The sequence below is a fragment of the Shewanella kaireitica genome (assembly GCF_023284045.1).
GTDB lineage: Bacteria > Pseudomonadota > Gammaproteobacteria > Enterobacterales > Shewanellaceae > Shewanella > Shewanella kaireitica.
This window is the reverse complement of sequence record NZ_JAKIKQ010000004.1, coordinates 288,358-346,028: the sequence shown is the minus strand read 5'-3', so window position 1 is coordinate 346,028 and position 57,671 is coordinate 288,358. Positions and strand designations below refer to the sequence as shown.

Below are 57,671 nucleotides of genomic sequence, written 5' to 3'. Positions count from 1 at the left end.
GAGCGCAGCATGTATCTCGGTCATCTTTCCATTTAGGCCGTCTTCGACTATATTTTTCTCATCATCATGCCCAAAAAACCTTAAACGTCTTATTTTATCTCGTAACAGTTCTGAATTAGTTACACAGCCACCTCCTTCACCACAATTGAAAATTTTCGTGGCGTGTAGACTTGTAGCAGATATGTCACCGTAATTCAAAATGCTATTTCCATTGAATGTAGAACCAACTGCATGAGCCGCATCGTAAATAACGGGTAACTTATGCCTTTTTGCTATTTCTTCAATTCCAATGATATCACATGGATTACCAAATACATGGACTGGCATAATTGCAACTGTATCGTCCGTGATCAGAGACTCAATTTTATTAACATCAATATTTAAAGTTTCCGGATCAATGTCGCAAAAGATAGGTTTACAGTTCTCCCATTTAATAGAGCTTACCGTTGCAACCCAACTAAATGGAGTTGTAATAATCTGACCTTTTAATTGAAGAGCCTTGATAGCCAACTGTAAAGCCATTGTTCCATTCACAACTGAAGTAAAATTATTTAGATTGAGCTTTATGCAAAGGTCATTCTCCAACTGCTGAACTAGCGGTCCATTATGTGTTAGCACACCAGACCTCCATGGGCTTGAAAGTAATTCTGAAAAGTCATCTAATGAAGCCAGACTTGGCTGTGTCACGTAGATCTTTGGGTTATTATTTCGCATTTTTAATAAATTCCGCTAACAATTGAGACTGCTTTAAATTTTGTTTGTATTCTTCACTTTTACTTTCAGTGCCCACTAATAAACCATAAAAATAATTGATCATATTTTCAAAATGATTATCCTGAAAAGTATGTTCATTGACAAACTCGGAAGTTTTAACAAGCACCTTTGCCTTTATTGATGGTCCAGCGGTAAAAATACGGTCAGCAACTAACACACCATCACTGCCCCAAATTTCGAGACAGTTTTGATAATGATTATCAAAACCGTATGCGACTTGGGAAACAACTTTATTTGTGTGTTCTAGTAACATCCCACTTCCAAAGATATCAACCTCATGATTTTTAGTGTAATTCATGACACTAGAACTTACTGAAATAGTATTTCCTAACAATAATGTTGAAATCTTAATGGTGTATGCACCTGCGTCAAGTAGAGCTCCACCACCTAATTCTTTTTTGTATCTTATATTATTATTATCAATAAAAGGCGGAAAGCCGAAAGATGCCCTTATAGACCTAACTTCTCCAATCAGTTTATTATTAATACTCTGTTTAATAAAATCAAACTGTTTATGAAATCTGAATTGAAAATTCTCAAACAACACTAAGTCGTTTTTCTTTGCAATATTATTTAACTCGTTAACGTCATTGTTGCTAGTAGCTAAAGATTTCTCAACTATTACATTTATGTCGCTTAGCAACGCTTTTCTAACCCATTCAAAATGAAGTGCATTTGGCAATGGAATATAGATACAATCGGGCTTACTATCTATTAATTCTTGATAGTCCCCAAATGGCTTAATTCCAAACCTGTCACCAAACTCTGTTGCTTTTGACATGTCTCGACTAGCAATGCCAATGAGTTTAAATTTGTCTGAACTTAGTAAATTGGGAATTATAAACTTTTCAGCGATACTAGCACACCCTAAAATCCCTATTGTTTTCTTCATTTAAACCTACTTTGTACTTAAAAATTGAATCGATGAAATCAAACTTCTCGCCCCAATATTTAGATAGTTATTGTACATATTGAACTGCAACAATTGACGCAATGTAAACCATTTGAAATTATTTGGTACATCTGTTGAAAAATCATCATCAGCTAAAACTATGATGTTTCGATTCTCTTCATGGTAAAACCTACCACCTTCTTCAGATTGTAACGCGTCAAAAAGTATCATTTCTTTATCTGCAGCCAAGACATAATCTAAAAAAGGAACTTTTTGATTTTCATGGTTAGATGGAACACAAGACACTGTTGGTCCAAATTCATACAGGTCGAAATTACCACTTTCAATTTCCGCTTGCACCAAAAAATGTAAAATTCCATTTATACGTTTAACAATAAATGCTATGACACCCTGCCCTCTTGGTGCTAATATCGGCTGATCCCACTTAGCAACTTCTCTGTGCATAATTTCAACAGATACCCACAACACATCAAAGTACAACCCATCTTTATGGCTAAGTGCTTCTTCGTTTAACTCCCAGCCATCCAACTGACCAATGGGTTTCTTTTTAACATACAAATCCGTTATAGATTTCATGCCTGTAAGCCAAGATTGTAAATCTTCACCTCTTTCATAACTATATTCGTTATAAAGGCAACTCAAAAACTCATTGCCTTGATTTATGACTTTATCGCTTGTAAAGTTTTTTTCTGTAGTTTGGTGAAATGGTATACATGAAATAACAGTTCTCAAATCCATATTAACAATACTGTCATATCGTGTAAGGTACTTAATCTGACCTAATGTTAACCACTTATAATCATTAGACTCTTCGATATTTTCTTTTATTTCAATGATGATATTTCTATTTCTTTTTCTTAGAAATCTGGCCCCTTGTTCAGATTGCAATGTATCAAGCAGTACTTTGGATTTGTTTTTATTTAAAAATAAATCCAGATATTTTGGCTTCTTACCATTATGCCTTTGCGTATAGTTACTTCTTGTGGCTTGTAAGGTCGGCGATAACTGTACAACATTTGCATTTCCTGGTTCAATTTTTGCTTGTACCAGAAAATGAAGAATTCCATCTATTTCTTTTACAATACAACCTAAAAATCCAATTTCTGGTTGATTTATAATAGGCTGGTTCCATTTTTTTTCATCACCGTCTATTTTTCTAATATGTACATCCAAGCCTTCTATTCGAAAAAAACCACCAGAATGATGCTCAACATGACCAGCTTCTTTATTCACTTTCCACAGATCTAATTGGCTGAGTTTAGTTTTCTCAATATTTACATGAACTTCTTTCTTTCTTTGTTCAATCCAAATTAGCGCATCCAGACAAGATATCTGGCTTCCTTTGATTGTTAAAGAAGACATTAACAACCTATCTATATCATTTTTAAAATTCATAGCTTTATCGCTTACAATCTAAAGGTGACATTACAAATGTCAAATTTTCGTTTACAGAGCCGAATACTGCACTCCACACATACTCTAAAATCGGTATATTCATCATTCAGCATTTCTGTTTACCTATAACACTCTCGCAGAAACAGAATAAACATCTTGGGAAGGATTTCGCCCCCCTTGAAAATGCTGCTAAACCAACTAAAAAGTTTAGAGCATTGCTATTTGACCGTATACCTGCCGGCCAAAAATAAAAGTTAAAATTGGAATGAGAAAAATAGGAATAGCAGCATTTAAAACATTAGAGACAAGATTCGTAGAAGAATGATATGTTTATCACCAAGTTTTTATGTTTAATCTATTTTATAATCATGTCATCTAGTAATGCTGTATCTCTTCTTTATATCTTGAACCGCTTCCTACCTAAAATTTATTCATAATGCTTCGATGGTAAACCAAAACGGCCCCGAATATTTCGGATATAATCTGAAGTGAATTTTTCACCTTCTTCAATATTTTTACAACATAAAGAGCGGCGGAATTTTACATTTGCTTTTTCAAACTCTGTTCGCTCATAATTTGCGCGACCGGTTACTTGCCATGCCGTTTTGAATCTTTGCACAACTTTAATAACTCATGAGGTTCTAAGGAAAAGCTATCATCTGCTCTTTCACAATCTCAGTCACGGTGACTTGTTTTTCAATTAAACAAGCTTTTAAAGCTACTGCAGCAATTGAAGTTGCATTATCAATTGTGTGACCTGGTAAATCTAACAAAATGTCGAAACTCTGAGCATTAAAACTGATTATCTTTAAATTATATTGTTCTGCAGAAACAGGGGAACCACTTACACACTGTAAAATGATGAGCTCTTCAAGACGTTAGCTCGAGCAGTTTCAATTCCTTCAGCTATTTTCTGTAGGTTTCCCATGCCAGTCGAAAAATCATTGGTTTGCCTGTTTGTGCCACGCACTTAATTAAGGGTAAATCTATCAATTCAAACGAAGCAAATTTGTATGCCAGCGCATTCAGCTCTACTAATAAATCTACAACTGAGAAATCAAAAGGAGTACTAAATATGGTTATACCAAGTTCTTTACCTTTCTCAAATAACAGTTATTCCATTCCTACGCTAAGTGAGCATCTTTATATAATGAATATAAACTTTCCCCTAACCATAAACCACCCAAGATTTAGAGTTCTCCCGAGTCATAGTCTCTTATCATTATTTCACACATGTTGTTGAATTTTTAGTTCATCAGAACAAGGTGCTTTCGCTTCTTCCATAACCTAAAAGGCTCGATTAATATCATCGTTACGGTTAGAAGATAGCTCTGCTATTATATAATGAGCATGGTTCACCCCAATGATTTCAATGTCTTTTATCATCCTGAGATTATCCTTTCTATTTGAAATGCTTCTGCTTTATTCACCCCATAAGTCGCCCCACGTAAAATAGCTAAAGCTTCGACACACTCATAACTTCGACTATGTGGGAAATCTCTCATCTCATTTGAATAGCATTTTAATGCCATCAATTTTTTATCCCAAAACCCTGTAATATTAACAATTTTCTGAGGCGTAAATTGAATTAAAGATTTTGAGTTCCATTCTGTAGACGAAAGAACCTCAAACGTATATATTTCTTTCACTGATGACCAATGCTGTGGACGGCACGCCGTTAATACCGCTTGGTGCGTGACTCGATGGTCCACGTTTAAATCATGTGAAAAATGAGTATAAATGATATTGGGGTTACATACATTAAGGACTTTTTCTATAGCCTGAGCAACCTCTAATAGAGGCACACTATCCATTTTATTATCAGGAAATGCGTAAGAATGAACATTTTCAACACCAAGAATACTGAGTGCATTGTTTGCAGCATTATTACGAATATCTCCTAATTCAGCATTAGAATTTAAGCGTGATGAAACTCCATCAGTCATAAAGACAACTGTAACGAGATCCCCGTGTTTGACGTGCCTTGCTATCGTCCCACCACAGCCAAGTACTTCATCATCAGCGTGTGCAACTACAACTAATACAGAATTAGACATCCGCAATTAACTCCCATTTGGTTGCAGTACCTCTTTCAATATCAACTTTAACTTTTTTACCAATTATATCTTCAAGGTATTTTGGAGCTAAACCAAAACCTGGACGAATACGCCTAACATGTTTGTCAGTAATAACTTCACCTGCTTTTATATCTTCGACGAAATACAATGAACGTCTAAATTTCATGCTAGAATTTTCAACCGTTTTTCTTTCATAACCAGCGACACCAATGGCTTTATGCGCTGCTTCAGTTTCTTCCACTAATCTTGTTAATTCGTGAGGCTCAATAGAGAATTCTGAATCAGCACCTTTATCGTTACGGTCTAAAATAAAATGTTTTTCAATTAAACATGCACCAAACGCAATCGAAGTTATTGAAACAACTGTACCTAATGTATGGTCAGAAAGACCAGAAATAACATCAAATCGTTCTGAAAGATCACTTATTGTAGCTAGATTTGACTGCTCAAACGGTGCAGGGTAAGCACTGATGCAATGAAGCACAACTAAATCATTACAGCCGTTCTCCCTTGCTGTTTTGATTGCATCTTCAATTTCATCTAAATTTGCCATGCCTGTTGACATGATCATTGGTTTACCCGTTTGTGCAACACGCTTAATAAGCGGAAGATCGGTCAATTCAAATGAAGCAATTTTATACGCAGGCGCATCTAGTTCCTCTAGTAATTCAAGTGCGGTTTCATCAAAAGGGGTTGAAAATAATGTAATTCCAACTTCTTTTGCTTTAGCGAATAATTGCGCGTGCCATTCAAACGGTGTATGAGCCCATTTATATAAATGATATAGACTATATCCATCCCATAGCCCACCGCGTACCTGAAAGTCCTCATTATCACAATCAATGGTCATTGTATCAGGGGTGTATGACTGAATTTTGATTGCGTCCGCACCACATTTAGCAGCTTCCTCAATAGTCTTTAAGGCATTTTCAATATCACCATTATGATTAGCGGACAATTCTGCAATGATATATGGTTTGTATTCTAAACCGATTCGTTTTCCGTCAATTTCAATATATTTTTTAGTCATGTTATTCACTTTATTCACTTTCTTTAATGACCCTAACCGTTGCTTCTAATTCACTTCCAATTTTAGAAACACCCGAGAACTCTAACTTCAAATTCCCTAAATTTAAATATGCTTTTGGGTAAGTGTCTGCATCTAACATACGCACTGTATTATAAAAACCTTCTAAATTTAACTCTGGCGTTAACAAACTTTGTGCTGGTGTGCGTCTTGGAAACTCAGTGACATTGCCTTGTTGCGGCACAGGGTTTGGTTCCCGTTTGACAATGTGCTCTATCATATCAAAAGTTAAACTTGAACTTCGCAGGAAAATTTCAGCCGCACTACCGGTTAAACAAAGTTCATTTTTCAAATAAACAGGCCCAGCATCTAATTCGTTTGCCATTTTTAACGCCGTTAATTTGGTCTTTTGATGACCTCTAATGATCAAATTTTGCAGCGGACTGCCTCCTCGACCATATGGCACATCCGTCATATGAAAACAAACGCAGTTAAATTCTTTTAAAATAGCATCTGGAACAATCCAACTCCAGTGTGGAAAAAATATGTATTTTGGATTTATTTTCCTTAGGTTTTCAATGGTTAACTCACTCCTTGAGTTCATTAAAAACCATTCACCAGCATAGCCACCGACTCTTTTTTCAAACTGCGAAATGTTCCATTCTTTAATTGTTGCAACAACGTAGCTATTCATATTTACTGATCTCTAACTTGTATTTACACCCTTCATGTTCGAAAAATGCCGGATAATCCTCATTATCAACCGTTCGTAACAACGGTATTAACTCTGCTAATGTTTTGCTCACATCTAACTCACTGTCACTAGCGCGTCTACGCGGATAAAAACTTACTTGGCCCGTCTGTTTTTTAGGCACAAGAGAGCCAAATTCATTAACAAATCTCACTGCCAATTTAATTGAAATAAGGCCTTGCAGTTCTCGCCACTCACAGGCTAATTCTGTACCATTTAGTGTAATTGTATCGGTCAGCCAAATATCACCAGCGTCAACATCATCACAAGCTTCAATTAAACAAACAGGTATTTCATTTTGTCCTTCCAAGATTTGCCACGCAATGGGCGCAAAACCTTTTCCTTGCGGCAAGGCACTTTCATGCACAACAAGATTAAATTTATTTTTACTGAGTAAACTCGGCGCTGCAATTTTTGTACAACCGAGAAAAAAGCAAACATCTCCAGCGTTTACCGCATCATGATGTTGAGCCAACGTTGCATTTTTATCAAGCTTATTTAGCTCATCAACAAGGTCTTTAGCGTAGGGTAAAATCCATGAATCGTTATCCACTAAAACAGTAATATTTTCTATCATTTATCATTGCCTTTACTACTTTACTTGTACCTGTGCCATCACATATTTTTTGACATTTTTCTACAATATCATTGTCACTAGAAAGTAACTTAAACCAAGCTTCAATTTGATGTTGTAAATCATCAGTTACGCTTTCGGCTTCCATATAACTTATAACACCTGCACCGCTTAAATTAAACGCGATTTCGCGTTGATTAATTGCCTGTATAATCACAACCGCGGGCAAGCCCGCTGCACAGCGCTCCCATGAGGTGGTGCCAGCAGCACCAACAGCTAAATTTGCTTGCTGCATTAACCCTGCTATATTTTTTGGTGATACATGCAAACTAATATTTTTATTTAGTAAGCAATATTCTGTCACTGCATGTAAATGTTTTGCAGTCCCATTCATAACAACAATAATTTTATTCACAGATGCCATTTGTGAAACGATGTTCAATGCTTGTACTGTCAAGTTATCGGGGTCTGTACCACCAAACATAAGCAGCAGTGTTCTATCATTAGTTTGAGCGGGCTGCACCTTTTGAAACTCGGGCCTTAAAAGTGCATATTTGGTACCCAAAAATAATGTGCAATCCGGTTTAACTAAAGCACTGTATTTTTCTGGATTGCAACCAAACGTCTGATCAAGCAGGTATTCACAGTCTAAATAACGATCACCCAAATCATCAATAGCAAATATTTTTGAACTAAATTGACGGACTAATTTATGCCAATGTTGATCAATACCATAGTGGTCCACAATCACAAGATCCAAACCATTGATACCGTTATAATTTAAAATAGCCTGAAACTCACTGGCATCTTTTTCTTGGCTATTTCTCAGCCACTGCCCATGTTGTAAATGTGATGATGCATTGTCAATACCTGAACTCAATTCAAAATATTCAAACCCTTCATCTACAATTTTGGCTGCAATGCTGCCTTCAGATTCTCTGGATATGAAAACTATTCTAGCGCATGTTTGCTGATTTATTTCTTGAGCTAGAGTTAAGCATCGCATCACATGTCCAATACCTATTTGATGTGATGAATCAACCCTAATTGCTATTGTTAGCATATGCAATAAACCTATTTTTTTGTTAAATTTAAATTAAAAATTAACTCTGCACGTTTCCAATCAGAAGGAGTATCGATATCTTGAACTTTTGATATATCTAAAATTACAGGTATTGTATTTGCGGAAAAAAATGGTGTTCCTTTCTTATAAGCTTCATAAGTACCCCAATAAAACTGCCCAGCATCGTGATATGCTTTAGTTAAATCTTGAGAACGAGTATTAAAATGATCAGAGTAAAACATTTCAACCTTTCCAGAATCATTTAGATAGAAAGCTCGCTGTATAGGAAATGAAAACTCCGTAGCACTATAGGAATAATCCAATTGATGATCTTCCAGCAATTTTAATCCACTTAACAACTGGTTAACTTCGATAAATGGTGCCGTTGCATAAATACAACATATTTTATCTTCGGCGTTTAGCTTGAGCTCTTGCATTGCGTGCTGGATTACATCGATAGTCGTTGCATAATCGTCTGAAATATCTTCAGGACGTAAAAATGGTACTTCCGCGCCATACTCTAATGCAACATCAGCAATTTCTTGGTCGTCAGTAGAGACGATCACTTTGTCAAAACAGCCAGATGCTAATGCTGCATCAATTGAGTATGCAATCATTGGCTTACCATGAAAAAGTTTAATGTTTTTCCGTGGTATTCGTTTACTTCCACCACGCGCTGGAATAATCGCAATTTTCATGCTTATCCCTTTAATACTGAAGTTAGTACGCGAACTACTTCATCTTGTTGCACATAACTCATCAAATGAAACATAGGTAGTGAAATCGCTTCTTGATAATAAGCCTCAGCTTGAGGGAAGTCCCCAAATTTGAAACCCATTTTTTGGTAGTAAGGCTGAGTATGAACGGGGATATAATGCAAGTTAACCCCAATACCATTTTCGCGCAATGCTTCAAAAATTTCACGATGTGTTTTTGAAATAGTCTCTAATTGCAAACGAATGACATACAAATGCAACCCTGAATAGGTACCTTCTAATTGATATGGTAAGCTTATTGGCAAGCGGCTCAATAATTGATTGTAACGCTCAGCAAGACGGTGACGATCAGCGACAAAATTATCTAAGCGTTGCATCTGCGACACACCTAATGCAGCTTGCAATTCAGTCATACGATAATTAAAGCCAAGATCGATTTGCTCGTAATACCAGCCTCCATGAGACTCATTTACCATTTTATCCACATCACGCGTAATGCCGTGACTGCGATAAAGTGCCATTTTATCCGCAAGTTCTTGGCTGTTGGTCATCGCAGCCCCACCTTCTGCTGTGGTAACAATTTTCACTGGATGAAAACTAAAGACAGTGATATCCGAATATTCACAGCTACCGATTGGCGCGTCAAGATAGCGCCCACCGATAGCGTGCGAGGCATCTTCAATGATTTTAAATCCATACTCTTTCGATAGAGCATGGATTTTTTTCATATCACACGCTTGCCCACATAAGTGAACCGGTATGATCACCTTTGGTAAAGCGTTAGTCTCTTTCGCTTGAACAAGCTTCGCTTCTAATGCACTCGCGCTCATGTTGTAGGTTTGCGGGTCAATATCAACAAAGTCGACACTTGCACCACAATATAAACCACAGTTTGCTGATGCTACGAATGTCACTGGAGTGGTCCATAGTATGTCACCCCGACCTAGACCAAGTGCTAAACAAGCGATATGTAAAGCAGACGTTGCACTATTAACTGCCAAAGCAAATTCAGCACTAGTATGCGCTTTTAATGCAGCTTCAAAAGCAGGAACCTGCGGACCTTGAGTCAAGAAATCAGACTGTAAAACCTGCACCACGGCATCAATGTCTTGCTGGATAATTTCTTGCTTACCATAAGGGATCATAATTTATCTCTACGACTCAATATTAAACAGCGAAGTTAGGGTCTACGTGCTCTACGATCAACTCGCGTAGTCCTTCGATAGTTTCCCATTCAGTATTAGTCCCTGAATTATATTTGAATCCAAATGGGACTTTTTGTGCTTTATGGTGTTGCATATATTCCGCTTCAGTATAGGTAAACGACACTGAAGGTAGAATTGCATAGTATTTACCTAAGTCGATGGTATTCAGCGAGTCTGTATCCGTGATCATCTCTTCATGTAGTTTCTCGCCAGGACGAATCCCAACAACTTTAGTTTTACATTCAGGCGCGATTGCTTGAGCAATATCTAAAATCTTGTACGATGGAATTTTAGGAATGAAGATTTCACCACCAAGGTGGTTTTCAAGCGCATACATCACCATATTTACGCCGTCTTGCAAAGAGATATTAAAACGAGTCATCTCTTCATGAGTAATAGGCAGTAACCCTTCTTCTTTTTTCTTCATGAAGAATGGAATAACCGAACCACGCGAGCCCATCACGTTGCCATAACGCACAACACTAAAACGAATATCTTTTGAACCTCTAATGTTATTCGCCGCAGCAAATAATTTATCAGATGCTAACTTTGTTGCACCATATAGGTTAATTGGTGCGCACGCTTTATCAGTTGATAGTGCAACTACATCATGAACACCGCAGCGAAGAGCTGCTTGAATAACATTTTCTGCACCATCAATATTAGTACGAATACATTCTGTTGGGTTATATTCTGCAGTATCTACCTGTTTAATGGCTGCTGCATGAATAATAACATCTACACCTTCACACGCTTGGGTCATACGATTTTGATCACGTACATCACCGATAAAAAAACGTAATTGTGGATAATCTTTCTGAGGATAGTCTTGACGGATGTCAAATTGCTTTAGTTCATCACGTGAATAGATGATAATTTTCTTCACATCTTGATAGCATTCAAGGATGGTTTTTATGAATTGTTTACCAAATGAACCTGTGCCACCAGTGATCAAAACAGTCTTATTATTTAACATTTATTTATCCTAAATATGTTTGATATCAAAATTTAAATTAATTTGTACACTTTCACACCTCAACCTTCAAAACCATGCTGAGACACCTTAAATCCATTTTGAGACAGCGACATTGCCGCTATCCCCTTTAAAACCAAGGTTCCACTGTTTTTCTTTAAAAGGTTCCAATAGGCCTAAAAACTTTATATTTCTAATCTTCTTTCTTAACGAAATGCCTTATTAGCACAATCATGACAGCTAACATACCGCCAAGCATTGTACCTAATACGCAAATTAACGCGCGTTTAGGGCCCGCTTTTTCTTCTGGGACCAATGCTGGATCGATAGTTTTAAATACATATTCATCACGGACTTCAGCAAACATAATGGTTTTGGCTTGCTCTTCAATAAGCTTGTAAAGAATTGAACGAATATCGGCGACGTTAGTAAGTGCTATTTGCTTGTTTAAAAACTCACTGCTTCGATTTGCTTCTGCTACATCACGCTCTTTCATGACTTTGTTAATATCTTCAACAAGCCATGTTACCCATTGTTGCGCGATAGCAGGAGAGAAATGCTCTACAGAGACTGTTACCATGCCAGTATCTTTAGCTGAGTTGATAGAAACAACTTTGGTAAACTCTTTGTACGCCTCTTGCATAGATGGCTCTGGTTTAAAGGGTGCTTTAACTTCACGCACCCACTTATTTGTATCCGCCTCATATAAGTCGGCGTCGTATATAATTGAATTGTCGCTTAAACTCCATTTTTCTACAGCCATCAGATCCGGAAGTATGTTGTGCTTTTGAATGAATTGGCTGGCGAACTGACGTGATTTCATAACTTCGATGGCCATTTGAGTTTTATCCACTCCACCGCCACTACCTAAGTTAATGCCGGCCATACTGGCTAAACCACCAAATTGCCCCGCCAGTGCGCTTAAGCCGCCTCCCTGCTCCTCACTTGCTGGAGCTAATAAGGCTTCAGACTTGTAGGTATTGGGTTGCATGATTGCGAATACTACTGCACCGATAGCGAAAACGGCTGTAATGGCGATGATGAGCCATTTACCTTGCCAGATTACCGAGAAGAGTTCGCGGAGGTCGATTTCGTCGTCCGGTGCTGTTTGTGGAAACTGTGCATCAGTGTAGTTTTGTTGTATATTTTTAGTCATTATTTTCTTCAGATTCGAGATTCTAGGACGCTTCGCGGATAGATCGCTACGCTGCTATAAGGGCAAGATTCAAAAGCTCTCGCCTGTAAATTAATCAACTTTGTAATCAGCGTTTTCTTCTTTAATCTGTGATTCCTTATTTTTAATTAGAGAACCTATGATTTTTGCTAACTCTTTAGCTTCTTTTATCATATCCATCGAAGACTGCCGATTTAGGTAGCCGATTTCAATTCCAATGTACAGCTGGGTAACCAACTCTCCGAGTGAGCCTTTTGCATAATACAAGAAGCGTACTTTCTCTTTGATAGTTTCACGCTCTTCACCTTCAGCAATATTCGAAGGCACCGATAAACCTGAGCGTGTAATTTGATCTTTAAAGCCCCAATTTTGTACGCTCTCTGTGGCTTTATATATTTCGCACGACAATCTTGAGGCTCTTTTCCAAACATCCAGTTGTTCGAATCGCATTAGCTACTCCTTAGCTTTGGCAGAGCGCTGCGCTTCTAGGTCGTGACTTCGTCACGGCTAGAGCGTCGCTTCGCTCCTTCTAGATTCTAGACAAGCAAATGCTGAAAGCGGACAACTAGTTTCTTTCAGCTTTTGCTTTTATAGCAGGGCAAAGCCCGCTCTAGCAGCGAAGCGATCTCGTATCTCGATTCTTCTTACAAGTTTGCGACTGTAGCGAATGCGACTGCAGTGTTGTATATGATGCTGGTGACTTGGGTCCAGAGCGTTAGGTTATCTTTGTACTCTGTATCCAGTGGCACGATGATGGTGTCACCAGGTTGTAGGCTTGACTCACCGCTAAACCACATTGAGCGGTTTGGCAGCATTACTGAACCATTAGCCTTGATGACATAAGTTCTATCATCATCAGCACGCTCTCGAGCGCCACCAGACATTGCTAGGTACTGGTCAACTGTTTGACCTTCTTTAAATCTATGTGTCGCTGCGTGTTGTACTTCGCCCATTACTGCAATCGTTTGCTTGGTTGATGGAATGTAAAGTACGTCTTTGTCTTCTAACTGCAGATCCGCTTGATTAACGCCAACAGAAATTGCAGATAAATCTACCACTAAACGGCCAACCGCCTTGATGGTTTCAAGGTCGGTAAGCATCATTTGTGCATCAGAGTAGTTAATAACATTGCCGTCTTTTGATACACCGCGGGTAGCAATATCACGACGCAGTTGATCGGCAAGCTTTTTAATCTCTAACTGCTCTTGCTGACGTACTGATTCACGTACAAATACAGAAGATGGTAGGTAAGCGTAGCTAGTAAACCCGCCTGCGCGAGTTAACACATCACCTAATGTTTCACCGCGGCGGATGTTGTAGGTACCTGGGAATCGAACCTCGCCGCGTATTTCTACTGACTTGTTTTCCTGCCAATCTGGCGTGGTCATAACGGTGAGAATGTCGCGACCTTTCAATAATAGATTTTGTGATGCGTCGCCCTGCAACGCTAAATCGAGTGCAATATTTTTATGGCTAATTGAAGAGCCATCAACCGTGGTAACAGTACTGGTCAGTTCAGCGCGCGTGGTATACGCCCCTTCTTCTAAGCCACCTGCGGCTACGATTAGGTCATTCACCTTGGCATTCACTGCCAATGGGTAAATACCTGGATTATTGACTTTACCATTTACGGCTACAGCTTGAACGCCAGTTCCTGCACGCCCTTGGCTGTTCAATTTCATAATCACAGGGTAAAGCAGTTCACCGCGATTCATCACTGAACTGAGTTTGATTAGGTCCCTATCTTCGAAAAGGTTAACCAACATTTTGTTGACTTCACCTTTAATCGCGGTTGCTTCAGTTTCTTCAGCTTTGCTATTGATAGCAACACCGCCAAGTTCTGAGCGGTCAGCAAATTTTTGTTGGTTTAGTTGCGAAAAGCCCGCTTTAAATAGGTCATTGCCAATTAACGAGTCACCAGCCAATGACTGAACTTTTTTAACTCGCTCTTTAACTAATTTGTTCAACTCATAACGATTTTGTGCCATATCGCTAAAGTTAAAGAAGATAATTTTGTCTCTAGCTTCAAGAGTAAGGTTCTGTGACGCCACCTTGCCGTTTATCGCTTTTGATGGTGAGAACTGATAAACCTGAATATCGCCTTGCTTTTTTATCTCTCTAACAATGACGGCGTACTCTAAATCAGCAGAAACGGTCAAATCACCCCAGATGGATGGTACAAGATCACTAATCTTTTGCCCTTTAAACCACTGGTATTTACCAGGTCTAACTACGGCACCCACTACGGTAAGTGCATCTTCATATTGTGAAGTCGCACTTTTAACACGAATAACATCTCCAGCAAGTGCTTTAGTGTTTTTTCCCGCAGTAGAGGTAAGATCTACATTTACAATGGTTCTAAGGCTGTTTTTATTAAAACGCTCAACACTACTGCGCTTTGGGTAAGCGCCTGGTTTAACACCGGCGGCCATTTCTATTACTTGAGCCATGGTCTCGTGCTTTTTAAGCTCGTAGATAGCAGGACGCCTAACCTCGCCGGTTACACTCACTAATCCACCAACCGACGGTATAAAAACCACATCGCCAGAACGAAGGCGCATATCACCCGAAGCGTCGCCACGTAACAGTAGATCATACAGATCCATGTTACCGACTAATTTACCTGCACGCTTAACTTGAATATTTCGCAATGAACCAATTTCATTCACGCCACCCGCCACAAAAAGCGCTTGCGTGATAGTAGAAAGGCTTGAAACGGTATAAGAACCTGGCTTGTACGCATCACCCGCGACAAAGATACGGATAGAGCGAAGCTCACCCATGGTGATATTCGATTGAATACCAATCATCTGCTTTTTAATGCGTTGAGAAAGTGATTTTCTAAGCTCACTAAAATTCAAACCTGCAACGCTAATGGGGCCAAGTTCAGGAAACTGAATAACACCTTCGCGGTTTATCACTAGGTCGTATTCTTTATTTTCTTTGCCGTATAGCTGAACCTTAATGTTATCGCCTGGACCGACTAAGTACTCACTAGGGACAGGAACATCTGATACCGGCGCAAACGTTGTCGGCTCGCCTTCAAATAGGTCATAACCAAAACGTTGTAGTTTTGTTTTCGCAGCATCATCTTCAAAGGTAAGTTCTTTACTCTTATCTTCAACAGCGTCACGTTTAGTGTCACTGCGGCTATTAACCACTTGCGGATTTTCCAGCGGCTGTTGTGCCGTTGAACCACCAAGCATTGAAGGACTAATGCCGTACTGTTTTGCTAAACGTTGCTGCTCTGATGCTGGCAAGTTTTTAAATTGCTCAATCATTTGAGGAGATGGCATGGCAGCTTGAGCTTGACCGCTTAATAGCAGTAAAGCAGTTGCACTAGCCATGATGAGTTTCTTAGTCTTATTAAACACCAGTTATCTCCGAGAGAAAGGTTGAAAATTGATTAAAGCTAAATCGATACGAGCTGGGAGGAACAGCCTACGGCTTTACGGCACGTGACTTTGTCACTACAGAACGCTTTGATTACGGGAATACAAAAAAGCCATTCTAGGTTCTAGGTTCTAGGTTCTAGGTTCTAGGTTCTAGCAAAGACGGTAAAGTCTTAAGTGAACGGTCAAATCTAGAATGCGACGGCATAAATGCCGATCTACTTCAAAAGAAGGTGCTAGCAAAGCGTAAAATCAACATCAAAACTAAATGGCGTTTGCTGTTGATTTCCTAGCAGGACTAGTCCGTCCTAGCAGTGAGCTTGCGAACGCCCGACTTCCTAGGGCCTGATTGACCTTCAGACACGCTACCGCCCATGGATTGCGGCTTCCAAAGTGCCCGTCTGCTGTGCAGACATCCCTATTTATTGAGCTTTGAACTAACTATGCTCAAAATTAATTTAGTAAAAGTGAACAATTGGAAATGGTGTCTGTTAGAGACAAAATAAACAAACCCAATGTAAACCTTTACTAACTTAACTCTTACTAAGCTTTCTGTTGCTAAGCTACTTTTTCTAACTTGCTTCTTTTACTAAATTAGCTTCCGCTTGTGACAACTTTTTATAAAAGACTTTCAACTAAAGCCATTTGATGATTCTATTTTCGGCAAAAATAACCGACCAAAGAAAATAACCGCCGCGATTATACCTCAATGAAAACAATCGAGCAGCAACTCTAAGCCATTCAACTTACGATATGTTTACTTTATGTTCGATGCTCAGCCCGTTATAGATGTCGCTATCTAGAGTTGTATTATCTATGCTCAACCTGCTATCGATTTCGTTGAGTGAACAACCTAAGAGTACTTTGCTCTTTAGCAGCCTTTTTTCGCATATACCTGAACATTATCAAACGGTTCTAATGTTCTTCCTACAAAAGAAAACCTAAACAGCCAGCACCAAGCACACAATAAATTCACTCTCGAAAGATTGACTGCTTCTTATAACTACCACACAACACAATGGCTGATATCTTACAAAGCAAATCCTCTTTCACTTACTTCTTTCAACCTGCCTACATAAATCTAGAGTGAGGAGGATGGATGAACCGTGATGTATTTATTTACTTTTTATTAATAGGGGCAATCGCATTTTTGTCGACAATAACTCGCTGCTGCTTTCCCATTAACTCAAACAGCACAAAGCAACGTTTATCGCCATTGCTTTCGTCAAATATACCCTCTAGTTCTGCGAAAGGACCGTCAGTAAAACAAACCTTATCACCTTGAACTAACTTAGGTTGCTCTACAGTCTCTGGCATATATTTAGCTATTAGCTTGTGTTCACGCATTTTAATGCCGTGAATAACGCTTTCATCGATGGCTGTCATTAATTCCTTACAGCCAACAATGCGGATAACGCCACGGGTATTGTGAATACGGGCAACACTTGTCACTTCTGGGTCAAAATATACAAATAGGTAGCTCGGAAAGAGCGAAACACGGCGTACGGTTACTTGTCCCTTTTGTAACTTCTCTTCCGGAAAGGTAGGTAGATAAGTCTCAATCTCTTGAAGTGCAAGGTTTTGCTGCGCTCGGGCTTCGCCACGAGGTTTGCAATATAATAAATACCAAGCCTTCATTAGTTCTCTCTTATCTTAATTCAAAATAGTGACGTCCCTTCACGGCTTGGAATACTAGCAAAATTACGAACTAAAAAGAAAGTAAATTTCACAGCAATATACGCTTTGTTAGAAACATATTCATACCCTCGCGTAACGGAGCCTCAAAGGTGTTCATTAAGTCAGCAGTCGCTCCCTTAAAATTGACTTAAGCCACCTTAAAAGGGTATATAAGGTAGGCTTTATCGCATTTGGCGCTATTTTTAGCTTCAAATAATAAAAATTAGAATATAAGCCCATAACAGGGCGGTCAAAACTGCTACATATACACATTAAAAATAACATTTTAAGTGTGTATATCCTGCAGATTTGGTACGCGACTATTTATAAAAATATATTTCTGTGGCGTTTATTGACTCACAGGCAATCACAAGCTGAAGGTGGAAGAACAAATGAGCGGAGTAAAACCCCAGGGGACGATGCTTGGGCATCCGAAGGGATTGTTCCTGTTGTTTACAACAGAGCTATGGGAACGATTTAGTTATTATGCAATGCGCGCCATTTTGGTGTTATATCTTGTAGATAAAGTACAAACTGAAGGTGGACATGGTTTAGGCTGGACTCAGGGTGATGCAATATCGCTCTACGGTACCTTTACAGGTCTTGTTTATTTAACCCCACTTATCGGTGGTTGGTTGGCTGATGCTTATTTAGGCCAACGTAAAGCAATTATCATTGGCGGCGCGTTAATGGCTGCAGGCCAATTCACTCTGGCACTACCACATAGCTGGATCCCTGGTTCTGAAACCTTGGTGTTTTATATTGGTCTTGGTACGTTGATTATTGGTAATGGTCTATTCAAGCCAAACATCTCTACCATGGTAGGTGACTTGTATGAAGAGGGTGACCATCGTCGTGATGGCGCGTTTACTATCTTCTATATGGGTATTAACGTTGGTGCATTCCTCTCAGGTATTATCGTAGGCTCAGTTGTTGCAGCTTATGATGGCAACTTCCAAATGGGCTTCTTATGTGCGGGTATCGGTATGGTACTTTCACTTATTATCCAGTTCGTATTCGCGCAAAAACTTCTAGGTGATATTGGACGCTACCCTGCTGCCAAGCTAGAGAAAGAGAAAAATGAAGCTGCCGGTGATGTACGTAAAGAACCACTAACAAAAATTGAACGTGATCGCATTAAAGTGATTATGGTCATGGGTCTGTTTACTATTATCTTCTGGGCTGGTTTCGAGCAAGCCGGTGGTTTGATGAACTTGTTCACTAACGACTTTACTGACCGTATGATTGGTGGATGGGAAGTTCCTACCACTTGGTTCCAGTCGCTTAACGCAATGTTCATTGTCATCTTCGCGCCTGTTATCGCTTCTATTTGGATCCGTTTAGGAAAGAATGAGCCTAACTCGCCTGTGAAGTTTGCTTTAGGTCTTGTACTTTTAGGTATTGGTTTCCTATTCATGATTGGTGCTGTTTTAGAAATGGGCGGCGACGCTGATGCTAAATCAAGCATGTGGTGGTTAGTAGGTGCATACTTCTTCCATACCATGGGTGAACTTTGTTTATCTCCTATTGGTCTTTCGATGGTTACTAAATTGGCTCCACTGCGTATCGCATCATTAATGATGGGTGCATGGTTCCTATTCGTTGCTATCGCTAACAAAGTGGGTGGCGTAGTCGGTTCATTTATTGGACATGGCGGCGAGAAAGAAGAGCAACTTGCTAATGCAATGGCTATCTTCGCAGGTATCGCAATTACTTCAGCTATTTCAGGCATCATCCTTTACTTCATGGCAGACAAGCTTGTTGATTGGATGCACGGCGCTGAAGGCCATGCAGAAACTGAAGAGGAAGCTCTTGAGCAAGAGATTGCTGTAACAGCAGAGCATGAAGGAATAAAGCAGTAGGTTCTAGGTTCTAGAGTAGAATTTAAATGCCTCGTATTACTACGAGGCATTTTTGTATCTATAATACCAATTGCATTAAGTATTTGAGCAGTTCAGAGCCCCTCAGCCTTTTCAATTCAAAGCGCATTGGTAAAGAAATGGTTATTCCCTTTTAAGCCAATGCAAAGCAGAAGTGGAAAGACTGAGGGGCTCACGTAGTGCGGCTGAGGTTAAACAAATTGGCAAAACGCTGTATGCTTCGCTATGGGATTTGGATATACGACTAAATGGTCTATTTTGTTCCATACAAAATAAGACATTCCGGCCCTCCTTGGCGGTCAGATTTAGGAGGTACGAGACCAAGGATGGTCGAAGGTAGAATAATGCAGGAGCAATTATCGAGAGCGAAGCTGGATGCCAGAGCCGAGAATAACTATTAGCTCAAATTCCACTACTTGCCTACAGCGTTTTGAATTCCCGCTGAATGGTCAAACTTTTAATGCAATTGGTATAACATTAAAAGAGCTAGCGATTTATCTGTTAACCGCTTTTACATATTCGAGTTAACGCTGCTACAGATTCTTTTGAAAATACATAAACCGAGCAGACTCTTTTGGTTTTTGCCCTTCTTCTCCCTCGGCAATATTTGATGGGATTACTAACGCGACGCTAGAACCTATTCTCTTTTCTAAGTCGCAGTTAGCTGGATAAACCCACCTGCTGGCATATTCTCGTCGTGCACAAGCCCATGAAACTCATTATTGAGCAGTTGAAGTTTATGCTCACTAACATTGGTTAAAATACAAAGCTGTTCACCGGGCATTAATGTACGAAATTGTACTGAAGGCGCCCCCCAATCACTGACACCTAGTTGCATAGAGTCCGCGATAGCAAGTGGTGCTAGCCCTTCTCTGTTGCGAAGGTAACAGCGAAACTCGCTGCCAGCTTGAGCTATTGCAACACGATAACTCGACAAGTCAATCACCACATAAGTCATATCAACATATATATCTAAACCAGACTTGGACATTCTATCGTTGAGATAGGTGAGCATGTTGTAGGGCTCTGTGATGACCTGAGATAATTTATTGCGATAACGCTTTAGTTTATGATTCACAAAACTCTTTAACAGTACGCTAGCAAATGCCGCGCGGTTGTCGTGAGGATAAAAGTGCGCCATATACATCATAATGTGCGAATCATCGAGCATTGCCGTATCAATAAAATGAGCACTAACTTCATTGGTGTTAAATAGACTGTAGTCTATCTGAGCCTTAGAATACTCTATGCGGCTTGGGGGGAATAATTGCTGCTGTACACTTTTTGCTGCTTGCTCGCTTTGCGCTAACAGTTCAAGGTTTTGATTGAGTTCCAGATAAGACAGAGACTCTAATTCGTCAAACTGCAATGACTCTTCTAGTGTGCCATTAACACATTCTTTGATAGCGTTTTCGATAACAAAAAGGTCTGCGACGGGTTTTACAAGATAATCATTTGCACCATGTCTAAGCGCATCGACTACATCTGACATGGCTTGATTACCCGATATTATAATCGAGGGCGTGCCAGGGCTATATTGATTCATAGCTTTCAGCATTTCTAAGCCGCCAAGCTTTGGCATACTTAAATCTGCTAATACAACGTCAAAGCGTTGCTTTTTAAAATAATTTAAACCGAGTTCACCATTATCAGCCTCGTGAACAATCGCTCCTCGACTCTCTAAAAAGGCCGTAACAATCTTGCGGAAAACGGGATCGTCTTCCACCAGCAGAATAGTTAATTCTTTTAGCGCCATTTGCTGTCCTTAACTCACAACAGCGTAAACTCACATCCTTGTTTTCAATGTTTCCGCTTATTGTCGGCTCTTTCTAGTATTAATTGCCGACAAATTCATTATTTAATCAAGCTCCTGCATATATTCATCAAGCAGTTCATCGTCATCTTCGCTCTGAGGAATATCACCATCATATACTTTGTAGTCCATGTGTTGAAAATACGCGTCTTTAACAAAAGTATATGGGTCTAAAGCATTGTCAACCAACCTCTCCTGATCAATTGCTGATGCTCGACTATGCAGATTTTTAAGGCCCCACTTTAGCACTGACTGCCAGAATGTCAGCTCTGATAATGGGAAGTATAGATCATCAACCCAATCAGAGGCGAGTTCTCTGGTAACATAAGGTCCAAAGAATGGCGCCATGAAATAGGGGCCATTGGGCACACCGTAATAACCGAGCACTTCATTAAAGTCATCTTGCTTACGTGTCATCCCCATCATTTCAGCAACATCAATAACGCCGAGTAACCCAAGAGTGGTATTGACGGTAAAACGCCCACCAGCATTCGCAGCCCAACCCCATTTACCTTGCAATGTGTTATTGACGATGCTGCTAGGTTCTTCAAGGTTAAGCACGAAGTTGTTAATTCCAGTTTTAACTGGACGCGGGATATAATCATTATAGCCGTGCGCTACAGGTCGATAAAAGTATCGATCCATATACAAATAGTTGAGATCCCACATCGCTCGGTTAAACCCTTCTATGGGGTCTCGAGGATCATTATAGGTGACGGTGACGCTCTCACCTTCCTTGATGTCAGCTTCTGCAGCTATGGTAGAAAACCCAAGTATCGCCAGAGAAAGCACAATCCATTTACACTTCATAATTGTCTCTTTGAATAGGTCTGTATTTCTTACTGTTTGTTTCGCTAAAGCCTTTGTATGTTGCTGCCGATACAGTCATAAGACCGTGTAATAGGGCTTAATCTAAGGTTATCGACTAACAAAGTTATAAAATTCCAGTAAGACTGCTAAGGATACTCAGTAACACAATAAGATCAAACATAATTTTGTGATAAAACATGTCTATTTAATTGGATAAAATAGGGCTCTCTTTTGGATAACATTACCCATTCAGCTTTAAGTCATGCAAGTAGCGCGATTGCGCCCGAGAAAGTACCGCTATCAGCTCGGCCAACGTCACTGATCCCGGTTACCGCTACACTTAATAAAAATGGTGTACAAGTGCACTTTTCAGGTCATACATATAACGTAAAATTAGCAACGCCGTTAAGCCCACAACAGTTTGCTAAGGCTCAAGCATTCCTATTGAATATAGTGCAGCAAAGCGCTCTCGTCAGTAATACCGTTCAAATGCAACTGCTTACCTTAGGCCAAGCGCTCTATTTCCCAATGCCAAAAGCGATGCTTGCGCTAGCTAATCGCAATAATGTCTCCGAGCGAAAATTAGTCAAACTTGGAAATAAGAGTGAAGGTTACTTGCTACCAAATGCAAAAGTTTCAGGTTCCGAATTACAATTTAATAATGGCTCCAAGCTAACCCTTCCCATGTTGGCTTCATTAGCTAGTGGGGAGTATTCAGTGGCAGTGAAAACTCGAGCACAGCAGCTCTTTGTTAAGTTCACACCGATCCTGACAAAAATACCAGTAACTCTGGACAATACTCATAGCAGTAATAAGGAAACAGTAGAAACTGCGCCGCAGTCTGAGGCATTAAGTCACAGTAAAACCAACGTCAATCACCAGTACAAGACACTATTTTCCCAGCTAGAAAGTACACCGCTGCCGCAGATCGCTGAATCAAGCTCATTGACTGCTAAATTGCCAGTAGATATTGCCAAGCAAAAGAGCACACAAGATCCACAAAACTTTCTCACCTCAGCATTAGCAAAAGCGGGGAGTCTTCCCAGAACATCTATTAAACAAAGCTTGCCAACATCAAGCCTAGCAAGTGAGATGTTCAAGCGACTGCCGATGCTCAATCCTGAGTCGCTATTATCGCTGAGTGAACCCAAGAAATTAAAACAAGCACTACTTAGCCTTAATTCGCTCAATATTAATCCATCAAACTGGCAAGCAGGTACACCAAGCCATATAAATACCTTGAGCCTAGTCTGCCAACTATTAATAGGCCAAAGTGCAATGGAGCGCGCTACAGCGCCTCTAAGCACTGAGTTAACAAATAGATTGGCAGCCTTGCAAAGGCGCTTAGGGCTCTCTCCACAAATATTATCGATACTCGCAGCCACAGAGATTCATAAACCCTTGGGAGCACTGCTCAATAACCTAAGCCTGTATCAACATCAATCAGGTGTTGTTGACGGTATTAACCATTGGTATTTCGCTCTGCCCTATTCTATCAATCACTACCAAGAGCAGTTTGAAGGCCACTTTGAACAATCTAATGACCCACAAGAGAGTGCTAACCATTGGAAGCTGAGACTAAAATTCAACCTTTCAGCAAGTCCACTTATCATTACAGCTAAAGCAAGTGGCCTGGAGCCACTTGATAATGCTTTACGTATTGCCGTTGATTTTGCCAGTGACAGTCAAAATCTATTGAATAAGGTAAAACTACTCAGCCCTAAACTCACCAGTAAGATTGAGCAATTGGGTCTATCGGTAGTGGCAATAAACACCCAAAAACAAGCGGTACCCGCAACTTTACTACCGGGTGAACATTACTTGGTAAAAGTAAAGGTCTAACAGTAAAAGTGAATCCAGATCTAATAGCAGCTATAAACATGCGTCGAATAGATTGACCAATATGAATATAAAGGGAGAAGCCAATGAGTCGGCATGAGCAGTCAACCAAGGCTGTGGCAGTTAAATACGATCAAGGCACAGCGCCAAATATTTCAGCAAAAGCCGAAGGTGAATTAGCGCAAGAGATGATTGCGCTTGCCGAAGAAGCTGGGATCTTCATCCATAAAGACGAGCACCTATGCGAGTTTTTACAAAAAATGGATGTTGGTGAGGCTATTCCTAAGGAGCTCTATTTACTTATCGCAGAGCTAATTGCTTTTGCCTATGTACTAGACGGTAAATTTCCTGAAAAGTGGAATGGTATGCATGAAAAGATCATGGAGGAAGTTTAGCGGCTCGGCAAAGAAATGCTTAGGCAAACAAGCAATATCTATACAGTAACAAAAGTTTGGGGTGAATATTAGAGGTTCAAGTGCTAAGTTCTGAGTTCTGAGTTCTGAGTGTTAAGTGTTAAGTGCTAGAAATGCGTAAGTGACCATCTGACACTAAAACGTTGCTTGCTATTAATCGCTTGGTTTTCCAACAAGCGAAACGCCTTCAAAGTGAGATGACCAGCGGCTTTATGACTTCCTATGTAAGCGGATCAATAACTCAGCTTCAGCCTTAGGCAATTCACATTCTTGAATAAGCTCGTCAATACCTGCGCCTAAGTCGACCATTTTCATCGCTCTGGAATACAATCTAGCTTGTGGATCTTGCTGATTTGTCTCTTCAAGCTTGGCATCTTGCTGCTGCAGCTTCTTTTCGAGTTCCAGCACCCTGCGGCCAACCCCAATAGTGCCACTCCTAAGCTCTTGCAGTTCACGCTTTACCGCTTCTCTTTGCTTATCGCCATCTTTGACCAATAATGTTAGCGCTTCGACTTTCGCCCGTAGCTTTTTAGCTTGCTTACTGATAAGCACAACTGAGCCAATGGATAACACCACAAACAGTAACGCAGTACCGATTAAAATCTCTTCAGCAATCATTTATGGCTCTTTTCAATTAAAGGGGGTGAAGGCAAACATGCAAAACTAAAACAAACGCCCCGCTTAAGGCTAGCGGAACGTTCGTAGACCCACAGACGCCAAAATTTTATTCTAGCTTCCTATACTTATTTAGACTGTCTTAGCTTTTCCATCCCAGCTTAAACAGCCTAAACTGTACGCGACTAGATCTGTGTCAGTTCCATCCACTCTTCATCAGAGAGTAACTTATCAAGGTCAACTAAGATCAACAGTTCGCTATCGCGATTACTCACGCCTTGAATAAACTTAGCGCTTTCTTCTGTGCCAACATTTGGCGCATTATCAATTTCAGACCGACGTAAATAGACAACTTCTGCAACACTATCAACCAAAATACCAATAACTTGTTTTTCAGCTTCGATGATTACTATACGTGTCGAATCGTTGACGTCTGCAGACGCTAGGCCAAAGCGAGAACGCGTGTCGATAACCGTTACAACGTTACCACGCAGATTGATAATCCCAAGTACGTAATGCGGCGCACCCGGTACAGGTGCGATTTCGGTGTAACGCAGCACTTCTTGAACCTGCATCACATTGATGCCATATGTTTCATTATCTAGCTTGAAAGTCACCCATTGTAACACTGCATCATCATTGCCAGCCGCTACGGCTACACTATTTGAACTTGTCATAATCGCCTCAATCAATAGTTCTGTGACTATCTATTTAAATATTATATTAATACCAATCGTAGTAAATAACTGCTCACTCTAGCTTGTTAAAATACTCGATAACGTCGTTAAAAATTTTAATTGTAGAATAACTACTTATCAAAAATTCCTGCCTTGTTCTCAAGTGTTTTTCCTGCGCTATTTCTGAACACCTATTAATATGATTGGTATAAGCATATCTTTCTATGCGCTTCAAACCAATTACTTTAATATCGAAATACTACAAACCTATGCACTTTATCGGCATTTGGTATTTTTTCTAAACGAGCAATTGCAAATTTTGCCAACCTAGCACCTTGGCGACTCTTAGTAACCAAGAGCTAGCCTTGACTGCCAAGGCCTGAATCGAGCATAGCGATTAACGCATCAACATTTAAAATACCGCACATCTGCTCTTTTACTACCCCAGCAAGCCAAGGTCTTTTGCCCGCTTGGCTGCGCCAATTAACTTGTGACTTATGTATTTTCACCGTGTTAACCAATGACTCGCAGGTTAAGCCCCAGCTACTATCTTGCAGTACCACAATATATTGATAGTTAACGTTTTGCGCTAAGTCATCGTATTTTTCAGGCATTACCCAAGCGCAAGTATCTACCACATTAAGTTGAGACTCTCGGTGCTGCTGTACGCCTAAGTACCAACTGGGTCGCCCCATTAAGTGATTTATGCGCTCAAGGTTCACGATGCCACCTAAACTCACTAAAGGCACTGCTAACGTTAGCCCAGCAACTTTAAAGAAAAGCACTTGAAACTCGTCATCCAATTGCTCTATCAAATCTTTTGTAATGCTAGGAGGCGGCGAAGACTTTTTAATCTGCTTAAGATTAAGCGATTGATTATCCTCAATCACTTCTGCTTTGGGCGCTTCCGTCACAGACTCCTGGACCAGTGAATCACCTAGCGCGGCTATGGTGTCGCTGTCTCCAAGTATTTTTGATTCAACTTGGGCCTTTTTAGTTTGAGGTTTTTCAACCTTTTCAACCTTTTCAATCACAACTGAACTTTGCTCTTTTTCGGCAGCAGATACCGGCGCTAACAGTTGTTCCAACGCTTGGCTACTGACCCGTTCTTTAACCGCATACTCTTTAACTTCAGCCTTTGATTGAGCTTGCTGCTGCCTGTAAGGCTGACCTTTGGCCATTGGCATTACTGGTTCGACACAAGCGACCTCAGCGGCATCGTCAGTTAACAATAAAGTGAAGTAATCACTGACTGCGTCATCAACCAATTTTGACATGGGAGAAGTCCTTCGCAAGCAAGTCATCGAGTAGTCTGTCGTAAGCTTTTACGCCGCGGCTGCGCGGAGCGTAATGTGAAGCGGGTAAATGGCTCAAACTTGCATCTCTAAATTTAGTATCTACTGGAATAACATCAGACCAGAGCTTATTTTTATAATCTTGGTTCAGCTGTTCCAAGGCCGCTGTGGCCGCACGAGTTCTTTTATCAAACATGGTTGGCACGATTGTATAGCTATACTCGACTTTCTTTGAACGTCCCATCAGGATCATGGTTTTAACCATTCTATCCAGTCCTTTAATCGCCAAGAACTCAGTTTGAACAGGCACGATAATATGCTGGCTAGCTGCAAGCGCATTTACCATTAACACGCCAAGAACCGGCGGGCAATCGATAAGAACCACATCGTATTGGTCCTCTAAAAGCGCTAGCGCTTTAGTTAAAATTAGCCCCATGCCTTCTTGATGCCCGAGACTACGGTCTAACGTCGCTAATGCCATTGTAGAAGGGATTAAATCGAGATCAGGCACGTTGGTCGGCACAATATAATTGCCAATAGTGTCTTTGGTTAACTTGGTATTGGCTAAGAACAGATCATACAAAGAGCTCGGTAACTCTTCACTGTCGATCCCCAAGTAATAACCTAATGACGCATGAGGATCGGTATCGACCATGAGCACTCGTTTACCACGCTTGGTAAATGCGCCAGCTAAACTAGCAACAGTCGTTGTCTTACCAACGCCGCCTTTCTGGTTTGCTATGGTCCAAATTTTCAAAATGATCCTTATGATGGCTACGCCACCGTCTTTGAGAGACTTTAACTCACACTTAGCTAACTGCTACTCTTCCAACGCTCGAGTTGTGATCCTGATCCCGCCATGGGGCAGACTTATTAACTTAACGCCCTCTTCAGTAATGTTAACCATCTGCGCTTTGTCTGGGAGAGTGTATGTCATCTCCTCGGCCGCTCCATTGGGGCTTTGCTCTGTCATATCACTCGACGCGATTAACATTTTATCTTCAGTTATATTAATCTCTTGCCTTTTGCCATTTAGCTTAGCCGTAACTAACTCACTGCTCGCGTTAGAGGAGTTACCCTGTTGCATTAAAAGATTGTGACTCGACGGTTCTGTAGCTTCATCTGAATCAATAGATAAAGGAGCAAATGGGCGACTATTTTTTTTCTTATCCGTGGCAAGGTTATTCGCGGCATCGGAGTGAACAGATTGCTCTATAGAGGTTTGAATGAGCTGCTCAACACTGCCATCACCGATTGGCATTGATGTCAGCTCTCCCCCGCGAGCGCGAGCGACAAATGACTCTACAAACACCGGGTTTTCCGCCATCCAATTAGCCATGACCTCAGCTTGTTCATCGGGTACCATAAACAATATTTGGCTATCTTTTAACTCGGCCACTTCATCTAACAGTAATTGGTTCTTGTATCTGAGTTCAAAATAAAGTGAGCCTAAAACAAAAGCGGCAATACTGAGTAAAAAAATCACCAACAATGACACAGTATTCACCGCGCCTTTGCTGTTAGCTTTACAATCATATTGCCGTTGTTTATTAGCCATGTGCTGTCTCTTTGAGGATTGACTCAGCCATCTGCTCAATACTAATCGATTTAGTCGCTATACCTGCATTTGTCACGGCTTGCGGCATACCGTACACCACACAGCTTGCTTCATCTTGCGCCCAAATGTTGGCACCAACAGCTTTAAGCATACGAGCGCCTTCGCGACCGTCTGCTCCCATACCTGTAAGCACTACCGCTAATACATCACCCCCCAATAACTTAGATGCTGACGCAAAGGTGATATCAACACTGGGTTTATAGTTCATCTCTGGTTTGCCAGCGAGTACTTTAATACGACCAAAACTACCGCTACGCTCAAGCATCATCTGCATACCGCCAGGTGCCAGATAAGCGCATCCCGCACGTAGTTGATCGCCAGTTTGTGCTTCTTTTACTTCAATTTTGCACAAGCTATTTAAACGAGTGGCAAACGTAGGAGTAAATGCAGCAGGCATATGCTGAATAAGTAAAATCGGGTGCGGGTAATTTGCCGGCAATTGGGTTAACACTTTTTGCAGCGCTACCGGTCCGCCAGTCGAGGTACCAATAAGTAAAGCCTTATACTTCTTACCACTTGCACGAGTAACAGCGGTCGAACGACTGCTCGGTTTATCTGCCAGCTGTGACTGCACAGGTACATTAGAAGCTGCTGCACGGGTTAAAGGCACCGTTTGAGCCGCAGTTGTTCGCGGTTTTACCGTTGCTAATGAAGGACGAACAGAAGGCCTAAATAAACGGCGCCGACCTAATGTTTTAATGCGCTGCTGCAATAATGCAATAGCGTCGTCTTTATTCGTGGCAATGTCTTCGAATCGTTTGGGCAGAAAATCTAGTGCACCCGCTTCAAGCGCATCTAACGTTGCTTTGGCGCCATCGTGGGTTAATGATGAAAACATTAAAATTGGCACAGGACTGCTGGCCATTATCTGCTTAACCGCTGTTATCCCGTCCATCACGGGCATCTCAATATCCATGGTTATCACTTGCGGTTTAAGTTCTGCCGCCAGCTTAACAGCTTCTGCACCATTGACCGCAGTGCCAACCACTTCTAACTCTGGATCTTGACTGACAATCTCACTAACGCGTCGCCGAAAAAAACTTGAATCGTCGACAACTAGTACTTTAATGCCCATTTAAATTCCTATAACGCATGGGGTTCCTGCTTTCGCACCACGTAAAAAGGACAAGTCGAAAATAAACTTTCTTCTTGTCCCATCAATAAGACGTTAGCCTTTATTGCGTGCGTAGTGCTTTAGTAATCCTGGAACGTCCAAAATCAGCGCGATACCACCGTCGGAGGTAATTGTAGCCCCAGCCATTCCTGGGGTACCATGTAACAAGGTGCCGAGTGGTTTAATCACCACTTCTTCCTGTCCTATAAGCGAATCAACAACAAAGCCTATCTGCATCGTGCCTAATTGCACAATAACCACATGGCCATGCTGCCTATCTCCATGGATCCCGCCAGTTTGAGTTCGGGTGAGCCAGCTCTCTAAATAAAACAGCGGTACGGCTTTATCACGAACAATGACAGTTAGTTGACCATCGACCACATTGGTTTTAGTCAGGTCTAAGTGGAATATTTCATTCACGCTAGACAGAGGCAATGCAAACACTTGCTCAGCCACTTCAACCATTAATGTTGGCATGATAGCGAGGGTTAATGGCACTTTAATCTCTAAGCGCGTGCCTTTGCCTTTAAGCGAGTCGATAAAGATGGTGCCGTTTAACTGGGTGATCCGTGTTTTAACCACGTCCATTCCGACACCACGACCGGATATGTCTGATATTTCGACCTTGGTTGAGAAACCAGGCGCAAAGATCAAATTGTAAGCTTCTTCGTCGGTCATACGCGCTGCTGCATCTTCATCGAGCACACCGCGATCTATAGCGATATTTTTAAGCCGTTCAGGATCCATTCCTGCGCCATCATCCTCAATTTTGAGTAGGATATGATCGCCTTCTTGGCTTGCTGACAGCGTAATCGTTCCGCTACGAGTTTTTCCACTAGCTTCACGGTCATCAGGCATTTCAATGCCATGATCGACTGAGTTTCTCACCAAATGCACCAGTGGATCAGCTAACGCTTCAACTAAGTTCTTATCAAGGTCGGTATCTTCGCCCACCATAACAAGATCAATCTCTTTATTAAGGCTACGAGCTAAATCTCTGACAACACGCGGGAAACGGCCAAATACTTTCTTAATTGGCTGCATGCGGGTTTTCATTACTGCGCCTTGAAGATCGGCTGTGACTAGGTCTAGATTGGCTAGAGCCTTCGACATCTCTTCGTCATCTCGTGAGATCCCAAGACTTAATAATCGATTGCGAACTAATACCAACTCACCAACCATGTTCATGATCTGATCGAGTCTTGAAGTATCTACGCGCACTGTTGTTTCAGCTTGCGGCATATTATTGCCTGTGGCTTTGGGCGCTGATTTAGCAACAGGCTTTGCTTCCGCCTTAACTTCAGCTTTAGCAACAGGAGCGGTAACGGATTTTTGTTGTGATGTCGTGATCGCTTGAACCACTGGCGCTTGAGCAGCAGTGGTTTCAACTTCTGCCGATTTATCTACATTTACCGCAGCAGGTGCTGCACCTGAACCATGCAACTCATCAAGTAAACGTTCAAACTCGTCATCGGTTATCTCATCAGAGTCAACAACATGATTAGATTCTTCAATCACTGCCGGAGCAGCAGGCGCCTTAAACTGGCCTGAGCCATGAAGCTCATCCAATAAAGATTCAAACTCATCATCGGTAATGTCATCAGAACTTTGTGCAGCATCAACATTACCTGCCGGAGCATCAACACCTGGTCCGTTGCCACTGCCGTGTAATGCATCGAGTAATGCTTCAAATTCTGCGTCATTGATGTCATCGATACTGCCGCCAGCGGTCATATCGGCAGTTTCCGTAGCAACGGGGGCTTGTGGCGCAATCGGCTCCACAACGGGTGCTTCTTCAACTACCGCGACACTTTCTACTTCGGCAACACTCGCTTGAGTATCTGCCATCTCAGACGGCAGCAATTGCCCAGCACTGAGTGTTTTTAGTTGCGCTAGCAAATCGGGATCTGCTGGGGACTGAGGTTGACCGGCTTGAGTTTCGGCGAACATAGAGTTAATAGCATCAACAGCTTGCAGGATTACATCCATCAAGTTGGCGCTAACATCTCGCTTGCCCGTACGCAAAAGATCGAAGGTATTTTCTGCTTCGTGGCAGACATCAACCATTGGTGTCAAGCTGAGGAAACCTGCACCACCTTTTACGGTGTGAAAGCCTCTAAAAATGGCGTTAAGCAGATCGGTATCGTCAGGATTATTTTCTAACGTGACCAGTTGTTCCTGTAGAAGCTCTAAAATTTCACCAGCTTCAATCAAAAAGTCCTGCAGTATCTCTTCATCAACATCAAAGGACATTCTTTTGACTCCCTTAAAAACCTAAACTCGAAAGCAGATCGTCAACTTCATCTTGACCCGTCACGACATCCTGACGTTTTTCTGCGTTCATAATAGGACCTTCGGCTTCAACATCTCGCGATGGTGCGCTTTCATCAGCAGTTGCTGGTTGCTCACCAAAGACTGTCAACATCGATACTAAGCTGTTCTCAACTTCTCTGACGAGATCAATCACTCGGCGGATCATTTGGCCTGTTAGATCTTGAAAATCTTGTGCTAGCAATATTTGATTAAGAAGTTCTCTTACTCGGTTCGCATCCGATTCGCTTCTTTCAACAAATTGCTGAATATCATGGCATAACGCTTTAAATTCAGTCAGCGGTAACTCTCGGCGCATGAGTTTATCCCACGCAGGTTTTACCGCTTGAATATTATTGCTTAAGGCATTAGCTAAAGGTAAACACTCTTCTACCGCATCCATGGTCTTATTTGCTGCTTGTTCCGTCATATCAATGACGTAGGTCAAGCGCTCTTTAGCATCTGGGATTTCAGTATTGGCAAGTTCAATCAGGCGGTTATCCACTTGAAAGTCTACAATTGCGCTGTGGAGCTGGCGGGTTAGACGGCCAACTTCATCAAAGAGTTCTTTTTGGATCGGTGAGGCTATTTCTCTCACCAATTCATCGGCTTTTGCTTGCTCGCCGTCGCGAAGTAACGCGACGAGGCTCTCAGCTTGCTCGAGAGTAATGAGCCCTGAAGTATCTTGCTGCATTGCTCATCCTTGCTTAACCTAGTCGCTCGAAAATTTTATCTAGCTTTTCTTTAAGCGTGGCTGCGGTAAAAGGCTTAACTACGTAACCGTTAACACCAGCTTGCGCTGCTGCAATAATCTGCTCACGCTTCGCTTCAGCCGTTACCATCAATACAGGTAAGTGTTTTAGCTCATCATCGGCACGTATCGCCTTTAAGAGATCAATACCTTGCATTCCTGGCATGTTCCAGTCGGTTACGACAAAATCAAAATCGCCCTTCTGTAACATAGGTAAGGCTGTTGAACCGTCATCTGCTTCTTGAGTGTTGTTGAATCCCAAGTCTCGCAACAAGTTCTTGATGATACGTCTCATTGTTGAAAAGTCATCAACAACAAGAATCTTCATATTCTTGTCCAAGGTTTCCTCCGCGGAACTTATTTTTTAGTGTTTATTGTTATGCTTGCGTCCAGTGCTTGAGCTTACCCTTGAGTCTTAGCATCGCCTGACTATGGATCTGGCTAACTCTAGACTCACTGACCTCAAGAATGGCCCCAATCTCTTTTAAATTTAATGCTTCATCGTAATACAGTGACAATACCAGAGCATCACGTTCTGGTAATAGTTTTATCGCCGCCACTAATGCTGAATGAAATTCAACTTCAGCCAGCGACTCATAAGCCACATCATCATGATTGTCTTCGTGGTTAACCACATCAACCGCGACACCTAAATCTTCAATGCCAACAACTTTGCCCACTGATACATCATTTAGAATGCTGTAATACTCATCGAGCGACATCTCTAATCGCTCTGCTATCTCTGGATCTCGTGCATCACGACCAAGCTCTTGCCCTAGCTCATCAATCACTTGCGCAACTCGGCGCTGATTGCGATGTACTGATCGCGGTACCCAATCACCACGTCTTATCTCATCTAACATAGAGCCGCGAATTCTGATCCCTGCGAAGGTTTCAAATTTCGCGCCTTTACTGCCATCAAACTTTGATGATGCCTCTAACAGCCCCATCATACCCGCTTGCAGCAAATCATCTAACTGCACTGACGCCGGTAAGCGCGCCAATAAATGATGGGCAATTCTTTTTACTAGCGGTGCATACTGTTCAACGATAGAGGTCTTATTATCTAAACTAGTATACGCGGCCGCTTTATTCACCTGATTTATCCTCTTTATAATCAGGACGTTGGACCAATCGTTCTACGAAGAACTCCAAGTGTCCACCAGGTTGAGAAGGTATCGGCCAACTCAATATCTTGTTCGCAAGTCCGTGATAAGCAATGGCAGCGGGAGACTTAGGGAACGCCTCAACAATCAGCTTTTGCTTTCTTACTGACTTACGTAAATTCTCATCGAAAGGCACGGTAGCAACCAGTTCAAGCGCAACATCTAAAAATCTATCCGTCACTTTACTTAACTTGGCAAACAACTCCATACCTTCGCGTAAACTGCGCACCATGTTAGCAACAATTTTAAAACGGAACACACCGTGTTCGCGACTCAAAATTTTAATCAGTGCATAAGCATCGGTTATCGATGTTGGTTCATCACAAACAACGATTAATACATCTTGCGATGCCCGAGAAAAACTGAGCACCATGTCTGAGATCCCGGCGGCAGTATCAACGATTAAAATATCAAACTGGGTTCTCATTTCACTAAACGCGCGGATTAAACCTGCGTGTTGCGCTTGAGTCAGTTCAACCATTGACTGGCTACCCGAAGTTGCCGGAATGATCCCAATGCCCTTTGGTCCTCTTAAGATGACATCATCTAATTCGGCATCTCCGGACAAAACATGAGATAAATTTTTCTCAGCGCGCAAACCTAACATCACATCTACGTTGGCTAAACCCAAATCGGCGTCTAAAACGAGCACGCGTTTGCCCTTTTCGGCTAACGCTACGGCGGTGTTAATTGATACGCTGGTTTTACCAACGCCACCTTTACCACCAGAGACGGCGATAACTTTTACTTTTTCATTATTTGGCTGATTCATCATACGTAAACCACTTGCTTGATCGGGAGTCATGTTTTTACTCAAATGCATGGGTCATTTCTCGTGACCGCTCACTGTTCTGTAATGGTTCTAATTCTTGGTTATCTAACACGGCTAATGCTCGGTTGGCTAAAGCTAACGTGTCAGCCACTTGCATATCTTCAGGAACGCGTTGTCCATCAGTCACATAACTCAAAGGTAACCCACTTTGGATCAGTACACTTAGCGCTGGCGCTAAAGACACTGATTCATCTAACTTAGTCAGTACCGCGCCAGAAAGCGGGATACGGGTAAACTGTTTTACGGCGTCTTCAAGTACTCGACGCTGGCCTGTTGCAGACATTACCAGATAACTACGAATAGGTATTGCGCTATTTGCTGTCAAATTATCGAGTTGCTGGAATAGACGCAGATCTCTCTGGCCCATACCTGCCGTATCAATCAAAACTAACTTACGGTTTCTAAACTGATACAAAATCTGTTCTAACTCATTAAAATCATGAGCCTGCTTAACTGGGCATCCCATTATTTTGCCATAAGTTGCCAATTGCTCAAAGGCTCCAATGCGATAATGGTCCGTCGTAATCAATGCAACTTGATCTGAACCATGATGCGCGGCAAATCTAGCGGCTAATTTGGCAACAGTCGTGGTTTTACCAACACCTGTTGGTCCAACAAATGCGACCACACCACCTTGACGAACAATGTCGTCGCCTTGGTTATCTAACATATTGGCTAAACTGCGCGGCAATGAAGCAACCAGTTCAGCCGGAGAATAATGTTCGCTCAAATTTGACAGCTTTTTGGCAACGGCAGGTGAGAACTCAGCTTCTAACAGCTTGCTCTCTAACATCGCACCCACAGGATCCGTGCGCTTCTTTTGCTCAGACATTAAGGTGCTAACCTGATGGGTCAATAAGCTACGAATTGACGCTAGCTCCTCTTTCATCGCATCCATTTCAGCGCTGCTATTTTGTTTCTGTGGTGCAAAACTGTCCGGCGCTCTATTCGGGGTAAATTCCGCCTTTGCAGGCTCTTTCGATTTAGCAACTTGTGCCTGTAAACCTTTAGCCCACTCGGGCATATCGAGCTCTTCGCTACGTGTAGCTGAAGTGTGCTGGTTTACTCTGCTTTGTTGACGTTCAAGCAGCGCTTGTAGTGAATCTGGCGCTGGCGTTGGGTTAGCACGAGACTCTGATTTTACATTCGCTCGCGACCCAAGTGTCACTTTTTCATCACTTAGGTCTGTAAAGGCAGCAGGAGACGGCGCCGTTGCCGCAATTTGAGGCTTAGGATCGTCATAGTCCACAGCCGCGACGATTTCTATTCCGCCAGTGACTTTTTTATTCGACATGATGACAGCATCAGAGCCCAAAGTTTCTTTAACTTGAGCTAGGGCCGAGCGCATATCTTTTGCTAAAAACCTTTTAATCTTCAATTATTCGCCCTCTACTGTCCAACAGCGGATACGATGCGTATCTGTTTCTCATCAGGTACCTCTTGATAGGAGATCACCCTCAGGTTTGGAATCGTATGCTTAACAAATCTTGATAATGTTGAACGTAGCATGCCTGATGTTAATAAAATTGCTGGTTGACCGACCATTTCTTGGCGCTGTGTGGCATCAACCAGTGACTTTTGCATACGCTCTGCAAGGCTTGGCTCAATATTAGGACCGTCACCTCCAGTTGCTTGCATAGACTGATGCAACATCTGTTCCAACTCTGGCGCCAAAGTAATGACAGGGATCTCGAGTTCAGGCCCGCTGATCTCTTGAACGATCATTCTCTTTAAGGCTATTCGCACAGCTGCAGTGAGCACTTCGGTATCGGCACTCTTAGGTCCGTACTCTAATAATGTCTGCACTATGGTCTTCATATCTCGAATCGATACGCCTTCATTAAGCAGGTTCTGCATGACCTTAACCACTGTGCCAAGCGGCATAACATCAGGGATAAAGCCATCAACCAATTTCGGCGAACTCTTAGCGAGCATATCTAGTAACTGCTGCACCTCTTCGTAACCGAGTAACTTGGAGGCATTATTAGTCAGTAATTGACTGATGTGAGTGGCCACTACCGTCGCAGAGTCTACAACTGTGTAACCTAAGGTCTGAGCATGCTCTCTGAGCTCTGGAGCAATCCATACCGCTTCCAAACCAAAAGCAGGATCGGTGGTTTCGATACCTTCTAACTTACCGAATACTTGACCTGGATTGATCGCAAGCTCGCAATCGTGACGAATTTCACCTTCACCAGAGGAAACCCCCATTAGCGAGATCCGATATGCATTTGGCGACAAGTCTAAATTGTCACGAATATGCACCGCTGGCACCAAGAAACCCAGTTCTTGAGATAACTTCTTACGCACCCCTTTAATTCTGCCAAGCAGTTCGCCGCCTTGGCCTTTATCAACGAGTGGGATCAAGCGATAACCCACTTCAAGGCCAATTGTGTCAACGTGTTGAACATCGTCCCAGCTAAGCTCTTTAGGTTGGGCATCACGTTTTTCGACAGGTCCAGATTTAGCCAGTTCCAAGGCACGTTCTCGGTCAGTCTCTTTCTTCTTGTTAATGAAATAGGCTGAGGCTCCGGCAATAGCCGCCAGTGATAAAAACACAAAATGAGGCATACCAGGCACTATGCCCATCACAAACATCACTGCTGCAGCAATGGCCAGAGCCTTCGGGCTGTCAAACATCTGACTCATCATCATTTCGCCCATATCGCCAGATTCATTTTGACGAGTCACCATTAAGGCGGCGGCGATTGATAATAAAAGACCAGGTATTTGTGCAACAAGACCATCACCAATGGTCAGTAGCGTATAAATCTCAATAGCATCGGAAAAACTAAGCCCATGCTGAGCCATACCAATGACGAAACCGCCAAGAATGTTAATCACCAAGATTAATATCCCTGCAATTGCATCACCTTTTACAAATTTTGAAGCACCGTCCATCGCACCATAAAAATCAGCTTCACGGGTTACCTCGGCGCGTCTTGCACGCGCTTCCTCTTGACTAAGCAGCCCTGCATTCAAATCGGCATCAATAGCCATCTGTTTACCTGGCATCGCATCAAGGGTAAAGCGAGCACTAACTTCAGAGATACGCCCAGCACCTTTAGTAACTACTGCGAAGTTAATGATAATTAGGATTAAAAATACCACTAGGCCAACAGCATAATTACCACCAATCACTACCGAGCCAAACGCCTCAATCACTTTACCTGCAGCGTCACCGCCATTATGACCTTCTAGCAATACAACGCGGGTGGAGGCTACGTTTAGTGCTAGTCGCAGCAATGTGGCAACTAACAATACACTGGGAAAAGCGGCGAAATCTAACGGCCGGTCACTATAGATAGCAACAAGTAGCACAACTAATGCAAGGGCGATATTGAAAGCAAACAGAATATCCAGCAGAAAGGCAGGCATGGGTAAAATGATCATAGCCAGTGCGGCTAAAACCAGTAAAGGGGTACCCACTCCTTTAAAATGTGCGGGCTTTAATTGTTTTAATTGCCCAAGTCTTGCGTTAAATTCCATTCACCCTAAGTCCAATCTTTGACGCCTATTGGCTGTACTGCAAATTTAGTACCAAAAGTTGTATTAATACCAATTGCATTAAGTATTTGACCAGTTCAGAGCCCCTCAGTCTTTTCAATTCAAAGCGCATTGGTAAAGAAATGGTTATTCCCTTTTAAGCCAATGCAAAGCAGAAGTGGAAAGACTGAGCGGCTCACGCAGTGCGGGTTTCAAAACACTGTATGCTTCGCTATGAGATTTGGATATAGAATAACTATTAGCTCAAATCCCATTACTTGCCTACAGCGTTTTGAATTCCCGCTGAATGGTCAAAATTTTAATGCAATTGGTATAAAACATTAGCCAGTAACAAAACCAATAGAGACGACCTGCTCACATTGTAGAGCGTGCACACTATAACCTGAAAAGAATAAGCAAAGAATGGAAAGCCAAGTAAGTGCTTATTTATTATACACTTCAAGCTTTAAAATGAGACTTCATTACAAGGCCGTAATCTCAAGCCTATAATTTGATGGCCTGCTCAGTATTTTAGCTCATCAGGAATGGGTTGCTTTGTTGGAATAGCATTGGGGCGGCGGCCTTTACCTTTTTGGTACTGACGCAATTGAAATACATAGGCAAGCACTTGCGCTACCGCAGTAAATAGCCCTTCAGGGATCTCTTGATCTATTTTGGTGGTATGGTAAATAGCACGGGCTAAAGGCGGTGCAGTTACAATAGCTACATCATGTTCTCGGGCAATTTCGCGGATTTTAAAGGCCACTTCATCCACCCCTTTAGCCACCACGAACGGTGCAGTTGATTTAGCAGCATCATATTTGACCGCCACTGCATAATGTTCAGGGTTAACCACGATGACATCAGCATTAGGCACCTCGCCCATCATTCGCCTTTGTGCCATCTCTTGTTGTAACTGACGAATACGCCCCTTAACTTCGGGCTTACCTTCGGTATCTTTGTATTCATCTTTAACTTCTTGCTTAGTCATCTTTAACTGTTTGGCGTGATGCCAAATTTGATAAGGTACATCGATAGCAACAATAATAAACGTCGATGCACACAGTAAGATGAAAATCCATGAAACCAGATCTAATGCATGATAAATATTGCCGGGAAGATGATCTTGAGACAACATTAAAATATCATTCAAATATATTTTCAAAACTAGAAAGGCGGTAATCGCTACCACCGAAAACTTAGCAATACCTTTGGTGAGTTCAACCACAGCTTGTACGCCAAACATACGCTTTAGACCTGCAACAGGGCTCATTTTGCTCGGTTTGGGCATACAGGCTTTGGCAGAAAAAGACATCCCCCCCAACGCCACGTTACCAGCAAAGGCAATCACAGCGAGTAATAAGATAAAACCTAGCAAAGGCGCTGCTAATTCACTGCCCACCATGCTCCAGATATTCATCATCTGCCGAGTATCAAAGATCTCATCACGGGTTAAGGTAAATAGGTTGGTCATAATGGTGTGCATCGCTTTCGCAATGCTTGGCCCGGTCATAACAAGCCCAACTGAAGCGGCAATAAGAACGGCTGAGGTTCCTAAATCTTTGGAGCGTGCAACCTGACCTTTATCTTTAGCCTGTTGCAACTTTCTGGAGGTTGCTTCCTCTGTTTTTTCTTGGCTACTGTCATTTTCAGCCATGACAGCCCTCCATCATGACTTGAGATATGGCTAAGATAAATTTCGTCAGCAATAACATCAATTAAGTGCACCATCTAAGCTGCACTGTAGTTCAAGAACATTACATAGCAGAATTTGCACCTCACGCCACACTTCATCAAAGTGAGCCATGATTGGGGTCAATGTTAACCACAGGATAAACAAGCCACTAACCATGGTTACAGGGAAACCAATGGCAAAAATATTCAGCTGTGGTGAAGCACGCGTCATTACCCCAAAAGAGAGGTTGATCGTCAATAGCGCCACGATGGCCGATAGCGACATGGTCAGCGCAGCGCCAAACATATAACCGACAAATTCGGTAAACATACGATAACTTGCGAGGCTCAGACCTTCCATTGATACAGGAATTGAATCAAAACTCGCCACCACCATTTTGATTAATATTAGATGCCCATCTACCGCCAAAAATATCATGGTTGTGAGCAAAAGAAAGAAGTTAGCAACGACTGGTGTTTGTTGTCCGGAACCTGGGTCTATCATGGAGGCGAAACCTAGACTGGTCTGCATACCGATGATCTGCCCGGTTAACACAAACGTCTGCATTAACAGCAAGGTTGAAAAACCCATGGAAACGCCAATGATGATCTGCTGAAAGGTGACAAACACGGCGCTCAAGGAGAATAGCTCTATATCAGGCATTGGCGGTAGCACTGGCACTACGGCAGCTGTGACAGTCAGAGATAACAACAATCTAACCCGCGACGGAGTGGTATTAGCACCAAATACCGCCATCACCATAAACATGCTGGAGATCCGTGTTAATGGCCACATGTAGCCAGCAATCCCACCCATTATGGTATCAAGTAAGATATTCATAATTACAGCACAGTGCTTGAATGCTGATGCTGTAACAGAGGCCGTTCAGACAGTTGCAATAGCATGATCAACCGATGACCTGAGGGATCATATTGACCATCTGCATAAAAAACTCCATCATCGTTTGTACCAGCAGATGGCCCATCAGCATTAAGCCTAAAAGAGTTGTTAGCAGGCGCGGTAGGAAACTTAATGTTTGCTCGTTAATTGAAGTTGCCGCCTGAAATACCGCCACAATCAAGCCAACAATCAGCCCTGGCACAATGATCATTGAAACGATCGTCACAATAACCGCTAAGGCTTCTCTAAAAATATCAATCAGTGCTTCAGGAGTCATACGCTACCTACAACCCAAAACTGTTAGCTAACGTGCCCATCACTAAACTCCACCCGTCAACAAGTACGAATAGCATGATCTTAAACGGCAAAGAGACAATCATAGGCGATAACATCATCATACCCATCGCCATCAAGATACTGGCGACCACTAAATCTAACACCAAAAATGGCACGAATAGCATAAAGCCTATCTGGAATGCTGTTTTCAGTTCACTGGTTATGAAAGCTGGAATAATCACGCTCATTGGCGCATCTTCCGGTTCATTGATATTTTGGTATCCGGAAATTTCGATAAAGGTATCTAAATCAGTTAACCGAGTTTGGGATAGCATGAAATCTTTCAGCGGCCCTTTACCTGTATTAAAAGCATCCTGAATAGGCATTCCCTGCTCAATATAAGGTTTGACCGCTTGTTCATAAATCTTATCGAATACCGGAGACATAATAAAAAATGTCATGAACATACTAATGCCGATTAAGATCTGATTCGAGGGAGCTTGCTGTAAACCGATTGCTTGACGCAAAATCGACAAAACCACAATAATACGGGTAAACGAGGTCAACATAATGACAGCTGCAGGGATAAAACTCAGCGCGGTCATCAGCAGTAAAATCTGCATGGTTACCGAATACTGCGTAGAACCATCAGCGCCCGTTGATACAGTTACTGCAGGTAAAATTCCCGTTTCAGCTAACACTGTAGGGGATATTAATGACAGCGCGAGGCCGCCAAATAACACAATCCATTTTATCATCGGGACGACTTCGCTTGACGTAAACGACTCGCAAAGGAGTCAGTGGAGATCTCAACGGGATCACTAAGCTTATCAACTAAATTAACTTGGTGCGGGGTAACCCCAAGTAAATACTGTTGCCCGTCAACTTCTACGAGTACTAGCTTCTCTTTTTGGCCCAGTGGTGTAACAGCCAGTGTTTTCAACACACCTTGGCTGCTGGGTACCAAATTAAGTCGTTTCACCATATAAGCAAGAGCAAAAATTAATAGCAGGACAACAATCAGCCCTCCGACCATACTGGCAAGTGTGGCAACACTTGAAGGCGCTGCCGATTTTTCCGCAGTTGCGGCAACCGTGCCAAGACTAGCTAATGCAAGCTGAAAACTCATTGCTAATCCCTTTATTTAAGCTTTTTGATACGCTCAGTCTGACTGATAACGTCGGTTAAACGAATACCGAATTTGTCGTTAACAACAACCACTTCACCATGAGCGATTAAGGTGCCATTAACCATCACATCGAGAGGTTCACCTGCAACACGATCAAGTTCTACAACCGAGCCTTGGTTTAACTGCAGTAGATTACGAATATTGATAAAACTGCGACCCACTTCCATTGAAATGGTGACAGGGATATCCATAATCGCATCAAGTTTTGATGCTTCTTCTTCGCTTAGTGGCGCGGCATCGCTGCTAAATTCATCTAGCTCTACAGCTTGTGCCTCTTCAATTGCTTGCTCTGCCATTGCTGCAGCCCAGTCATCACCTGTATCTGTACTCATTTACTTATCACCTTATATCTCAGAGCGTTCGCGTGGCTTACCTTTATGGGTAACCAACTGCAGTTCCGACTTAACCGTTTCTGGTCTTTGTATTTGTTCACAAATCTTTAATGCAAGATTCTCTTTAGTTTTCCCCATCTTACAACGATAAGTGGGTAGATCTTCAACTTTCAAAATAATGTGTTCAGGCAGCTCAACAGGGATCACATCCCCAGCCTTAAACTCAAGCACGTCACGTAATGTCACCTGATGTTCTACAACGGTCGCGTCGATCCCAACATCAACATCCATGATCTCGTCTCGTAGTGCCTGCGACCAGCGCATATCAGTATCTTGCGTATCACTTTGTACACCAGCATCGAGCAGCTCTCGAATAGGTTCGATCATCGAATACGGCATAGTGATGTGGAAATCACCACCGCCACCATCGACTTCGATATGGAATGAACTGACCACGACCACTTCGGTTGGACTCACGATATTCGCCATCGCTGGGTTGACTTCAGAGTCGAGATAATCGAACTCAACATCCATCACCGGCGCCCAAGCTTCTTTATAATCTTCAAAGATAATTTTAAGCAGCAGTTGCACAATTCTGCGTTCAGTGGGAGTAAATTCTCGTCCCTCAATCTTGGCATGAAAACGTCCATCGCCACCAAAGAAGTTGTCCACTAAAATAAACACAAGCCTTGCTTCCATGGTAATAAGCGCGGTCCCTTTTAATGGACTAAAGCGCACCATGTTTAAGCTTGTCGGCACAAAAAGAGTGTGCACGTACTCACCGAATTTGAGCATTTGTACGCCGTTAATTGACACTTCGGCCGCACGGCGCATCATGTTAAACATGCTGATTCGCAAGTGGCGAGCAAAACGCTCGTTAACAATCTCCAGCGTTGGCATTCGGCCACGCACAATACGGTCTTGCGAAGAGAAATCATAGGAACGGGCATCAAGCTCGCCGTCCTCTATCATGTCCTCTTCGACGTCATCTACACCGTGTAGTAGCGCATCAATTTCGTCTTGGCTTAATAAATCACTCACGATATTGCCTTTGCCTATATAAAAACGTTTGGTTTACAAAAAGAGCCGTGTAAATTTACTGCATTACAAAGCCGGTAAATAATACTTTTTCAACGACTTTACGACCAATAATTGGTTGCAGAGTATTTTGTACATTGAGTAATGCTAAAAGTCGCAGCTCATCTTTACCTGCTAAGGTACTGAGTTTCTGCACATCCGCACCGCTAAAGGTGGTCAGTAAGGCATCTTCAATTAATGGGATATGCTTTTTAATCAACACATCATCATCTTTACCACGCACCATTAACTGTACTTTGATTTCGACGAGCCGAGTACGACCGTTGCCTGGTAAGTTAAACAGAAACGGGCGTGGCATTGCCGCGTAAAAGGCTTCCCTTTTATCCGACAGATTTTTTTCGGCAACCACCTCTTCATTGCCCGTCCGCTCAGCGGTATCATCGCCACTTAATAGCAACCATAGTGTTGCTGCAATAATAATGATCAGTACCGCTGCAATGCTGCCAAATAGCACTAACTTCTTCTTACTTTTCGGCTTGTCACTGACTTCAAGCTCTAATGATTCTTCTTCTGCCATCTGCTTTCCCTAACTGGACTTTTATGCGCTTGCCTAACTCGGTCAATCTCACAAGTTAAGCCAAGTCTTTAACTGTGCTATAGGTTACCTGCTTATGCGTAATAATCTATACCTGAAGCCGAACTTGTTGCCTGATTTGCGCCAACAATCAACTCTTCTGCTGAAATTTCATCCATTTCGCTGTGACTATTACCTTGGCTGTCTCTATCACCTTGGAATGATTGGTCATTACCTCGGTCACCTTGTGATACTTGGCCATCCGTTAATTGCATACCTTGCTCGGCTAACATTTCACGTAATCTTGGCATTGCTTGTTCAACGAGATCTCGAGTTTGATGCTGGCTCACCTGGAACTGCACTTGAGTTGTATCCCCCTGAACTTGGATCCGTACCATCATACTGCCAAGCTCTGCAGGGTCGAGCCTGATCTCAGCGTGTTGCACTCCCTGACTGACCATGGTCATCAACTGCTGTTTCATTACCGGAGAGAAACGTTGGATCATCTCCTGCATTTGAGTCGCTTGATCTGCATGTTGTTTCAGCGCTAATTGTATTTGCTGCGGTTCTACACGAGTTAAACTCTGCTGAATTTGTAGATTATGTGCTTGCAGGCCAGATACTGTCTTAATATCTTGGGTAGACTGTTCTTCATTGCCGCTAGCAAGGTTTGCCTCCAGTCCCATTTGAATAGGTGTGAGCCTCACTGATAGCTCAGCGCCTTTAAGCTGCTCAGCAGCCGCAGTATTGCTAAGTTTTCCATTATTGCTATTGTCTATATCAGCTCGTTTTGAAACCGCTTCAGTAGTGTTTGTTGTAGCAGTTCCCGTTTGAATAGCTGCTTCTTTGCCTAGAATGTCGCGGCTTTCAGCTTTAGTGTTCGGATCGATTGCTTGCTGAGATAACACATCTGCCTCAGCGCTATTGTGTACTAGTTTTGGGCCACGATTAGCACTGTTGCTTACTTCAGAGCCACTTGCTGTATCGATTTTATTAGCAGCAGTGTTAAGTCCATCGGCAGTATTTGTGGTTACCATACTTGGGGCCGCTACGATTGCGTACTGGGCTAATAGCTTACCGTCGGCATCTAAAATCTGGCTTTGCGCCAGCAACGCTTCAAGTTCAGCTTCAGGCATTTCAGATAGTGCTTGTTCGGATATGCCAGTTTGCAAGCTTAATGCTTGTAAGATCTCATCAGATAACGCGGTGGATTTGTCTGAGTCGCTGTTGTCAGTTTCTTCAGCGCTTGCTTTCAATATGACAAGCTCTGCAGCAGTATCTTCGTCTAACGGCAAACCTTCGCCGTCAGCGGCAATCTTCGAGTCAGCATGAGTATCTGTGCTAACTGGAAAGTTGTTGGCAAGGTTAATTTGAGCCAGCACCTGATTAACATCATCACTGCTGTTTGACTCTTCATTACTCTTAGCGTCTTTCAAGTCGCCTTGTTTTTGTTCACCTGTCGTTGCAGTGGTTAATGCTGCGTTTCCATCTACTGTTTTTTGCTCAGTAGTAGCGCCCTCTTTGCTGGCCTTTGCAAGTGCCGCAGAGAAATTATCACCTTCTGCGCTCGGCTCGGGCTTTGCGCTTACAGCTGTCTTTTTAGCACTGGCAGCATCGGCACTACTGAGTAATATATTGGTCATCTGCTGCATAACTTCTCCGTCAGCGTTGCCATCAAAGCAAAAATAGATAGTTAGGTTGGGTAATTAGCGTCAAAATATCGGCTTAAGTGCTCGCTTAAATTACCTATTACCTACAACCCAGCAATTATGATGCCAACAAAGCGGCGAATATTGAGCTGCCAGCAATCTAGTGTTTTACATCAAGTGCTTTAAATCTGGCGTAATAAATCTAGCGGCGTGACTTACGGTAAAACTGCTGCGAGGCAAACTCATCAACCATCTTCTGTTCCCTGCGTTGCTCGGCAAGCTGAGCTTTTTCGGCTTTATTAGCCAATAGCAGCTCTACAGCTTTACGTTTTTGCTGTTTCTCTTGCCAATGAGTTTGTCGATGTTGCTGTTGGGTGTTTGCTTCTTGGACCGAATTGACTTGCTGGACGATGGCATCATCCACCTGACGTACGAATTGATGAAATTGATGATAGTAACTCGCGCTGATGTTTTTACCTTGCTGTTGCTCCATCTGTTTCATGTAATCTAAACGATAGTCTTGCAACGCCTTTAGTTGGCTTTGTCTGCGCTGTAACTCTAATTGAGCAGCACGAAGTTGCAGAGATGCTTGCTCCTCCGCCTCTTGGTTTAATTTAAGAACGGTAAAAAGTGGATCAGCTTTGGCCATTTATCTATTACTCATTGATTCTGCTCAATACTAAACCTGACACTGCGCGCCCAATTGGCTCAACATAAGCGTACTACTGTCAAAGGTAATGGCATCTTTCATGGTTTGGCGTAAAAATGCATTCATAGCGGGTTGTAGCCGAATTGCATTATCAATTCGAGGATCGCTGCCTTGGGTATAAGCACCAATAGAGATTAGATCTTTGTTCTGCTGATACAGTGAATAAACCTGCTTTACTCGGCGCATTGCCTCTAAGTGCTCTGTCGTTATCACCATAGGCGCGACACGACTAATGGACGCTTCGATATCTATCGCAGGATAATGACCGGAATCAGCCAGCGATCGGGAAAGAACGATATGGCCGTCAAGGATTGCTCGTGATGCGTCGGCAATAGGATCTTGTAGATCATCCCCCTCTGTCAATACCGTGTAAAAGGCGGTAATCGAGCCCTGTTTACCACCGCCATTGCCAGCTCTTTCCACCAGTTTAGGCAGCTTGGCAAATACTGAAGGCGGATAGCCTTTGGTTGCAGGTGGTTCGCCGACGGCCAATGCTATTTCGCGCTGCGCCTGAGCATAACGGGTTAAACTGTCCATCAATAGCAGTACGCTGTAACCCATGTCGCGAAAATACTCGGCAATCCGTGTTGAGGTTTCACATGCGCGCAGGCGCATCAATGGCGAGGTATCTGCCGGCGCGGCAACAACGACTGAGCGTGCACGGCCTTCAGGGCCTAAAATCTCTTCAATAAACTCTTTAACTTCACGGCCACGCTCTCCGACTAACCCCACCACAATGATGTCGGCGGTAGTGCCTCGGGTCATCATGCCTAACAGCACACTTTTACCCACACCAGAACCGGCAAAGAGTCCCATTCGCTGACCTTTACCTACGGTCAGCATTGAGTTAATGGCTCGCACACCCACATCGAGCGGTTCGCTAATCGCGCGTCTTGCTAAAGGGTTTATTGCAGGGGCGTGAGTCGGGGCTTTTTGATCTGTTTGCAGGTTGCCTAAGCCATCAATCGGTAGGCCACTGCCATCAAGCACTCGGCCTAATAATGCCAGTCCGACACTTAAACCAGACTGCTGCCCGAGCGGAGTGACTTTTGCCCCTGGCAGCACGCCGCTAAGCTCTTCAATTGGCATCAAGTACAACAGCTCATCATCAAAACCAATCACTTCGGCCACAAGCTCACCAGACATAGTTTCTATCGAGCAAAGACTGCCGACTGAAGCCCGGCAACCGGTAGCTTCTAGTGTTAAACCCACCACACGAACTAACTGTCCGCTGGCTTCGGCCACAAAAGGATTCACCTTACTGTGGTGCTGCGCAAGTTTACTGCGCAGTCGGTGTTGGCGTGTTGGCATGTTCACCTTCGGCGGCAGGGGCGGATTCTTGAGCTTGCTGTTCTTGTTGTGTCTCTATTGCTGGAGTCGAATTAGGCTCTGCGCTCTCAACAGCAGCTTGCTTACTCGCTCTTTGATTAAGTAGCGCTTCCTCTTGCTGTTCTTTTTGCTGCAGTAAATCTTGCTGAGTTTTTTCTAACTCAAAAAAGACATGTTGAATTCGTGTATCGACCGTCATATCGATATGACTGCGCCCGCTGCTTATAATACAGTCACCTGCGGATAAGCTTGGATCGGCTTCGATATCCCAGCGGTTTTTTTCTAATTGCGCTGCACTATAGAGCCCGCTGATCAATGCTTCGTCATCAGGCGTCACTCTGATGTTCACTTGCTGCTGTTTAATCGGCAGCGAATCAACGCCTTGGCGTAGTGCACTTAATATATGTTCAGGGTGGGTTTTAAGCTCGTGGCCGATAACGGCTTTTGCCAGGCTCATTGATGTCGATAGCAACTCTTTCTCGATTTCAGTATCGAGAATACTGAGTGGTTGCTCGAACTGTGCAAGTAATGCTTCAAAGCGTTGTAGCATCTCGGCAGCAGCTTGTAAGCCAGCCTCATGCCCCTGCTCTTTTCCCTGTTCAAAACCCTCGCTATGTCCCTGCTCTAGCCCTGCTAAACGGCCTTTTTCAAGCCCTTCTGCATGACCCGCCTCTTGTCCTTGGACAAATCCTTCTCGCTCGGCATCGGCGCGAATATCTTCAATCTCAGTTAATGTCGGCGGCAAAATAGCTTCAGCCTCGCCATCATCTTCAATGTCGATACTGGAGCCATGTCGACCAAACATATTCAATGATGAGGTATCTACTGCTTGGCTAATATCGGGCAAGTCCCAGTGACCAAACTCATCGGTTGTGTTAACTGTCGCCCCTTTAGGCTCTTTGGAGTCAGCCATTATAAGAACTCTTCACCACTGCCACCGCCGAGCATAAGCTCACCGCTTTCACTTAGGCGGCGTGCAATCGATAAGATCTCTTTTTGCGCCACTTCAACTTCACTTATCCTAATAGGTCCCATCGCTTCTAAATCATCACGCAGCAATTCGGCCGCACGTTTAGACATGTTACCAAGGAGCTTCTCTTTGAGTTGATCATCAGTGCCTTTGAGTGCCTTCATTAATACATCTTGCTGCACTTCTCGAAGCAGTACTTGAATGCCCATATCATCGACATCACTCAAGTTCTCAAACACAAACATAAGATCTTGGATCTGTTGCGCCATCTCTTCATCAGACTCACGCATGGTTTCCATAAGATGGCTTTCAACGCCAGTATCGAGATAGTTCATAATATTTGCAGCCGCTTTGAGACCGCCCATCTTCGCAGCTTGCGCACCGCCTTGCCCAGCAAACTGTTTCTCCATGATATCGTTAAGCTCTTGTAGTGCTGCTGGCTGCACCTCTTCAAGATTAGCGATTCGCATCATGAGATCTAAACGAGTGTTTTCAGGGAATTGAGCAAATATTTCTGCCGCTTGATCTGGCTCTAAATAAGATAAAACAATGGTTTGGATCTGCGGATGTTCGTTTTGAATGATAGTCGCTACTTGGCGTGCGTCCATCCACTTAAGCGAGTCGAGACCTTTGGCGCCACTGCCCATAATGATCTGCTCAATCAAGTTACCGGCTTTGTCTTCGCCTAACGCAGCGGTTAAAGCCTTACGGACGAACTCTTCGCTATTGAAACCGATAGATGAGTACTTTTGGATATCGTCTAAAAATAGTTTATGTACCCCAATGACCTTTTCTTGGCCAAAGTCCTGCATTGCAGCCATTGCCATACCGACCTTCTGCACCTGTTTTGGCTCTAGGTGCTTCAATATAGAAGCGGCATCACTTTCACTTAGGCTCAACAACAATATGGCCGTTTTTTCGATACCATTTAAATCTTCAGGCTTAAACCCAGGTGCGGGTGTTACTGCTTGCCCCTCTACGGGAGTATTATTTGTCATCTTCAATTAACCAATTTTTCACGACTTGAGTCGATAGTTCAGGTTCATTCGCGACAATCGCGCGGATGGCTTTAATCATGTCATCATCTTTATGCAAGTCGGGAATTAAAATCGACCCGTCATCGGCATAGCTGTATTCAGCTTCAGGGCGCTCTAACATGCCTAATGTATCAGCAGCATATTGATCTTCAATCTCAGCCAGTTCATCGCCCATCTTTGGCTCTTCTGGCAGCTTGGCGCTATCTGGGTAGACAATACGTTTTAGCATTGGACTGATAATAAACATCACTATCGCCAGCGCAACTAAGGTACCTAAGCCTAATTTTACTGCACGCCAAAACCAAGGTTGTTCCCACATTTCTGGTGCTGGCGCATCTTCTATTAACTGATCCATAAACGGCACAGTAACAACTTCAATCATGTCACCGCGTTGGGTGTTAAAACCAACGGCACCTTCGAGTAAACGGCGAATGTTGGCTAGCTCTTGTTCGGTGCGAGGGACGCGTGTGACACTACCATCTTCAGCAGCAGGGGCATTTTTAAAATCAACCGCTACCGACACACTGACACGTCTTAATGTGCCTATTTGCTGCCGAGTGTGGCTGATAGTGGTATCAAGTTCAAAGTTGCGTGTGGCTTCTTTATGGCTGCTACCACTGCTAACAGACGTTGTTTCTGTACCCACCTCTTCAGGAATATCAGAATTCATCGGTGGCTGATTAGACAAAGCGCCTGGGATCCCACCAGTGGTGCCGCCATTAGAGTTGTTCTCTACTACCATCTCACTGCGCAGCGCCGGTAAGTCAGGATTGTAACGCTTAGCGGTTTGCTCTACGGCTGTAAAGTCCATGCTAACGTCAACTTGCGAGGTAAAGTTTTCAGGGCCTAGAATCGGCATCAAAATTGACTCTACCTTATTACGGTATTCAGATTCTTTTTGTTGAACAATTTCAAGTTCACGACGAGCAATTGCAGACACGCCATCTTGGCTACCCGAATTCAGAAGACGACCATTTGAATCGGTAACAGTCACTTTATTCGGCTCTAGGTTGTGAACCGCTGATGCGACGATATCGACAATCGAATCGACCTCTTCTTGACCAAGGCCACCGCGGCGAGTGTTCACTACAACTGTTGCGCTTGGCTTAGAGCGATTTCGGGCAAAAACATTTTCTTTTGGCAGAGCTAAGATAACTTTGGCGCGGCTAACACTTTTAAGTTCTTCAATAGCGCGAGCAAGGTTTTGCTCTTGGCTATGTTTAAGGCGAGCTTGCTCCATACGCTGGCTGACGCCAAAACCACTGTCTTTACTTAAGTAGTCATCATTGGCAGCGGCTTGATCTAAACCAGCACGGCTTAGCATCATTTTTACATCTTGATATTTGTCTTCTGGCACTTTTACCACATCACCTTGGATCTGGTATTTAATTTTGTTTTTATCGAGCTCATCGAGTACTTGAACCATCTCTTGCGTACTCATTTGCCCCAAAGGTCGGTATTCAGGCTCTTGGGCCCAAATCATCACAAAAACAGCTAATGCTAAACAGATAGCCAGGGCTAATATCATGGTTACTTGGCGTAACATGTCGATATTGCCAATCGATCCCATCACCCCTGGTTTATGCTCCTCTTGAACACCACCAGACTGCCCAGCGGCAGCGACGTTTGAACCTGTTCCTACGACCATTTCTGTACTCACAATTGCTACCTGCTTTTAGTGATAAAGGCCTAAACAGGCATACTCATAATGTCTTTATAAGCTTCTACGAGCTTATTTCTTACTTGCACGGTTGCTTCAAAAGCAACGCTAGATTTTTCACGCGCGATAACGGTATCAGATAATGTCACTGTGGTATCGCCCATATCAAGGCGAGTGGCCAAATTAGATGCATTTGACTGAAGTTCGCTCACATTTCCAACAGCTTGAGAGAGCAGTTGACCAAAATCAGCACCAGAAGTGTTGTTCACTTGACGGGCAACACTTGTTTGAGCGCCTTGAGTGCCGATTTGACCGTTAAGTGACTGCATCTCTTGCAGTAAAGAATTAGCGCCGATTTGCATAGCTATCTCCCAATGTCGTTTTCTTGACGAAAATCTTAATTGAGCTAGATAAAGCAGTAATCGTGCCAGTTTATAGAAAGGTATTAATAAGGTTTGAAGTAGTGGATTTAGCTTCAAGCCATAACGGCAAAGCAAAGCGACGGCATAAATGCCGACCTACGTTTACAGCAGCGACTCATTATGAAGAAAGCAACAGCAAAAATCTGACACTTTTACTGTTACTGCTCTTTGCTAGCAAGGCTGAGAACACTCAAATAGTAGACTGCGTATTAGCTACCCAATGCGTCCTGTCAGCGCTTAAGCCGGAATTTCAATCCCAGAGTCACGCATTTTGGCCATTTTATAACGCAAAGTACGCGCGCTGATCCCCAATTTTTCAGCAACCTCTTTACGACTGCCGTTGCACTGGCTCAGAGTCTCTAAAATAATCACATGTTCTTGCGCTTTAAGTTCATTCCCTAAGCCGTCAAGCTCATTGCTCTTAGTCTCCTCAGTTACCGAGTTTACCTCCGCAGTTAATGAGATATCGCAAGAATCGATAATAATATCAGCAATGGTGATTGCATTCCCGACACTCAAAATAAGCGCTCGCTGCACGACATTATCAAGCTCTCGAACGTTACCAGGCCAGCGGTGTGTCAATAGTCGGCGTGAGGCACATTCTGCAAGTTCAGGGACTTCGGTCCTGTTCATCGCCGTTGCATGGCGACTAATTAAATGCCTTGCCAGAGGTAAAATGTCAGCAGGACGCTGATTCAGCGCTGGCCACGTGAGCGGAAAAACATTAATTCGGTAGTAAAGATCTTCTCTAAATTCGCCGGCCTCTGCCAGCGCTTTTAGATCTCGGTTAGAGGTTGCTAGCACTCGGACGTTCAACTTAATGGTTTTCCGACCACCTAAACGCTCAACTTCTCGTTCTTGAAGCACGCGCAATAACTTCGCTTGCAGACCCAATTCCATTTCTGAAATTTCATCCAGCAGTAGTGTGCCCCCTTGCGCTTGTTCAAATTTTCCTGGGCATGCTTGGTACGCGCCAGTAAACGCCCCTTTCTCATAACCAAACAGTGTTGCTTCTAGCATGTTCTCCGGTATTGCCGCACAGTTAATTGCTACAAATGGCTCAGCAGAGCGATGACTATGCTGATGTATGTAACGCGCAAGCACCTCTTTACCGCTGCCACTTGGGCCCATGATCATCACCGAGGCATCAGATACCGCAACTCGTTGCGCTAAAGATAACAATGCCAGGCTCTTTTCATCGGCTACAACAGGGCTGCCTTCTATCGATTTTGCAGGTAGGTAACGTGATACTTGGTTAAGCAATACTTCTGGCGAAAATGGTTTAGCTAAATAATCTACTGCGCCCAGTTTCATTGCATTGACTGCGTTATCTATGGTCGCGTAAGCCGTCATCAATAACATAGGTACTTTAGGATGGTGCTGCTGCAGGTAATTGAGCAAACCAAGACCACCAATCCCTTCCATTTGCACATCACTTATCACCATGTCAAAGCTGTCGTTTTTAAGCGCTAAAATACCCGCTTCAGCCGACTCGACATCAACGCAGTCATATTGCGCTAGCATCAAGGTATCGAGCAATGCCTCTCTTAATGATGCGTCATCTTCAACTAACAGTAATCTTCCTTCAGACATTCTCTATGCTCCAACGACGGTGTCAGTGGCAACTTGTGGTTTCGCCAGTGGAAATTTAAGCGCGGCGGTGCAACCTTCACCGACATGGCAACTAAACTGCATCATGCCACCATGGTTATTGACGACTGACTGCACAACAGCTAATCCAAGCCCGGTCCCCTGCGCTTTAGTGGTAAAGAAAGGTTCGAGCACCTGTTGCTGCATATCGCTATCTAAGCCTTTTCCGTTATCAATAACATCAACATGCAATGCCGTTTCAGTATCATAGGTCTTAATATTAATTTTTGTTGCGCCAGCCTCAATACTGTTGACCACTAGATTATTAATTGCCGAACTCAATGCAGAATCATTGGCACGTATACACTGAGTGGCATGATTAATAAATTCGAGCTGACAGCCTTTCTGAGCCGCTATTGGCTGGCAATTATTCAGCACGCTATCAATAACATCTTCGATATTAACCACCACATCTAACTCTTGTTGACGGCCTTTAGCCATCAATAGCATGTCATTAACTTGGTGTTCGAGTTCATTAAGCCTATCAACTAACTTCCCTTGAAAGCGCTGTCTGGCGCTATCTGAAATCTTCGGGCTGGCGAGATTTGATGCATACAACAATGCAGCACTAAGAGGCGTACGAACTTGGTGAGCGAGTGTTGCCACCATTTTTCCTAATGCTGACAACCGTTGCAGATGAGACAAATTCTTTTGTAGTAAACGGGTCTCTGTCAGATCGGTTAATACAATCAGCTGACCTGGCTCAGGCGTTAGTGGCGTTATAGCAAGTTTGACCCGTCGACCATTACGCAGTGACACTTCATGACCATCATCATCTTTCGGAGAGAAAGCTTGATTGATCACTTTAAACCAGCGCAGCCCCTCTAACGGCCCACCAAGTAGCTCAATTGCAACCGGGTTTGCGTCTGTCACAATTCCGTCGCCATTAATGATCACTACGCCTGACGGCATCGCCTGCAGAATATGCTCCATGCGATTGGACATATTCGCGGCTTGCTGAACATCGACCAGTTGTGGGCGATTCACACTGAGAGCATCAAGCTGTGGTTGTGGCATTGCCGACATAGTGGCTCCGTCAAAAAAACGATATTTGACAGGGTTAAAGCAGGTTTTATGCCACAATGTAGCATCAATTCTAGATCATGGCTGCGCCATGGCAAGAACGTTTCGCTACTAGCAAAATTAAAAGCAGTAAAACACTTTCACACACCAGCGGCTAGCACCTTCTCTTGAAGTAGGTCGGCATTTATGCCGTCAGGTTAGGTACTTGTTTTGTAGGTCGGTATTTATGCCGTCAGATTGCTGGTCGATTGTAATCATTGATGGGCTAAAGCCCAACCTACAGGCCATAAAGTTATGACGCTGCTATCTTTTGTAGGTCGGCATTTATGCCGTCAGATTGCTCTTTTCTCGTTTTTACGTTAAGCGAAGCGTTCCGTATGGCTGTAGGCCGTGCGTCTAAGACTTTACCGTCTTTGCTAATGCCTAGCGCTTAATACCTACGTTCCTTAAGAACTACACAAAATTAGCGCAAAAAAATGCGACACCAGAAGCGTCGCATTTTTTCTACAGAAAGCATGAGTGGAAGGCTAGTCTTTGCCTAAGCCATATTTACGCATTTTTTCTACTAGGGTTGTACGGCGTATACCGAGCATTTCAGCGGCGCGGGCAACAACATTGTCTTGTTGATCCAATGCTTGCCTGATCATATCAATCTCAAGTTCTGCTAGCAGATCTTTAAGGTTTACACCTTCAGGTGGTAGTTCACTCGGGAAGCGAGACTCAGGGATATCAATCGGTTCTTCATCATTAAAGATAGAAGCTAGTGCATCACGCTCTAATTGCTCTTCACTGATCTCAACGCAATATTCAGGTACATCAATATGACGATATTTAATCGGTAAATCATTAACGTCTACCAATCCACCAGGATATAGTATGGTTAAGCGTTCGACTAGATTGGATAACTCTCGAACATTACCAGACCAAGCATGCTCTTTAAGTGACTCTATCGCTCTTTGAGTAAAGCGAACACGTCCACGGCCTTCGTTATAGACACGGCTAACAAGTTCTTGCAGCAGCAGTGGAATATCTTCTTTGCGTTCACACAAAGCAGGCATTTCAATTGGGAATACGTTTAGTCGGTAGTAGAGGTCTTCTCTAAATTCGCCCTCTTCGATCATGTTTTCAAGGTTACGATGGGTCGCTGCAACCACGCGAACGTCTGCAGCAATAGACTTACTACCACCAACACGTTCAAACATACGCTCTTGTAACACCCGCAACAGCTTGACTTGCATTTGCAGTGGCATATCCCCTATTTCGTCTAAAAACAGGGTACCTTTTTCTGCGAGCTCGAAGCGACCTTTACGGGCACTAATCGCGCCAGTGAAAGAGCCTTTTTCATGGCCGAACAGCTCACTCTCAAGTAACTCAGGCGGAATAGCACCACAGTTAACCGGAATAAACGGGCCGTCACGACGTTCTGAAATATAGTGGATATTACGCGCAACCACCTCTTTACCAGTACCAGACTGACCCAGTACTAATACTGTGGCATCGGAGCTGGCAACCTGGCTAATGAGGTGACGTACGTTGGCTACCCCCTCACTGCGGCCTACAAGACTGCGAAACAGTTTTGTTTGATTGGCACTAGTAGGCACATCAGCTCGCTTCACTTGGCCATAGACTTGGCAGAAGTGAAGCAGTTCAGTGAGCTGCGGATAATTAAGTGGTTCTTCGATACAGCCAAGAATATTAGACGCTTTAACGTCTGCAACTTCTCCTAACAGCAAAAATGGCTGCCATGGAAGCGCTCCAGCCAAAGACTGGATAAGTTCTTTAGATTGATTTTCAGCAGGTAAAACAATCGCACGAAAGCGCGTTTGTTTAGTATGCAACTCAAGTTTATCGAAACCGATCAACTCGACTTGCTCACCTAAAAATTCAAATACACAAGACAAGCGATTAATTCGCTCTGACTGGTTACCGACAAGTAGAATTCGTTGATCTGTTTGCATCATTCCGAAGGCCGTTAGGCTTATATGTATCAGCGCATTAATTATTAGTGTTGGTTGCTTATTTCAAGCCAGTAGCTTCTCTCAAAGAAATCTTATCAAATTCACTACCAGATTGAATAGTGTATTATCGGCTCGCCATTAGCAAGCCTAGGATGAATATTATGAGAAACCGAAACGTTTTTGCTTAAAAACTCATCAACCATAAATTTTATAATGACAAGTTTTTGACATGTGCCAAAAAGGAGTGCGTTTACACTCCTTTTCTAGCCTCTTTAAATAGAGGCGCTCTTATTAGCTTTCAGACGATAGCTCATGAAGTTCAGTTGGGATTGCATCCCAAGCTTCTTTGATGACGCGCAAAATATCCGTTGCGTCATCAATTGCTTGAACATCATTATTAATATTTGCATCAGAGATTTTTTGCAGCATAAAGTCATACAGTGAACTCAAATTACTCGCAACGTCTCCTTCTGCATCCATGTTAAGACTGCTATTGAGTCCAGCAACAATGCTAACAGCTTTGCCTAAACTCACACCTTTAAGCTCTAGGTTATTCTGTTCAATGGCATAACGCCCTTGTGCTAAACGCTCCAAGGCACCAGAGAACATCATTTGAATCACTTTATGGGGTGATGCAACAGCAATGCTGCTATCAAGAGAAACTTTACGATATGATTGAAGCGAACCTCTCATAAATACCTACCTATTTGAATCTATTGTTTTATATAAATTAGTTTGGCGTTTACCTTTGCGCATTCCGCGTAATAAGGCTTCGCGATCAGCTAATACTTTTTTGGCTCGATGTTCAAATTCTGTTGTCTTATCTGCCTGCGCTTGCAGGTAGATTCGATCTTCAAATTGACTATCGGTCACTAGCTGACCAATCAAAATTTGACGCGCACTAATCACATCCTGCAATTTAGATACCAGAGTGTCAGTTTCGTCATTT

The 57,671-nt window shown here is 42.9% G+C and carries 55 protein-coding genes (2 of these 55 only partly in view); 3 read left to right on the top strand and 52 right to left on the bottom strand.

Translation table 11 applies throughout. From position 1 onward, the window contains the following. The 17 genes from L2730_RS08630 to rfaH form a co-directional block, all read right to left on the bottom strand. Positions 1-687: the 5' portion of a DegT/DnrJ/EryC1/StrS family aminotransferase gene (locus L2730_RS08630; RefSeq protein WP_248974199.1), read on the bottom strand. The gene continues 375 nt to the left of window position 1, outside the view; the window shows 687 of its 1,062 coding nt (coding positions 1-687); it begins with the start codon at positions 685-687; the stop codon falls past the left edge of the window. Positions 688-703: 16 nt separating this feature from the next. Further along, positions 704-1,666: a Gfo/Idh/MocA family protein gene (locus L2730_RS08625; protein WP_248974198.1), complete on the bottom strand. Its 963-nt coding sequence runs from the start codon at positions 1,664-1,666 to the stop codon at positions 704-706. A 6-nt stretch (positions 1,667-1,672) separates the two neighbouring features. Beyond that, positions 1,673-3,082 carry an NDP-hexose 2,3-dehydratase family protein gene (locus L2730_RS08620; protein WP_248974197.1) on the bottom strand — a complete coding sequence of 470 codons (1,410 nt, stop codon included), beginning with the start codon at positions 3,080-3,082 and terminating at the stop codon, positions 1,673-1,675. Between the two features lie 641 nt (positions 3,083-3,723). After that, positions 3,724-3,942, bottom strand: coding sequence for an N-acetylneuraminate synthase family protein (locus L2730_RS22045; RefSeq protein ID WP_346347814.1), 219 nt, complete (start codon positions 3,940-3,942; stop codon positions 3,724-3,726). Between the two features lie 46 nt (positions 3,943-3,988). Beyond that, the gene (locus L2730_RS22040) at positions 3,989-4,159 is read right to left on the bottom strand and encodes an N-acetylneuraminate synthase family protein (protein ID WP_346347813.1); all 171 of its coding nucleotides are present in this window, start codon (positions 4,157-4,159) and stop codon (positions 3,989-3,991) included. A 305-nt stretch (positions 4,160-4,464) separates the two neighbouring features. Then, positions 4,465-5,139 (bottom strand): PIG-L deacetylase family protein, encoded by a 675-nt coding sequence (locus L2730_RS08610; RefSeq protein ID WP_248974196.1) that lies wholly within the window; start codon positions 5,137-5,139, stop codon positions 4,465-4,467. Further along, positions 5,132-6,190: a pseudaminic acid synthase gene (gene pseI, locus L2730_RS08605; RefSeq protein ID WP_248974195.1), complete on the bottom strand. Its 1,059-nt coding sequence runs from the start codon at positions 6,188-6,190 to the stop codon at positions 5,132-5,134. The genes L2730_RS08610 and pseI overlap by 8 nt, the downstream gene beginning before the upstream one ends. Before the next feature lie 10 nt (positions 6,191-6,200). Then, complete coding sequence (locus L2730_RS08600; protein WP_248974194.1) at positions 6,201-6,881, bottom strand: formyl transferase; 681 nt, start codon at positions 6,879-6,881, stop codon at positions 6,201-6,203. Next, entirely contained in the window at positions 6,874-7,515 is a 642-nt protein-coding gene (locus tag L2730_RS08595; protein ID WP_248974193.1) for a formyltransferase family protein, read from the bottom strand. The genes L2730_RS08600 and L2730_RS08595 overlap by 8 nt, the downstream gene beginning before the upstream one ends. Continuing rightward, positions 7,484-8,575 (bottom strand): UDP-2,4-diacetamido-2,4,6-trideoxy-beta-L-altropyranose hydrolase, encoded by a 1,092-nt coding sequence (gene pseG, locus L2730_RS08590; protein WP_248974192.1) that lies wholly within the window; start codon positions 8,573-8,575, stop codon positions 7,484-7,486. Before pseG ends, L2730_RS08595 begins: the two co-directional genes overlap by 32 nt. Positions 8,576-8,586: 11 nt before the next feature. Further along, positions 8,587-9,273 carry a pseudaminic acid cytidylyltransferase gene (gene pseF / locus L2730_RS08585; RefSeq protein WP_248974191.1) on the bottom strand — a complete coding sequence of 229 codons (687 nt, stop codon included), beginning with the start codon at positions 9,271-9,273 and terminating at the stop codon, positions 8,587-8,589. Positions 9,274-9,275: 2 nt separating this feature from the next. Further along, complete coding sequence (pseC, locus tag L2730_RS08580; RefSeq protein WP_248974190.1) at positions 9,276-10,436, bottom strand: UDP-4-amino-4,6-dideoxy-N-acetyl-beta-L-altrosamine transaminase; 1,161 nt, start codon at positions 10,434-10,436, stop codon at positions 9,276-9,278. 22 nt (positions 10,437-10,458) lie between these two features. After that, a complete protein-coding gene (gene pseB, locus L2730_RS08575; RefSeq protein ID WP_248974189.1) occupies positions 10,459-11,472 on the bottom strand; it encodes a UDP-N-acetylglucosamine 4,6-dehydratase (inverting) in 1,014 nt (337 codons plus the stop codon). 190 nt (positions 11,473-11,662) lie between these two features. After that, positions 11,663-12,625, bottom strand: a complete 963-nt coding sequence (locus tag L2730_RS08570; RefSeq protein WP_248974188.1) for a Wzz/FepE/Etk N-terminal domain-containing protein — start codon at positions 12,623-12,625, stop codon at positions 11,663-11,665. Between the two features lie 90 nt (positions 12,626-12,715). After that, on the bottom strand, positions 12,716-13,093 hold the full coding sequence (locus L2730_RS08565; protein ID WP_248974187.1) for a four helix bundle protein: 378 nt from the start codon (positions 13,091-13,093) through the stop codon (positions 12,716-12,718). A 194-nt stretch (positions 13,094-13,287) separates the two neighbouring features. Beyond that, positions 13,288-16,017 carry an SLBB domain-containing protein gene (locus tag L2730_RS08560; protein ID WP_248974186.1) on the bottom strand — a complete coding sequence of 910 codons (2,730 nt, stop codon included), beginning with the start codon at positions 16,015-16,017 and terminating at the stop codon, positions 13,288-13,290. 1,137 nt (positions 16,018-17,154) lie between these two features. Beyond that, positions 17,155-17,673 carry a transcription/translation regulatory transformer protein RfaH gene (gene rfaH / locus L2730_RS08555; RefSeq protein WP_248974185.1) on the bottom strand — a complete coding sequence of 173 codons (519 nt, stop codon included), beginning with the start codon at positions 17,671-17,673 and terminating at the stop codon, positions 17,155-17,157. Positions 17,674-18,104: 431 nt separating this feature from the next. Between rfaH and L2730_RS08550 the strand changes: the two genes are divergently transcribed. Beyond that, entirely contained in the window at positions 18,105-19,574 is a 1,470-nt protein-coding gene (locus L2730_RS08550; protein WP_248974184.1) for a peptide MFS transporter, read from the top strand. 667 nt (positions 19,575-20,241) lie between these two features. On the opposite strand, the gene L2730_RS08545 is transcribed toward L2730_RS08550, so the two are convergent. Beyond that, complete coding sequence (locus tag L2730_RS08545; protein ID WP_248974183.1) at positions 20,242-21,348, bottom strand: response regulator; 1,107 nt, start codon at positions 21,346-21,348, stop codon at positions 20,242-20,244. 102 nt (positions 21,349-21,450) lie between these two features. Continuing rightward, positions 21,451-22,215: an MlaA family lipoprotein gene (locus L2730_RS08540; protein WP_248974182.1), complete on the bottom strand. Its 765-nt coding sequence runs from the start codon at positions 22,213-22,215 to the stop codon at positions 21,451-21,453. 231 nt (positions 22,216-22,446) lie between these two features. Here L2730_RS08540 and L2730_RS08535 point away from each other — a divergent pair, with 231 nt between their 5' ends. Both L2730_RS08535 and L2730_RS08530 read left to right on the top strand, forming a co-directional pair. Then, entirely contained in the window at positions 22,447-24,057 is a 1,611-nt protein-coding gene (locus L2730_RS08535) for a hypothetical protein (RefSeq protein ID WP_248974181.1), read from the top strand. Between the two features lie 83 nt (positions 24,058-24,140). Beyond that, positions 24,141-24,449 (top strand): EscU/YscU/HrcU family type III secretion system export apparatus switch protein, encoded by a 309-nt coding sequence (locus L2730_RS08530; RefSeq protein WP_248974180.1) that lies wholly within the window; start codon positions 24,141-24,143, stop codon positions 24,447-24,449. A 228-nt stretch (positions 24,450-24,677) separates the two neighbouring features. On the opposite strand, the gene L2730_RS08525 is transcribed toward L2730_RS08530, so the two are convergent. The 33 genes from L2730_RS08525 to L2730_RS08365 all read right to left on the bottom strand — a co-directional run. Then, positions 24,678-25,082, bottom strand: coding sequence for a DUF2802 domain-containing protein (locus tag L2730_RS08525; protein ID WP_248974220.1), 405 nt, complete (start codon positions 25,080-25,082; stop codon positions 24,678-24,680). Positions 25,083-25,267: 185 nt separating this feature from the next. Then, on the bottom strand, positions 25,268-25,759 hold the full coding sequence (locus L2730_RS08520) for a chemotaxis protein CheW (RefSeq protein WP_020911709.1): 492 nt from the start codon (positions 25,757-25,759) through the stop codon (positions 25,268-25,270). A 359-nt stretch (positions 25,760-26,118) separates the two neighbouring features. Next, positions 26,119-27,036: a chemotaxis protein CheW gene (locus tag L2730_RS08515; RefSeq protein WP_248974179.1), complete on the bottom strand. Its 918-nt coding sequence runs from the start codon at positions 27,034-27,036 to the stop codon at positions 26,119-26,121. Then, on the bottom strand, positions 27,020-27,811 hold the full coding sequence (locus L2730_RS08510; RefSeq protein ID WP_248974178.1) for a ParA family protein: 792 nt from the start codon (positions 27,809-27,811) through the stop codon (positions 27,020-27,022). The genes L2730_RS08515 and L2730_RS08510 overlap by 17 nt, the downstream gene beginning before the upstream one ends. A gap of 63 nt (positions 27,812-27,874) precedes the next feature. Continuing rightward, positions 27,875-28,612 (bottom strand): hypothetical protein, encoded by a 738-nt coding sequence (locus tag L2730_RS08505; RefSeq protein WP_248974177.1) that lies wholly within the window; start codon positions 28,610-28,612, stop codon positions 27,875-27,877. Next, the gene (locus L2730_RS08500; protein ID WP_248974176.1) at positions 28,605-29,747 is read right to left on the bottom strand and encodes a protein-glutamate methylesterase/protein-glutamine glutaminase; all 1,143 of its coding nucleotides are present in this window, start codon (positions 29,745-29,747) and stop codon (positions 28,605-28,607) included. Before L2730_RS08500 ends, L2730_RS08505 begins: the two co-directional genes overlap by 8 nt. 93 nt (positions 29,748-29,840) lie before the next feature. Then, positions 29,841-32,039 (bottom strand): chemotaxis protein CheA, encoded by a 2,199-nt coding sequence (locus tag L2730_RS08495; protein WP_248974175.1) that lies wholly within the window; start codon positions 32,037-32,039, stop codon positions 29,841-29,843. A 13-nt stretch (positions 32,040-32,052) separates the two neighbouring features. After that, positions 32,053-32,790 carry a protein phosphatase CheZ gene (locus L2730_RS08490; protein WP_248974174.1) on the bottom strand — a complete coding sequence of 246 codons (738 nt, stop codon included), beginning with the start codon at positions 32,788-32,790 and terminating at the stop codon, positions 32,053-32,055. A gap of 13 nt (positions 32,791-32,803) precedes the next feature. Continuing rightward, positions 32,804-33,187: a chemotaxis response regulator CheY gene (cheY, locus tag L2730_RS08485; RefSeq protein ID WP_012143382.1), complete on the bottom strand. Its 384-nt coding sequence runs from the start codon at positions 33,185-33,187 to the stop codon at positions 32,804-32,806. Between the two features lie 37 nt (positions 33,188-33,224). Further along, positions 33,225-33,944: an RNA polymerase sigma factor FliA gene (locus L2730_RS08480; protein ID WP_248974173.1), complete on the bottom strand. Its 720-nt coding sequence runs from the start codon at positions 33,942-33,944 to the stop codon at positions 33,225-33,227. Further along, positions 33,937-34,818, bottom strand: a complete 882-nt coding sequence (locus L2730_RS08475) for a MinD/ParA family protein (RefSeq protein ID WP_248974219.1) — start codon at positions 34,816-34,818, stop codon at positions 33,937-33,939. The genes L2730_RS08480 and L2730_RS08475 overlap by 8 nt, the downstream gene beginning before the upstream one ends. Before the next feature lie 4 nt (positions 34,819-34,822). Then, entirely contained in the window at positions 34,823-36,223 is a 1,401-nt protein-coding gene (gene flhF, locus L2730_RS08470; protein WP_248974172.1) for a flagellar biosynthesis GTPase FlhF, read from the bottom strand. Positions 36,224-36,234: 11 nt separating this feature from the next. Next, positions 36,235-38,334, bottom strand: coding sequence for a flagellar biosynthesis protein FlhA (gene flhA, locus L2730_RS08465; protein WP_248974171.1), 2,100 nt, complete (start codon positions 38,332-38,334; stop codon positions 36,235-36,237). 520 nt (positions 38,335-38,854) lie between these two features. Continuing rightward, on the bottom strand, positions 38,855-39,988 hold the full coding sequence (gene flhB / locus L2730_RS08460) for a flagellar biosynthesis protein FlhB (RefSeq protein ID WP_248974170.1): 1,134 nt from the start codon (positions 39,986-39,988) through the stop codon (positions 38,855-38,857). Positions 39,989-40,045: 57 nt separating this feature from the next. Continuing rightward, complete coding sequence (gene fliR / locus L2730_RS08455; protein ID WP_248974169.1) at positions 40,046-40,846, bottom strand: flagellar biosynthetic protein FliR; 801 nt, start codon at positions 40,844-40,846, stop codon at positions 40,046-40,048. A 67-nt stretch (positions 40,847-40,913) separates the two neighbouring features. Next, complete coding sequence (gene fliQ / locus L2730_RS08450; RefSeq protein WP_020911694.1) at positions 40,914-41,183, bottom strand: flagellar biosynthesis protein FliQ; 270 nt, start codon at positions 41,181-41,183, stop codon at positions 40,914-40,916. A 7-nt stretch (positions 41,184-41,190) separates the two neighbouring features. Continuing rightward, on the bottom strand, positions 41,191-41,940 hold the full coding sequence (fliP, locus tag L2730_RS08445; protein WP_020911693.1) for a flagellar type III secretion system pore protein FliP: 750 nt from the start codon (positions 41,938-41,940) through the stop codon (positions 41,191-41,193). Further along, positions 41,937-42,311 carry a flagellar biosynthetic protein FliO gene (gene fliO, locus L2730_RS08440; protein WP_020911692.1) on the bottom strand — a complete coding sequence of 125 codons (375 nt, stop codon included), beginning with the start codon at positions 42,309-42,311 and terminating at the stop codon, positions 41,937-41,939. The genes fliP and fliO overlap by 4 nt, the downstream gene beginning before the upstream one ends. An 11-nt stretch (positions 42,312-42,322) precedes the next feature. Next, on the bottom strand, positions 42,323-42,703 hold the full coding sequence (gene fliN / locus L2730_RS08435; RefSeq protein ID WP_020911691.1) for a flagellar motor switch protein FliN: 381 nt from the start codon (positions 42,701-42,703) through the stop codon (positions 42,323-42,325). A 12-nt stretch (positions 42,704-42,715) separates the two neighbouring features. Beyond that, positions 42,716-43,744, bottom strand: a complete 1,029-nt coding sequence (gene fliM, locus L2730_RS08430; protein WP_248974168.1) for a flagellar motor switch protein FliM — start codon at positions 43,742-43,744, stop codon at positions 42,716-42,718. A gap of 55 nt (positions 43,745-43,799) precedes the next feature. Next, positions 43,800-44,318 (bottom strand): flagellar basal body-associated protein FliL, encoded by a 519-nt coding sequence (gene fliL / locus L2730_RS08425; protein WP_248974167.1) that lies wholly within the window; start codon positions 44,316-44,318, stop codon positions 43,800-43,802. A gap of 92 nt (positions 44,319-44,410) precedes the next feature. Next, entirely contained in the window at positions 44,411-45,967 is a 1,557-nt protein-coding gene (locus L2730_RS08420; RefSeq protein WP_248974166.1) for a flagellar hook-length control protein FliK, read from the bottom strand. A 199-nt stretch (positions 45,968-46,166) separates the two neighbouring features. Then, on the bottom strand, positions 46,167-46,613 hold the full coding sequence (gene fliJ / locus L2730_RS08415; RefSeq protein ID WP_248974165.1) for a flagellar export protein FliJ: 447 nt from the start codon (positions 46,611-46,613) through the stop codon (positions 46,167-46,169). A gap of 30 nt (positions 46,614-46,643) precedes the next feature. After that, positions 46,644-47,984 carry a flagellar protein export ATPase FliI gene (fliI, locus tag L2730_RS08410; protein WP_020911686.1) on the bottom strand — a complete coding sequence of 447 codons (1,341 nt, stop codon included), beginning with the start codon at positions 47,982-47,984 and terminating at the stop codon, positions 46,644-46,646. After that, positions 47,953-48,915, bottom strand: coding sequence for a flagellar assembly protein FliH (fliH, locus tag L2730_RS08405; protein ID WP_248974164.1), 963 nt, complete (start codon positions 48,913-48,915; stop codon positions 47,953-47,955). Before fliH ends, fliI begins: the two co-directional genes overlap by 32 nt. Continuing rightward, the gene (gene fliG, locus L2730_RS08400; protein WP_044555738.1) at positions 48,915-49,970 is read right to left on the bottom strand and encodes a flagellar motor switch protein FliG; all 1,056 of its coding nucleotides are present in this window, start codon (positions 49,968-49,970) and stop codon (positions 48,915-48,917) included. Before fliG ends, fliH begins: the two co-directional genes overlap by 1 nt. Next, on the bottom strand, positions 49,960-51,657 hold the full coding sequence (gene fliF, locus L2730_RS08395; RefSeq protein ID WP_248974218.1) for a flagellar basal-body MS-ring/collar protein FliF: 1,698 nt from the start codon (positions 51,655-51,657) through the stop codon (positions 49,960-49,962). Before fliF ends, fliG begins: the two co-directional genes overlap by 11 nt. A 41-nt stretch (positions 51,658-51,698) precedes the next feature. Continuing rightward, entirely contained in the window at positions 51,699-52,031 is a 333-nt protein-coding gene (gene fliE / locus L2730_RS08390) for a flagellar hook-basal body complex protein FliE (RefSeq protein WP_020911682.1), read from the bottom strand. A 297-nt stretch (positions 52,032-52,328) separates the two neighbouring features. Next, on the bottom strand, positions 52,329-53,684 hold the full coding sequence (locus L2730_RS08385; protein WP_248974163.1) for a sigma-54-dependent transcriptional regulator: 1,356 nt from the start codon (positions 53,682-53,684) through the stop codon (positions 52,329-52,331). Positions 53,685-53,687: 3 nt separating this feature from the next. Continuing rightward, a complete protein-coding gene (locus tag L2730_RS08380; protein WP_248974162.1) occupies positions 53,688-54,767 on the bottom strand; it encodes a sensor histidine kinase in 1,080 nt (359 codons plus the stop codon). 524 nt (positions 54,768-55,291) lie between these two features. Further along, positions 55,292-56,725 carry a sigma-54 dependent transcriptional regulator gene (locus L2730_RS08375; RefSeq protein WP_283105681.1) on the bottom strand — a complete coding sequence of 478 codons (1,434 nt, stop codon included), beginning with the start codon at positions 56,723-56,725 and terminating at the stop codon, positions 55,292-55,294. A gap of 288 nt (positions 56,726-57,013) precedes the next feature. After that, positions 57,014-57,415 carry a flagellar export chaperone FliS gene (gene fliS / locus L2730_RS08370; RefSeq protein WP_220737920.1) on the bottom strand — a complete coding sequence of 134 codons (402 nt, stop codon included), beginning with the start codon at positions 57,413-57,415 and terminating at the stop codon, positions 57,014-57,016. 6 nt (positions 57,416-57,421) lie between these two features. Continuing rightward, positions 57,422-57,671, bottom strand: the 3' portion of a protein-coding gene (locus L2730_RS08365) for a flagella biosynthesis chaperone for FliD, FliT (protein WP_248974161.1). It continues 104 nt past the right edge of the window; only the last 250 of its 354 coding nucleotides appear in the window; its start codon lies off the right edge, out of view; the stop codon is at positions 57,422-57,424.

Bases quoted from the DNA above. Each gene is read 5' to 3' on its own strand.
- pseF (WP_248974191.1), bottom strand. From the start codon at position 9,273: ATGAAAATTGCGATTATTCCAGCGCGTGGTGGAAGTAAACGAATACCA.
- L2730_RS08475 (WP_248974219.1), bottom strand. From the start codon at position 34,818: ATGACTCCCGATCAAGCAAGTGGTTTACGTATGATGAATCAGCCAAAT.
- flhA (WP_248974171.1), bottom strand. From the start codon at position 38,334: ATGGAATTTAACGCAAGACTTGGGCAATTAAAACAATTAAAGCCCGCA.
- L2730_RS08570 (WP_248974188.1), bottom strand. From the start codon at position 12,625: ATGACTAAAAATATACAACAAAACTACACTGATGCACAGTTTCCACAA.
- fliR (WP_248974169.1), bottom strand. From the start codon at position 40,846: ATGAATATCTTACTTGATACCATAATGGGTGGGATTGCTGGCTACATG.
- fliF (WP_248974218.1), bottom strand. From the start codon at position 51,657: ATGGTCGTAGGAACAGGTTCAAACGTCGCTGCCGCTGGGCAGTCTGGT.
- L2730_RS08490 (WP_248974174.1), bottom strand. From the start codon at position 32,790: ATGCAGCAAGATACTTCAGGGCTCATTACTCTCGAGCAAGCTGAGAGC.
- L2730_RS08610 (WP_248974196.1), bottom strand. From the start codon at position 5,139: ATGTCTAATTCTGTATTAGTTGTAGTTGCACACGCTGATGATGAAGTA.
- flhB (WP_248974170.1), bottom strand. From the start codon at position 39,988: ATGGCTGAAAATGACAGTAGCCAAGAAAAAACAGAGGAAGCAACCTCC.
- fliP (WP_020911693.1), bottom strand. From the start codon at position 41,940: ATGATAAAATGGATTGTGTTATTTGGCGGCCTCGCGCTGTCATTAATA.
- L2730_RS08595 (WP_248974193.1), bottom strand. From the start codon at position 7,515: ATGATAGAAAATATTACTGTTTTAGTGGATAACGATTCATGGATTTTA.
- L2730_RS08600 (WP_248974194.1), bottom strand. From the start codon at position 6,881: ATGAATAGCTACGTTGTTGCAACAATTAAAGAATGGAACATTTCGCAG.
- L2730_RS08625 (WP_248974198.1), bottom strand. From the start codon at position 1,666: ATGAAGAAAACAATAGGGATTTTAGGGTGTGCTAGTATCGCTGAAAAG.
- pseG (WP_248974192.1), bottom strand. From the start codon at position 8,575: ATGCTAACAATAGCAATTAGGGTTGATTCATCACATCAAATAGGTATT.
- L2730_RS08545 (WP_248974183.1), bottom strand. From the start codon at position 21,348: ATGGCGCTAAAAGAATTAACTATTCTGCTGGTGGAAGACGATCCCGTT.
- L2730_RS08420 (WP_248974166.1), bottom strand. From the start codon at position 45,967: ATGCAGCAGATGACCAATATATTACTCAGTAGTGCCGATGCTGCCAGT.
- L2730_RS08375 (WP_283105681.1), bottom strand. From the start codon at position 56,725: ATGATGCAAACAGATCAACGAATTCTACTTGTCGGTAACCAGTCAGAG.
- fliJ (WP_248974165.1), bottom strand. From the start codon at position 46,613: ATGGCCAAAGCTGATCCACTTTTTACCGTTCTTAAATTAAACCAAGAG.
- L2730_RS08505 (WP_248974177.1), bottom strand. From the start codon at position 28,612: ATGGCTAATAAACAACGGCAATATGATTGTAAAGCTAACAGCAAAGGC.
- L2730_RS08380 (WP_248974162.1), bottom strand. From the start codon at position 54,767: ATGTCGGCAATGCCACAACCACAGCTTGATGCTCTCAGTGTGAATCGC.
- L2730_RS08520 (WP_020911709.1), bottom strand. From the start codon at position 25,759: ATGACAAGTTCAAATAGTGTAGCCGTAGCGGCTGGCAATGATGATGCA.
- pseI (WP_248974195.1), bottom strand. From the start codon at position 6,190: ATGACTAAAAAATATATTGAAATTGACGGAAAACGAATCGGTTTAGAA.
- L2730_RS08565 (WP_248974187.1), bottom strand. From the start codon at position 13,093: ATGCGATTCGAACAACTGGATGTTTGGAAAAGAGCCTCAAGATTGTCG.
- L2730_RS08500 (WP_248974176.1), bottom strand. From the start codon at position 29,747: ATGGGCATTAAAGTACTAGTTGTCGACGATTCAAGTTTTTTTCGGCGA.
- L2730_RS08550 (WP_248974184.1), top strand. From the start codon at position 18,105: ATGAGCGGAGTAAAACCCCAGGGGACGATGCTTGGGCATCCGAAGGGA.
- fliG (WP_044555738.1), bottom strand. From the start codon at position 49,970: ATGACAAATAATACTCCCGTAGAGGGGCAAGCAGTAACACCCGCACCT.
- fliN (WP_020911691.1), bottom strand. From the start codon at position 42,703: ATGAGTACAGATACAGGTGATGACTGGGCTGCAGCAATGGCAGAGCAA.
- pseC (WP_248974190.1), bottom strand. From the start codon at position 10,436: ATGATCCCTTATGGTAAGCAAGAAATTATCCAGCAAGACATTGATGCC.
- L2730_RS08620 (WP_248974197.1), bottom strand. From the start codon at position 3,082: ATGAATTTTAAAAATGATATAGATAGGTTGTTAATGTCTTCTTTAACA.
- fliI (WP_020911686.1), bottom strand. From the start codon at position 47,984: ATGCCAACACGCCAACACCGACTGCGCAGTAAACTTGCGCAGCACCAC.
- fliH (WP_248974164.1), bottom strand. From the start codon at position 48,915: ATGGCTGACTCCAAAGAGCCTAAAGGGGCGACAGTTAACACAACCGAT.
- L2730_RS08530 (WP_248974180.1), top strand. From the start codon at position 24,141: ATGAGTCGGCATGAGCAGTCAACCAAGGCTGTGGCAGTTAAATACGAT.
- rfaH (WP_248974185.1), bottom strand. From the start codon at position 17,673: ATGAAGGCTTGGTATTTATTATATTGCAAACCTCGTGGCGAAGCCCGA.
- pseB (WP_248974189.1), bottom strand. From the start codon at position 11,472: ATGTTAAATAATAAGACTGTTTTGATCACTGGTGGCACAGGTTCATTT.
- fliE (WP_020911682.1), bottom strand. From the start codon at position 52,031: ATGCAAATCGGCGCTAATTCTTTACTGCAAGAGATGCAGTCACTTAAC.
- L2730_RS08385 (WP_248974163.1), bottom strand. From the start codon at position 53,684: ATGTCTGAAGGAAGATTACTGTTAGTTGAAGATGACGCATCATTAAGA.
- fliL (WP_248974167.1), bottom strand. From the start codon at position 44,318: ATGGCAGAAGAAGAATCATTAGAGCTTGAAGTCAGTGACAAGCCGAAA.
- fliO (WP_020911692.1), bottom strand. From the start codon at position 42,311: ATGAGTTTTCAGCTTGCATTAGCTAGTCTTGGCACGGTTGCCGCAACT.
- L2730_RS08515 (WP_248974179.1), bottom strand. From the start codon at position 27,036: ATGTCAAAATTGGTTGATGACGCAGTCAGTGATTACTTCACTTTATTG.
- L2730_RS08540 (WP_248974182.1), bottom strand. From the start codon at position 22,215: ATGAAGTGTAAATGGATTGTGCTTTCTCTGGCGATACTTGGGTTTTCT.
- L2730_RS08495 (WP_248974175.1), bottom strand. From the start codon at position 32,039: ATGTCCTTTGATGTTGATGAAGAGATACTGCAGGACTTTTTGATTGAA.
- fliQ (WP_020911694.1), bottom strand. From the start codon at position 41,183: ATGACTCCTGAAGCACTGATTGATATTTTTAGAGAAGCCTTAGCGGTT.
- fliS (WP_220737920.1), bottom strand. From the start codon at position 57,415: ATGAGAGGTTCGCTTCAATCATATCGTAAAGTTTCTCTTGATAGCAGC.